This is a genomic window from Lamprobacter modestohalophilus (assembly GCF_016583905.1).
Taxonomy (GTDB): domain Bacteria; phylum Pseudomonadota; class Gammaproteobacteria; order Chromatiales; family Chromatiaceae; genus Lamprobacter; species Lamprobacter modestohalophilus.
The window spans coordinates 1-45200 of record NZ_NRRY01000043.1; the positions used below are offsets into that span (position 1 = coordinate 1).

Sequence of the window (45200 nt, forward strand, 5' to 3'; positions counted from 1 at the left end):
TGCATGAATTTGCTCGAACGCGAACCCTCCAAGCAACGCATGGTCAAGAAGCGCCGCAAGGCCACGTGGAACGATGACTACCGCGCTAAGGTCGTCTTTGGCTGAGGATTTATACGCGCTCGCCCTGACTGAGCAGCTTGCTCTGGGCGCACCGACCGGCCAAAGCCGGCCGAGTTCGCTCAGTCCTTCTTGGTCCTCAGCCGAGGCCGAGGATGTGGTAGCCGGTGTCGACGTAGAGCACGTCGCCGGTAATCCCAGACGCGAGATCGGAGCAGAGGAAGGCGCCGGCATTCCCGACCTCGTCAATGGTGACGTTGCGCCGCAGCGGCGTACGCTCTTCGACCTGTTTCAACATCGAGCGGAAATCGGCGATGCCGGCTGCGGCCAAGGTGCGAATGGGGCCTGCCGAGACCGCGTTGACCCGCGTGCCCTCAGGCCCGAGCGATGCTGCCAGATAGCGCACGTTGGCCTCTAAGCTGGCCTTCGCGATGCCCATGACATTGTAGTTGGGCACGGCGCGGACGGCGCCGAGGTAGCTCATGGTCAGGATGGCGCCATTGCGCCCCTGCATCAGCGGCCGCCCGGCCTTGGCCAGCGCCGCCAGGCTGTAGGAGCTGATATCGTGTGCTGCAGCGAACCCCTCGCGCGTGACGCAGCCGACGTAATCACCCTCGAGCTGGTCCTTGGGTGCGAACGCGATCGAATGCACGATCCCATCGAGGCCGTCCCAATGCTCGCCGAGCGCGGAGAAACAGTTGTCGATCTGCTCATCGTTGGAGACATCGAGCGGGATCACGAACTCGGCATCGCATTGCGATGCCAGATCCTCGACGCGGCCCTTGAGCTTCTCGCCTTGGTAGGTGAAGGCCAGGGTCGCGCCCTCGCGATGCATGGCCTGGGCGACGCCCCAGGCGATCGAGCGATTACTGGCAACGCCGGTAATCAGGATACGTTTATCGGACAAAAAGCCCATATAGTCTCTCCATGTGGATCGTTTGGATCATGTGATCATGTGTAGGATAGGCGGGCGCCCTTACCGTGAAACAAACGCTTCATCGTCCGGGGTGGCGACGCGCTATGGACGTTAGCCCCCTGCTCAGGCGGCGTTTGAATCCGCCCAGGGTCGAAGCGGCCCTTAACGTTACCGAAACTCAGCCTGCGCGGAAAGCATCTATGTCGCGAGCGTGCTGCTCCTTGCCTCTGCTAGTGGTGGTTCTGCTGTCCCTCAGTGCCTGTGGTCAGCCACCCTGGAACAATCCCTATCCAGAGTCGCAGTCCGGTGAGAATATCCTCTACGGCGCCTTCACCGAGAGGCCTAAGCACCTCGACCCGGTGCGCTCTTACAGCTCGAACGAATATGCCTTCATTGCTCAGGTCTACGAGCCGCCGCTGCAGTACCATTTTCTGAAGCGGCCGTACGAGCTGGTTCCACTCACCGCGGTTGCGCTGCCCGAGGTTCGCTATCTGGACGCGAACGGGTCGCCCTTGCCAAAGGATGCCGATCCTAGCCAGATTGCCATCAGTGAGTACCTGATCGAGATCACACCGGGCATCCGCTATCAGCCCCATCCGGCCTTCGCCAAGGACGAGGCAGGTGCTTATCGCTATCACCAGCTCGACGCCAAGACCGTCGGTCGCATCAATACCCTTGATGATCTCCCCGAGACCGGCACGCGCGAGCTGATCGCCGAAGACTACGTCTACCAGATCAAGCGGCTCGCCACGCCCTGGCTGCATTCACCGATCGCCGGCCTGATGGGTGATCACATCCTTGGATTCAAGGAACTGACCGAGCGTATCGAGGCCGCCGCGCCGGCCCCCGTGGAGGGCGAGCGGTTATTCTTCGATCTGCGCCAGGTTGCGTTCGAGGGCGCCGAGGTCGTGGATCGTTATCGCTATCGAATCCGGCTCGAGGGTCGCTACCCGCAGTTTGCCTACTGGCTGGCCATGCCGTTCTTCGCGCCGATGCCCTGGGAGGCCGAGGCCCTCTACGGCCAGCTCGGGATGAAGCAAAACAACCTCACGCTGGACTGGTATCCGGTCGGCACCGGACCCTTCATGCTCAGTGAGAACAATCCAAATCTGCGCATGGTGCTGACCAGGAACCCAAACTTCCACGGCGAGCAGTATCCCGCGGACGGCATGCCTGAGGACCAGGCGGCTGGGCTGCTTGCCGATGCCGGCAAGCCACTGCCCTTTCTCGACGCCGCCATCTATAGTCTGGAACAGGAAAGCATCCCGTATTGGAACAAGTTTCTCCAGGGCTTCTATGACAGCTCCGGGATTAGCTCTGACGCCTTCGATCAGGCAGTCCAGTTTGATGCGGCGGGCGAGGCTGGCCTTACCGACGACATGCGCGAGAAGGGCATCGAGCTGGTCACCGCGGTTCAAACCTCGATCTGGTACATGGGCTTCAATATGCTCGACCCGCTGCTCGGTGGCGATTCAGAGCGGTCGAGGCTCTTGCGACAAGCCCTCAGCATCGCGGTCGATTTTGGCGAATATGTGTCGATCTTTGCCAATGGCCGCGGTGTCGAGGGTCAGGGGCCGATCCCGCCCGGCATCTTCGGCCATCGTGAAGGCGAGGCGGGTATCAATCCCTATGTCTTCGATTGGCGCGACGGGCGTGCGGTGCGCAAACCCTTGCAAGAGGCGAAGGCACTGCTCGCTGAGGCCGGTTATCCGAACGGGCGTGATCCCGAGACCGGCCGTCCGTTGACCCTCTACTACGAGGCGATGGACGCCGGGCCCGACGGCAAGGCGCGTCTGAACTGGATGCGCAAGCAGTTCGCCAAGCTGGGCATCGAGCTGGTGGTGCGCGCGACCGACTACAACCGCTTTCAGGAGAAGATGCGTGAAGGCACCGGGCAGGTCTTCATGTGGGGTTGGAATGCGGACTACCCGGACCCCGAGAACTTCTTCTTCCTGCTCTACGGGCCGAACCAAAAGGTTGAGGGCGGCGAGAATGCGGCCAACTATCAGAATGCCGAGTTCGATACGCTCTTCGAGCAGATGAAGAACATGGATGATGGTCCCGAGCGACAGGCGGTGATCGACCGCATGACCGAGATCCTGCGCCATGACGCGCCCTGGTCGTTCGGCTTCTTCCCTCAGTCCTTCAGTCTGCATCATCAATGGCTGAAGAATGTGAGCCCAAACTTAATGGCCAATAACACGCTCAAGTATCGACGGCTCGAGCCCAGCATCCGCGAGCAGCTGCGCGAGCGCTGGAATCCGCCGGTGCTCTGGCCGATCGGGGCGCTGGTCGTGATCCTTGTCGTTGGGGCGATCCCGGCCTTGGTCGTGGCGCGTCGGCGTGAGCGGAGTCGTGCGCGATGAGTGCCTATATACTGCGCCGACTGCTTTATGCACTGCCGATCCTCGTCGGCGTTAACCTGATTACCTTCCTCTTGTTCTTCGTCGTCAACTCGCCTGACGACATGGCGCGGATGCAGCTCGGCGATAAGCGGGTGACGCAGGAGGCGATCGATACCTGGAAGGGTGAGCATGGCTATGACAAGCCGCTGCTCTACAACGCAGAGGTTGGCGGACTGCCATCGTTGACGGACACGATCTTTTTCGAGAAATCGCTGAAGCTCTTTGCGTTCAACTTCGGGCAGTCCGACAGCGGTCGCGATATCGGCTACGACATCCGTCAGCGCATGTGGCCGAGTCTGGCGATCGCGATCCCGACCTTGCTGGTAGGGTTGGCAATCAGCATCAGCTATGCATTGATGATCGTGTTCTTCCGTGCCACCTATATCGACTTTGGAAGCGTGGTGCTGCTGGTGGCGATGATGTCGATCTCCGGACTCTTCTATATCATCGGCGGCCAGTTCCTGATCGGTAAGCTGTTCCATCTGGTGCCGATCTCCGGCTACGACCATGGCCTCGAGGCGCTGAAGTTCCTGATCTTGCCGGTGGTGGTAGGCGTCGTCGCCGGTATCGGCAGCAGTACCCGGCTCTATCGCACCTTCTTTCTCGAGGAGATCAACCGTGACTATGTGCGGACTGCGCGAGCCAAGGGGCTGCGCGAGCGTGCGGTGTTGTTCCGCCATGTGCTGCGCAACGCACTGATCCCGATCCTCACCGGTGTGGTCGCCGTGTTGCCGCTGCTGTTCATGGGGGCGCTGATCATCGAATCCTTCTTTGGCGTGCCTGGGCTCGGCAGCTACACCATCGATGCGATCAATCGCCAGGATTTCTCGATCGTGCGCGCGATGGTCTTCCTCGGCTCGGTGCTCTACATCATCGGTCTGATCATGACCGACATCTCCTATACCCTGGTCGACCCCAGGGTCAGGCTGTCTTGAGGCTCATCGCGTGCCCGTCATTCTGATCACCGACGCCCTCATCTTCGTGCTGATCGCCGTCGGCATCGGCTTCGGTCTCTATGCCGCGCGGCATGAGCACCTGCGCGGTCCTTGGCGCCAGGTCGGGCGATCGCCGGTTGGCGTTGCTGCGCTGGTGGTGATCGTCTTCTATGTTGGCGTTGGGCTGCTGGATTCGCTGCACTTTCATCCGCTCATCGAGCCGGTTGCTCCGGCGGCACCCGCTGCCTCGAGTGCCCAAGCGGATCAGAGTGCTGATGAGAAGACCGACGCTGTTGCTCAGCCGGTCGCGGCGACTAGCACCTCAGACCAAGCAATGTCCGGGCAGGATGCGACCGCCGATGAGCAAGATTCGTTTGCTGCGACACCGGCATCGGTGCTGGCAGAGCCCACCTATTCAACCCAGATCATCTCGGTCTTGGACCTCTGGCTCAGCGGCCTGCGCGAGCGCCAGGAGAAGACCTTCTCGGCACCGTTCGCGACGCAGTTGTTCGTCAAGGAGGCGATCGAGCAGCCGGATGGCAGCGTGATCCGCGGCTATCCGCGCCTGGAGCATGGCGGAGCACACCTGGATGATCCATCCCAGCGCGGTGTCGATATCCTGCTGCGCGGGCTGTTTGGGCTGGTGAAGGGCCTAATCGCCTGGACTGCGCTGATGGTGACGCTCATCGCAGTGCTCGCCTGGCGCGGGCGCCAGTCGTTCAATGACCGCGCGAGCGCGATCTGGCGTGGCGAGACCGAGACGCCTTGGCGTGTCGCCTTGAGCGCGCTCGCACTAATGCTGGTGCTCAGCTTCGTTGCTGCGGAGCTGGCGGCGAGCTACCACATCCTTGGCACCGACAAGGTCGGCGAGGATGTGTTCTATCAGAGCCTGAAGAGCATCCGCACCGGGCTGGTGATCGGCACCCTGACCACCCTGGTGATGCTGCCAGCGGCGGTGATCTTGGGCATCATGGCCGGCTATTTCGGCGGTCGTACCGATGATGTGATCCAGTACCTCTACACGACCCTGAGCTCGATCCCAGGTGTGCTGCTGATCGCTGCTGCGATCCTGATGCTGCAGGTCTATATGACCAACAACGCGGAACAGTTCCAGAGCCTGGTCGAGCGTGCCGATCTGCGCCTGCTGTTCCTCTGCATCATCCTCGGCGTGACCAGCTGGACCGGGCTCTGTCGGCTGCTACGGGGCGAGTCGCTGAAGCTGCGCGAGGCCGATTACGTGCAGGCCGCGCGCTCACTGGGCGTGCGCAGCTCGACGGTGATCGGGCGCCACATCCTGCCCAATGTGCTGCATATCGTGATGATCACGGTGGTTCTGGATTTCAGCGGCCTGGTGCTGGCCGAGGCGGTGCTCTCTTACGTCAACATCGGCGTCGATCCGACCATGAACAGCTGGGGCAATATGATCAATAGCGCTCGGCTCGAGCTGGCACGCGACCCCGTCGTCTGGTGGTCGCTGGCTGCCGCTTTCGTCTTCATGTTCACCCTCGTGCTCGCCGCCAATCTGCTTGCGGATGTGGTCAGAGATGCCTTCGACCCTCGGCTTCGGAGCGCCTCGTGAGCTGGCCTGATCTGCTTCACCGTGCTCGCGGGACGACCGCGCGCGTGACCTGCTTAATGAAGATCCGCTGCCTGGGCCTGTCTCGATGAGCGACGTCTTGCTTCATGTCTCCAATCTGACCGCGGAGCTGGGTAACAGCGAGCGACCCGTGCGCGTCTGCGATGGCGTCGGCTTCTCGATCCGTCGCGGTGAGACGCTCGCGCTGCTCGGTGAATCGGGTTGCGGCAAGTCGATGACCGCCCTGACGCTGATGCGGCTGCTACCGTTGTCCGGGCGTATCGCTGGCGGCTCGGTTCAGCTCGATGATACTGAGCTATTGAGCCTCACCGAGCGCGAGATGCGTGGCGTCCGTGGCGGGCGCATGGCGATGATCTTCCAAGAGCCACAAACCTCGCTCAATCCCGTCTTGAAGGTTGGCGATCAGATTGCCGAGGCGGTGCGTCTCCACAAGCGGCTTGCGAAGGCCGAGGTCGCCGAACGGGTCGTCGAGCTGCTGCGCGCGGTCGGCATCCCGGACCCGGCGCGGCGTGCCGGTGAGTTTCCGCATCAGCTCTCGGGAGGGATGAAGCAGCGCGTGATGATCGCGATGGCGCTGGCCGGCGATCCCGAGCTACTGATCGCCGATGAGCCGACGACCGCGCTTGATGTGACCATCCAGGCCCAGGTGCTGCAGCTGCTCAAGGGGCTGCAAGCGCAGACCGGGATGGCGGTGCTGCTCATCACCCATGACCTGGGCGTGGTCGCCGAGACCGCGGATCGGCTGGCGGTGATGTATGCCGGGCAGATCGTCGAGGAGGCGAGCGTCGACGCCTTCTTTGCCGCTCCGGCCCATCCCTATAGTCGCAAGCTGCTGGAGAGCGTGCCCAGCGCGAGCAAGCGCCGTGGCGAGCTGGCGGTGATCCCCGGCCGGGTGCCGCCGCTTGATCAGCCCTTCAGCGGCTGTCGCTTTGCCGATCGCTGCAGCCAGGTGATGCCGGCCTGTCGTGAAGCGCCGATCGCTTGGTTTCAACCGAACCCGGGACAGCAGGTGCGCTGTCTGCTCTGGGCCGAGGGGCCAGCCCAGTTCCGGGAGGGCGAAGCGAGTGCGGCTGTTGGCACTGTGGAGCCGAGCCTCAGCTCGGCGCAGCCAGAGACGGCCGCTGTGGAGCTTGCGGCAGCCGGTGTCAAAGCGCAGGCGGAAGCTTCAGGGGCTACCAGACTCGAAGCCAAGGCCGCCTCGGCTCCAGCCCGATCAGCGACTGCGCCTACGGCAGAGGGGCAGACCTTGCTGGCCACCGCTGGCCTACAGGTGCACTTTCCGATCCAGCGTGGTCTGTTTCGCAGCACGGTCGGTCATGTGAAGGCCGTCGATGGGGTCGATCTGTGCCTGAAGGCCGGGCAGACTCTGGCCCTCGTCGGTGAGTCGGGCTGCGGCAAGACCACCGTCGGCAAGGCGATCCTGCGGCTCGAGCTGCCGACTGGCGGCCAGGTGCGCTACAACGGTGTCGATCTGGCGTCGATCCGGGCCGGGCAGATGCGCCGCTATCGCAAGGATCTGCAGATCATCTTCCAAGACCCCTTCGCCTCGATGAATCCGCGCATGCTGGTTGGCGACATCGTCGGTGAGGGGCTGCAATCGCTTGGGCTCGAAAAGGGCCGTGCGGCACAGCGACGCCGAGTCGCGGCGCTGCTGGAGCAGGTCGGCATCGGCGAGCAGGCGATGAACCGCTATCCGCACGAGTTCTCTGGTGGCCAGCGCCAGCGTATCTGTATCGCGCGGGCGTTGGCGGTCGAGCCCAAGCTGATCGTCTGCGATGAGCCGACCAGTGCGCTGGACGTCTCAGTGCAGGCGCAGATCCTGAATCTACTCAAGCGGCTTCAGGATGACCTGGGGCTCAGCTATCTGTTCATCACGCACGATATCTCGGTGGTCGCTTATCTCGCGCATGAGGTGGCGGTGATGTACCTGGGCCGCATCGTCGAGCAGGGCACAGCCGCCGAGGTACTGGATGAGCCGCGCCATCCCTATACCCAAGCCCTGCTGTCAGCGGTGCCGATGATGGACAAGGCCGAGCGCCGTCAGATCATTCGGCTCGAGGGCGACATGCCGTCACCCGCCGCACCGCCGACGGGCTGCCATTTTCATCCACGCTGCCCGCAGGCCATCGCCGACTGTGCGCTGACTTACCCGCAACCAGTTCAGCTCAGCAAGACTCATAGCGCCCGTTGTCTCCGGATTGAAACCTGATGCCAACCGAGGCCTGATGTCACCAATCGTTGACACGGCCCGCGCTCTAGCTGGCTGCAGCCAGGATCAAACACTCAAGTGCCCTGAAGATCGCAAAGACAGCGTCGGGATGCTGTGGCAGGATAGACCCTAACTGGTGGAGGTTATACAGTTCGACCTCTGTCCAAGACCAAAACCTTGGAATATCATCATGGGCTATCTTGAAAACTGGTTTATCGGCATTGGGACCTTTGTCGCGCTCGTCGTCTTCCTGTACTTCACCTTCGATATCGCGCGCCGCCTGCTTGCTCGTTTTGCGCTGCGCGTTTGCCAAATGCGCAAGGCACCGGAAGGCGGCTTTATCTGCGAGCTCAAGCGCAAACTCGGTGGCTATGCCTCGCAGTCGCTGGTTCCGCGCGTGATTATGCTGGTCATTTCGTTCGGCGTACTCGCGTTCATCGTGATCGAGCACTCGCCGAAGCTTTGATCGGCGCTTGCTGCCCATCCGAGTATCGGTCGCGTCCATTCCTGATCCCCGAGGGCCAGCCTGTGCCTGTTGTCTTGTCTACGAGGCGACTGGGCTAGAACGACAGGCGCGGCCGCTATCCTTCGAAAAAGGTATTTCTGCCCATGTCCATTGCGATGGCTCAGTTTCTCAAGTCTCATGGACTGGTTCGTAACCCGTTCATCGAGGAAGAGGCGCAAAACGACAAGGTCTTCGAGGATCTCGTCAACGAGGCCGGGTACACCTTTAATCACCAGGCATGGGACAAGTTTTTCGGTGACCCACCTGGCCGCGGCACCTCGATGATCTTCGGCGTCAAGGGCAGTGGCAAGTCAGCGCTTCGCCTGGCCTTGGAAAAGAACATCGAGCACTTCAATAGCCACCACCAGGACCGCATCCTGCTGCTGCACTATGACGACTTCAACGGCTTCCTTGAGGCGTTCAAGCGTAAGAGCGATCAGGATCGGCGCCGTGAGGTGGCAGTAACGCTGAAGGATTTTGGCCTCGCTCAGCATCTGGACGCGATCCTGGTCTGTGGTATGGAGTCCTTGCTCAAGGAGATCAAAGTCGCTGACCTGCCGTTGGAGCGACTAGAGCAATATCAGCGTCACGATCTGATGATGCTCATGGCCTTCTATGTCAGCGGGCCCCCGGATCGCTACAACCGCATCATGGCGTCGCTGTCCAAGCGTTTGTTGCCGCGCGGGCTGATCGGGGGATTTTTCAGCAGCCTCAAGGAATCCAGTGCTGCGCTGCTCTCCTTGGGTATTTTGCCGCTGGTCCGAAGTGCCTTTTATCGTGGCGTTGCGCGCTCGGCCGAGCGTGAGATCTTGGTCCGGGACCGCAATGCCCGGGATGTCGAGCATGCACTGCGCTCGATTCCCCAGGGGTATCTCAAGGATCAGGATGTCAAACGCACCGGTTGGCGTGATGACGATGATGTGCGTCGGCTGTTTGCGACCAAGTTTATTGATGTCGCGCTGAGCCTTGGCTACCAGCAGATCGTCGTCGTGATGGATAAGGTCGACGAGCCCTCGTTGATCAATGGTGACCGCGAGCGGATGGAGGCCTTCGTCTGGCCGCTCTGGAACAATCGTATCCTGCAGCTGCATCCGAACCTGAGCTTCAAGATGTTGCTACCGCGACAGCTCTATGAGGCGGTGCGCAAGGCCGGCTCGGAGAAGGCCAATGAAGCACGCTTCGACAAGCAGAAGATCATCTATCCGTTCCGCTGGGGCGACAAGCAGCTGTTTGATATGATGTCAGCGCGCCTGCGAATCTGTCGGGCCGACCCGACCGACCCCTATCCGCTCGACCAGCTGTTCGCGTCGGTGATTCCACAGCGAGAGATCCTCGGCGCCCTCGACAAGCTGCGTCAGCCGCGCTTCGTGCTCAATTACCTCTATCGGCTCATCGCCGAGACCTGTGCTCAGGCCGATCAGGTCGATGATGAGCCGGTGCGCGTTTCGCACGAGGTCTTTTATCAGATCACCGCCACCATCGGCGAAGACATCAAGCAGTATTACCAGACCCTGGGTGAGAGTCCGGAGTAGCAGGGATCAATGCACGCGTGACACCGGCATCATGTCGATGTCGCAAGCGCCGCCGACAGTGACCGACTGTTCGCGGCCGCTGCCGCTGCAGGAGGCTCCGCGATCGTTGATGCGGCAATTGAGCGCAAGCGGCTTGCCGGCGGTGAGCCAGCTTGGCGTGCGGCGATAGCGGCCGACGTTTGAGAAGCGGCAGCCACTGGAGACGCCATAAGGCGTGCAGCCGCCGCCACCACCAAGGCTGACCTTACGGCCGTCGACGATGAAGCCCGGATAATTATCCTCGATGCGGACCGCGTCGAGAGGCCCTTCTTGGTCGAAGCGGAATTCTTTGAAGCGATAGCCACTGCCGACCCGGTCGCCAACCTTGATCCGCGCATTTGCGATCAACACATGATCGGCACCGTTCTCGGCCACCGCCCCTGACATATATTCGACGCGATCATGCTGCGGAAAGCATTTGCCCATCGCTGGCGGATGGTAGTAGTGGCGAAGCTCGGTCAGTTCGTTCAGATTGGTGCCGGGAAACACGGTTGCTAGCGCTGGTGTGCCACCGTAGAGGATGGTCTCGGCGTCGCCGACACTCTGGCTGTAGATGCCTTGGTAGAGATCATAATCACCCTGTTTGGCCAGATCGGTGCGCAGGTAGCAAGAGGTGAGACCCGAGATCTGGGTCAGGTAGGCATCCCAGATGTTGTATTGACCGACATCCGAGGCGATGCCTTGAAAATCGCCCGGGAATGAGCAGCCCTGTCGCTTCAGGCACTGTCCGACTCCGCGATTACGGATCGAGAGCACGACGACGTTGCGCTCGCAGGCTCCATAGGCAGTGCAGCCGCGGTCGAGATGCCCTTCAAAGATCGCGGTGCGCATGGCGTAGTCGAGGTGCTTGGCGCGGGCGAGGGTGGTGGCGTCCCAGCGTCCGTCGTGTTTGGCGATGAAGCGGTCCCAGGCGCGTTCGAGCCGGGCGCGGCGGCCGATGGCGTCTTGGTCGACCGCAGCGCATTCCGGTGAGTTGTGAAAGACGCGGACGATCTTGTCCAGCTCGGTCTTGCCTTCGCGCTCGGCGGCCGCTGGATCACCCTTGCCGGACGGATCGAAGAAGGGCGGCTTCTTGAGGACGTAGAGATCGCGCACGTTGAGCACGTGACGGACGCTGCTGTCGCAATGATGGTTCTTGACCTTCAGCGCCTCGCGCTCGGCGAAAGTCCGCTCGAACTTGCGCGTGGCGGCCTGGCCTTTGTCCTTGGACGGATTCACGACCACCTCGAAGCCGACGTAAGGGGTGCCCTTGGCATCGGTGAGTGCGCGTCCGTTGCGGATCACCAAGCAGGGAATCACCGAGGTGCCCTGCGGCAAGCTGCCAGCACGGCTACCTGGGCCGTTGGCGCCGATGTTGTAATACGGGGTCTCCAAGGGTCCATTGAACTTGTAGATCGTCATCACCGGTGTCGCAGGCACGGCGGCACCGGCCAACATCGGTAAACCAAGGAGCGCGGTGGCGAGTAGCCCGGTAAGACCGGCGCGGACGCCTGATTGAGCGAAGGCAGTAATCATCGGCATCATCGGGTGCTGTGCGTGATTGAGGAGGAAATGGTGCCATAGATCCTGGCGTCGCTCTGTTCCGATATGGCCTGTTCGGGTTCGGCTGCCTGCAGAAAGGTCGGGTTTGAGGGCGTTAATGCACAGGAGCCTAGCAACGGCATTAAGGCAGCTAGGGCAATCAGGCAGGCGGAGGCGGAGCGGTTGCGGGACATCAGCGCTGTGGATCTCGGCAGTGTACGATCTGGAGCCAAGTATGTACTGAGTGGCTCAATGTTTTCCAATCGAGGAGAGGCAGTGATGTTTTGCGTGATGAACCGAGTGCCTGTGGCGCCTGAATGGCGGCACGCTTTCGAAGAGCGCTTTAGGCGACGTGCAGGGCAGGTGGAACTGCAGGCGGGCTTCGTGCGAATGGCGGTGCTACGGCCCATGAGCGAGGATACGCCCTACGTGGTGGAGACCCTGTGGCAGGACCGGGCAGCCTTCGAGGCCTGGGTCGGCTCGGAAGACTTCAGGCAGGCGCACGCTAATCCGCTGCCGAAGGAGGCCTACAACGGGGAGGGGAAGATGGAGTCGTTTGAGCTGGTCGCGAGTGCAGAGACGAGTATCAGCGTCAAGACGAGCATCAGCATAGAGACGAGTTTCTAACGGAGGTAGCACATCTCCACCCCGGACGATGCGGCGCGTGTTTCACGGTGAAGAGGCTTCGCCGCAGGAGGTTCGACTCAGGATGGGCTTTTTGTCCAGGCTTGCCCTATCTGGACGCCAGATGCCTGCGAATAAGGGCATCTGCCGCCTAAATTGGTATTGGCAAAGCGATAAGTCTCGGGTGACTTGCAATAAGCCATCAGGGTAGCGCCTTGACGAAGCGAGGTTCCAACCTGACGGCTGGAACCTCGGTCTATCCGCCGGGCGCTGTCCATGCTGACAGCGAATGTGCGGTTAGAGTTCGAGCTGAACGCGGAGCTTGGTCATCGCATTCTTTTCGATTTGTCGGATGCGCTCGGCCGACACGTTGAACTGCTGGGCCAACTCATGCAGCGTCTGCTTTCGCTCGCTCAGCCAGCGTTCGCGTAAGATGACCTTGCTGCGCTCATCGAGCTGCTCGAGCGCAGCGAACAGTCGCTCACGCTGCCAGCCGTCGTTGTCCTCACGCTCAAGGGCAGCTGCGGGCTCCATTCGGATATCGGGCAGATAGGTTGATGGTGCTGAGGGCGAGTCGTCGTCATCATCGTCATGGCCATCGAATGACATGTCGTGACTCGAGAGCCGCGACTCCATCTCGAGAACGGTCTCGGGCTTGACGCCGAGGTCGGCGGCGACGTCATCCACCTCCTGCTTGGTGAACCAGCCGAGACGCTTCTTCGAGCTACGTAGGTTGAAGAAGAGTTTACGCTGCGCTTTGGTGGTCGCGACCTTCACAATGCGCCAATTGCGCAGGATGTACTCGTGGATCTCGGCGCGAATCCAGTGCACGGCGAAGGAGACCAGTCGAACGCCAACGTCAGCGTCGAACCGACGCACCGCCTTCATCAGGCCGACGGTTCCTTCTTGGATGAGGTCTGGCAGCGGAAGGCCGTAGCCGAGGTAGCCGCGTGCGATTCGGATCACGAAACGCAGGTGTGACAGCACTAAACGCCGCGCTGCCATCATGTCCTCGTTGTCGCGCAGTCTGATGGCGAGCGAGCGCTCCTCCTCGGCGGTTAGGACAGGAATCTGGTAGGCGCTCGAGATGTAACTATCGATGGTGCCAGTCGATAACGTTCCAATGGCCGCGATGTCGTTGGTCATGATGGAATACCCTAGTGTTTTGCTCGGGAATAATGCTAGCAGTCTTGCCGACGTTTGACAATAGTCGTGACAGGGTTTTCGAGCAGGCTTTGAACGGAAAGTTCCTGTGGCAAAGGCTAGACAGTACCGGAGATGGCCCCACTGATCCACCGAAATGCTGTCACTGCGTTTGATGCGATGTGCGCGAACAAGTTCGCCGGGATGCCTGATGATGCGCGCGGCCTAGCGATGCGCAGCCTGGCGATGCGAGGCCGGGGCTTGTTGAGGTACCGTCGACGCTTCAGCTTGATGCAGGGGCTAGCGCCGGCTCGGCCAGAGCGCGCTTGTACTCAACGGTCGTCGCAGAGATCTAGGTGTCGGCCGACGGCGATCCAGCTGCCAGCGATGCCGAGCAGGCTACTGCCGAGGAGCAGCGCACCGATCCCGGCGGGGCCTAACCCGTGGATATCAAAGGTTCTGTGGTAGAGCGCCTCGAGCGGTGCGGCCTGGGCCGCCAGCAGCCAGACCATCAGCGTCACCAGCACAGCGGCGAGGGCGCCTCCAAACAACCCATACCAGGCGCCAATGTAGAGAAACCGTCGACGGGCAAAGCGAGCGGTGGCTCCGACCAGGCCCATGATGCGAATCTCATCGCGGCGGCTCTCGATCTCGAGCCGGATGCTGTTGCCGATGACCAGCAGTACACCGAGCCCGAGCAGCAGCGCGAGCAGGCTGACCCCGGCTCGCAGCAAGGCGAGGATGGCCTGAAAACGCTGCGCCCAACGCGCGTCCTCGCGCAGAAAGTCGACCTCGGGTAGCTGTTCGATGCGATCGATGAAGGGTTCGAGCTGCGCCGGTTTCAAGGCTGCGGGGTACAACTGCAGTTCGAGCACCACGGGTAGCGGGTTCTCGGTGAGCTGATCCAGCGCGCTGCTCAGGCCGCTGTAGTCGCGAAACTCGCTGAGCCCTTCAGCGCGTGAGATCAGCGCGACCGTCTCGACCTCTGGGAGTTGTGCTAGGCGCTGGCGCAGCTGAGCCCCCTGCGCCTCATCGACCCTGGACCCGAGGAAGACCGAGACGGTGGCGCTGCGCTGCCAGTCGCCGCCGAGACGCTTCACATTGTCGAGGGCGACGACGAGCGCGGCCGGCAATGCCAAGGCGATCGCGACCGCAGCCACGGTCATGAGCGTGTTCAGTGGTTGTTGGAGCATCCGGCGCAGCGTCGTGACGGCGATCTCGCGATGCTGCTCGCCCCAGGCCGAGAGACGGCGGCGGTCCAAGACGCCAGTCCCAGTTGAGCGGTTGGTTGAAGATCGGGTTCGACGTTGAGCCATCTACCAGTTCCCGGAATCGGCGATCAGCCGGCCCTGATGCAAGCGCAGGATGCGATAGGCCATGCGGCTGATCCGCTCTTGGTCATGGGTGGCGATCATCAAGGTGACGCCAACCTCGTGGAAGCGCTCGAAGAGGTCGTAGATCTCGCTGGCGAGTTCGGGGTCGAGATTGCCGGTTGGCTCGTCGGCAAGGATGATCGGTGGCCGGCCGACGATGGCGCGCGCGATCCCGACCCGTTGCTGCTCGCCGCCGGATAGCGCAACCGGATGCGCGCGCTCGAACGCCAGCAGGCCGACCTGATCGAGCGCCGCGCGCACGCGGCGGCCGATGTCGCGGTTCGGCATGCCGGTGATCGCCAAGGGCAAGGCGACGTTGTCATAGACAGTCCTATCGTTCAGCAGCCGGTGATCTTGAAAAATCATGCCGATCCGGCGCCGGTGGAAGGGGATGCGTCGACGCGGCAGGTCTCCGATCGAGCGTCCGTCGACGACCACCTGGCCACGGGTCGGGCGTTCGATCAGGCCGATCAGTTTGAGCAAGGTGCTCTTACCCGCGCCCGAATGGCCGGTCAGGAACGCCATCTCGCCGGCGGCGAGCTCAAAGCTGAGGTCTTTAAGGGCCTCGCCGCGCTCCGGGTAGCGTTTATTGACGTGCTCGAAGCGGATCACGGACTCAGCAGCGCGTTCAGGAAGCTGTCAGCGTCGAAATGGCGAAGATCCTCGACCTGTTCGCCGACGCCGATGAAACGAAACGGCACATGGAGGCGATCGGCGATGGCAAAGATGATGCCGCCCTTCGCCGTACCGTCGAGCTTGGTCAGGGTGATCCCGGTCAGCGGCAAGGTTTCATTGAACTGCACCGCCTGCTGCAGGGCATTCTGCCCAGCTGTTGCATCGACCACCAGCATCACCTCGTGCGGTGCCTCGGGGTCGATCTTCTTCATCACCCGGGCGATCTTCTTCAGCTCTTCCATCAGATTCGACTTGGTGTGCAGACGCCCGGCGGTGTCTGCGATCAGCACATCGATGCCGCGCGCCGTCGCCGCTTGGAGCGCATCGAAGATCACTGACGCGGGGTCGGCGCCGGTGTGCTGGGCGACAACTGGCACCTGGTTGCGCTCGCCCCAGCTCTGAAGCTGCTCGACCGCCGCGGCACGGAAGGTATCGCCAGCGGCGAGCATGACGCTGTTGCCTTCGTCCTTGAGTTGGCGCGCCAGCTTGCCGATGGTGGTGGTCTTGCCGGCGCCGTTGACGCCGACCATCAGGATTACCTGCGGCCGCCCGGGTGTCGGCTGCCGCACCGGCGCCTGGCTGCTGACCAGGATGCCGGCCAGCTCGCGCCGGAGCGCGGCAAGAAAGGCATCGGGCTCGAGCGCCTCTCGCCGTTTAACGCGATAGGCGAGGTCGTCGATGATGCGGCGCGTTGCGGGCACGCCGACATCGGCCGCGACCAAGAGCATCTCCAGCTCTTCGAGCAGGTCCTCGTCGATCTCGGTTCGGCCCGCGACCAGGTCGCCGATATCGGCATTCAAGACCGCACGCGTGCGTGCGAGTCCGGCCTTGAGACCGGCGAATAGGCGCCGCTGTTGGGTCGCGTCTTCTTCGCGCTTGGCTGCGGCGCGGCTGATGGCGTCGCCGAGACGACCTTGACCTGGCTCACTGCCGAAGGCCTCGTCCGGGCGTTGGCGCAGGGACCCGGGCTGCTGGTCGATCGCCGCTGTAGTGACGTCCGGCTGAGGCGCGGCCGTTGGCTCGGGCGGAGATCCGCTCGGTGCCGCCTCAGCTGCTGCGTCTGGTGCAACGGGCTTGAGATTGTTTCCGGCGAGCTTTTCGGCCTCTTTGGCCTCTGCTTGGCGCTGTTTCTTCTTTCCGAATCCGAACATGGGTTCTGTAACGACTTCTTGGCTAGAACGTGTGGATCTGAAGGCGCGATCGCGCCGCGAGACCGTCGGGCCGCTGCATTGTAACAACGCGCGGGTGTCGCCAACTTCCCGCCCAGACTACGCTGATTCGATGGATGACTCTAATGATGAAACCGCTCTTCGCCACTGCTCTCGTCTTTGTGATGGCGGCGTTCGCCGTCCAGCCGCTGTTTGCGGCCGAGGCTGGCAGCGATCTTGCCGGTAACGGCGCCCTTTCTGATAGCCCGCTTCTTGAGAGCTCGCTGTCTGATAACTCGCTCTCTGATAACTCGCTCTCTGAAAGCTCACTTTCGGATGGCCCCAAGGTGCACGAGCGCGTGCTCGACAACGGTCTCAAGGTGCTCGTCAAGCGCGACGCTCGCGCGCCGATCGTGGCCTCGCAGGTTTGGTACAAGGTGGGCTCGAGCTACGAGCATGGTGGCGTCACGGGCGTCTCGCATGCGCTGGAGCACATGATGTTCAAAGGTACTGAGCGTCTCGCGCCCGGACAATTCTCGCGCATCATCGCCGAGAACGGTGGCGATGAGAACGCCTTCACGGGTCGCGACTATACCGCCTACTTCCAGACCCTAGCGGCAGACCGGCTCGAGGTGGCGTTTGAGCTCGAGGCCGACCGCATGCGCAACCTCGCCTTGCCTGCGGATGAGTTTGCGAAAGAGATCGAGGTGGTCAAAGAGGAGCGCCGGCTGCGCACCGACGATGACCCAGAAGCGCTCGCCTTCGAGCAATTCAACGCCACCGCCTATGCCGCATCGCCGTATCGCAACCCGATCATCGGCTGGCAGAGCGATCTCGACGTGATGAACATCGAGACCCTGCGGGATTGGTATCAGATGTGGTACGCGCCGAATAACGCCACACTGGTGGTCGTCGGCGACGTCGATCCAAGCGAGGTCTTTGCGCTCGCCGAGCAGCATTTCGGGCCGCTTGAGTCGGGGCCGGCCCTGCAACCGCGTCCGCGTGAGGAGCCCTTGCAGCGCGGTGAGAAGCGGCTTTCGGTCGCGGCCCCCGCGAAGGAGCCTTACCTATTGATGGGTTGGAAGACGCCCGCCCTCGCCGATGCCGAGCAGGGCTGGGAGCCTTATGCGCTCGAGATGCTGGTGTCGGTGTTGGACGCGGGCGCAAGCTCTCGCTTCAGTCGTGACCTGGTGCGAGGCGACCGGGTCGCCGCCTCAGTGGGCGCCAGCTACAACGCCTTCAACCGGCTCTCGGGCATGCTGCTGATCGATGGCACGCCGGCTAAAGGCGTTTCGGTCGATGCCCTCGAGGGGGCGATCCTAGCCCAGTTGGAGCGACTCAAGTCCGAGCTTGTCACCGAGCAGGAACTGGCACGCATCCGCACTCAGCTGATTGCCGGGAAGGTCTACGAGCGCGATAGCGTGTTCTATCAGGCGATGCTACTCGGGCAGCTGGAGACCGTCGGGCTCGGCTGGGAGTTGGTCGATGAGACCGTTGAACAGCTGTCGGCGGTGACGCCGGAACAGATTCGGCGTGTTGCTCAGCGCTACTTGATCCAAGAGAACCGAACCGTTGCGCTGTTAGAGCCACAAGCCATGGACGCGGCCGATGCGCCGCCGGCAACGGCCATGACCGGAGGCGATCGCCATGTTCACTAATCGTATTGGGAAGCGCGTTTATCGCTGTCCGCTGCTTGCGCTGATCGGGCTCGGCGTGGTTTGGGCACAGGGGGCTCAGGCGGTACCGCAGATCCAGACCTGGGAGACACCGACCGGTGCCGAGGTCCTGTTCGTCGCCACTGACGAGCTGCCGATGGTCGACATTCAGGTCGTGTTCGATGCCGGAAGCGCGCGTGATGGCTCCAAGCCGGGTCTCGCGTCGCAGACGTCGGCCATGCTCACCGAAGGTGCCGGCGGGCTCGATGCGGATGCCATTGCGGAGCGCGTCGAGGCGGTTGGCGCGAAGCTCAGTACGGGTACCGACCGCGATACCAGCTCCGCGAGCTTGCGCTCCCTGAGCGATGCGGATGCGCTCGAGATCGCAGTGGACACCCTGATTCGGGTCTTGAGCGCGCCGACCTTCGATCCGGGCGAATTCGAGCGCGTGCGTCAGAACCAACTGACGGCGCTGCGCCTGGCTGAACAAGATCCGGGCGATGTCGGACGGAAGGCACTCTATCGGGCGATCTTTGGTGATCATCCGTACGCGACCGACCCCAGTGGCACCCCTGAGGCTGTCGCCGCACTGACCACTGACGATCTGCGGGCGTTTCACGGCCGCTTTTATGGCGCAGGGAACGCGACCATCGCGATGGTCGGGGCGCTTGACCGAGCCCAGGCTGAGCGCATCGCCGCGCGCATCTCGGCTGAGCTACCCAGCGGGGGGCCACCAGCGCCTTTGCCAGCTGTGTCGGAGCTGGAGCAGGCCAGCGTTCAACAGATCGAGTTCCCATCGAGTCAGACCCATCTCTACCTTGGCCAGCCTGGGATGCGCCGCGGCGATCCGGACTACTTCGCGCTGTATCTCGGCAATCACATCCTCGGCGGCAGCGGCCTGGTCTCGCTGCTGATGGAGGAGGTGCGCGAGAAACGCGGGCTCTCCTACAGCGTTTATAGCTACTTTCTGCCCCTCGCGCGCAAGGGGCCGCTGATGATGGGGCTGCAGACCCAAAACGCTCAGGCCGATGCGGCACAGGAGGTGCTGTTAGACACCCTGAAGCGCTTCATTGAGCAAGGGCCGACCGACCAGCAGCTCGAGGCCGCGGTGAAAAACATCACCGGTGGCTTCCCGCTGCGCATCGCTGGCAACAGTAAGATCGTCAGCTATCTGGCGGTGATCGGGTTCTATGATCTGCCGCTCGATTACCTTGAGGTCTTCCCCGACCGCATCCGTGCCCTGACCACCGAGCAGATCCGCGATGCCTTCCAGCGCCGTGTCGATCCGTCACGACTCGCACGGGTGGCCGTTGGGGCTGCTGTCGAATCGGTCGAAAACAGTGCGGCTGTTGCACCCCAGCCTGTGTCACCGACGGCGACTGGGGACGTGGAACAGAATCTGAGCGCGACACAGGATCTGAGCGCGACCCCTGCTCCAGCCCAAGGCGCCGAATCGAGTGCGGGGACGAGCACCAGCCCAACGCCAAATGCTACGCCGAGCGACAAGTCAGGTGCCGCGGGTGGCCAGGGCTGATGCCGCCGAGAGCTGGGGCTAAGAGCGCTGGGGCCAAGAGCGCCAGGGCTGAGCCAGGGCGGCTGCGCATCATCGGCGGCTGTTGGCGTGGGCGTCGGCTGCCCGTCGCTTCGCAGCCTGGGCTACGCCCGACCATGGATCGGGTGCGCGAAACCCTCTTCAACTGGCTGACGCCAACCATCGAAGGCAGTCGCTGTCTTGATTGCTTTGCCGGCAGCGGCGCTCTCGGTCTCGAAGCGGCGTCGCGGGGCGCCGCGACGGTCGTCCAGCTCGAGCGCAGTCCAGCGGTGGCGCGCAGGCTGCAGGCCAACGCCGACGAGCTGGGTGCCCGTCAGTTGAGGGTCTATTGTGCTGATGCTCTGGAATGGCTGGCGACATCGTCGCCGGTTGCGTTTGATGTCTGCTTCTTGGACCCCCCCTTTGCCGCTGATCTCTTGGCGCCGACCCTGCGGCGGCTGGCTCAGGACGGCTGGCTGGCTGCTGGCGCGTTGGTCTATGTCGAGACCGATCAGGCCACGCCATTGCCTGATCTACCCGCCGATTGGCGTTGGCTGCGCGACAAACGCGCCGGGCAGGTGCGCTATGCGCTGGCAGAAGCTGGCGCTAATCCCTAAACCGCTCACTCATCGTGTCGCTTTGGGCTGACGCGGACCCTGCCGGAGGGGGTTGCTGCCAGGCGAGCGGTGGCGAAGGCGCGTTGGCTGGCGCGGACTCTGCTATCCTCCGCGCCAGTGGAAACCTCGAGTAGGGGCGTGTGGCTTGCGAAGTGTCGTCTATCCGGGATCGTTTGACCCCATCACCAACGGTCACAGTGATCTGATCGACCGTGCGTCCCGGCTGTTCGATCGGGTAGTGGTCGCGGTGGCGCGGGACAGTGCAAAGGACCCCACCTTCTCGGCGGACGAGCGGGTTGAGCTCGCGCGATCGGTGTGTGAGCGGATGAGCAACGTCGAGGTCGTGCCCTTCTCGGGTCTGCTGGTCGACTTTGCCCATGCCGCGCAGGTTCATGTCATCATGCGCGGTCTGCGTGCGGTGTCTGACTTTGAGTACGAGTTTCAACTCGCTGGGATGAACCGACGTATGGCGCCGGATATCGAGACCCTGTTTCTGACCCCCGCCGAGCAATATGCCTATATCTCGTCGTCGCTGGTCAAACAGATCGCTCGGTTGGGTGGCGATGTTTCGGCGTTCGTTGCACCGAGCGTGCATGCTGCATTGCGGCAGCGGTTTGGATAAACTTTGCGCCATCCCAATGTCGCCGGCGAGTGGACGCTGATAGTCTCGACCATGTCCATGCTGTTGACCTGAGCTAGGGCGATCAAAGCGTTCGCCTTCCACAACGGGGTTTCCCGGTTTCACCTTCCCGTTCCGATATATCTGCACGCGCAGGAGTAGAACTATGGCGCTTATCATCACCGACGAATGCATCAACTGCGATGTCTGCGAGCCCGAGTGCCCGAACGGCGCGATCTCGCAAGGTGACGAGATCTACGTGATCGAGCCCGACCTTTGTACCGAGTGTGTTGGTCATTACGAGACCTCACAGTGCGTCGAGGTCTGTCCGGTTGATTGCATCATCGTCGATCCGGACCACAAAGAGACCGAAGAAGAGCTGCGCGCCAAATACGAGCGCATCACCGGTGAGTCCAGCTGATCCTGGCCCGATGACTCGGTCTCTCGCGGCCCCCTCTGGGGGCCTTTTTTTGCTGGTGGCTCGGCGGCTGCGGCTGTTGATGCTGCTGTTTGCCAGTCTGTTGACTCCCGTCTCGGGGATGGCCGAAGGGCGCTCTGGGGACGGCGCGTCGCTCGACACTCAGGCATCGCTAACCCAGGTATCGCCACATCCGCCGGCGATGGCGGTTGCCGCAGCGCATCCGGCAGCCACGGATGCTGGTATTGCGATCATGGCAGCAGGCGGCAATGCCTTTGATGCAGCGGTCGCGGTGAGTGCGGTCCTCGCCGTGGTTGAGCCTTACAGCTCTGGCATCGGCGGCGGCGGCTTCTGGCTGCTGCACCAAGCGGGTAACGGCCGGGACCTGATGATCGACGGGCGCGAGCGCGCACCCTTGGCCGCTCATCGCGACCTCTATCTGGACGCGTCTGGGGAGCTGATGGCGGGGGCTTCGCTGAATGGGCCGTTGGCGGCGGGTATCCCCGGTGAGCCGGCGGCGCTGGTCCATATCGCGGAGCATTACGGCCGGCTTCCACTGGCCAAGAGCTTGGCGCCGGCGATTCGCCTCGCGCGCGAAGGCTTCCCGGTCGATGCGATCTATCGCCGCATGGCCGCTTGGCGGCTGGACGTACTGCTCGCGTCGCCGGCTGCGGCAGCGCAGTTTCTCGATGACGGTGAGGTTCCCGAGCTCGGCGCCATGATCCGCCAGCCCGATCTGGCGCTAGTGCTCGAGGCGATTGCAGCTCAGGGGCGTGCCGGTTTCTACGCAGGCCCGGTCGCTCAGGCGCTGGTTGAGGGCGTCCGCGCCGCTGGCGGCATCTGGAGCTTGGAGGATCTGTCCAGTTATCAGGTGGTCGAGCGCGATCCGATCGTCGGGCGCTATCAGGGCTGGGAGATCGTCAGCGCTGCGCCACCCTCGTCAGGCGGTGTTGCGCTGGTGCAGATGCTCGGCATGCTCGAGGCACTGGAGGCGCGGCTTGGGCCTGCGTCGAGCGCTGCCGATCGGGTGCATCGCCTGGTCGAGGTGATGCGACGCGCTTATCGGGATCGCGCGCTCTATCTTGGTGACCCGGATCAGGTCGAGGTGCCGGTCGAGCGTCTGACGCATCCTTTCTATGCTGCTGGTCTGGCACGTGGGATCGATCCGACACAGGCCAGCCCAAGCCTACCGTTGGCCACCGGACCAGAAGGTCCGGATACCACCCATTTCTCGATCCTTGATGCCGAGGGCAACCGGGTCGCGGCGACCCTCAGCATCAATTACCCGTTTGGCTCTGGATTTGTGCCGCCTGCGACAGGGGTGTTGCTGAACGATGAGATGGACGACTTCTCGTCCCAGCCGGGGGTGCCCAATGCCTATGGCCTGGTTGGCGGAGAGGCCAACGCGATCGCGCCTGGGAAGCGCATGCTGTCGAGCATGAGCCCGACCTTTGCCACCTCTGAGGATGCGGTGGTGATCCTGGGCACGCCGGGGGGGAGCCGCATCATCACCATGGTGCTGCACGGCATCCTTGCTGCGATCGAAGGCGGTGATCCGCGGGACTGGGTTGCGGCACCGCGATTCCATCACCAATACCTACCGGATGAGATCCTATTCGAGGCCGATGCGCTCGAGGCAGCGACCCAATCTGAGCTGATCGACAGGGGGCATCGCTTGGCGCCCGCGGCCGATGACTTCGGCAACATGCAGCTGATTGTCTGGGATCGCGCCGCTGGCACGGTGGAGGCGGCGAGCGATCCGCGCGGTATCGGCTCGGCCGAGGTCCGCGTGCAACAGGGCAGTGCGGGAACGCCATAAGCGTGCTGTCTGAGGCTATCGGGGCGGATCTTTACGGTATGGTTTGATGGCGTCGGCTTCATCGAGGGGGCGAGAGGCGATGGGCTTGGTGTCAAACGAGGCGGTTGATGAATCCCCAGGCCGCTTTCTGGTGGCTTAGGTATGGTTTGCAGCATTCGTCCCATATCGCCCGAGGATGCTTTCCGTGCCATCGAACTACGAAACCTTCTTCAATGCCGAGCGCTTTGCCCTGATCGGCCACAGTGCCTCCAAGCCGTTCCCAATCCTGAGCTACAAGGGGCTGAAGCGACTTGGCAAGACGGTGTATCCGGTTGATGTGAGTGCCGAGCGCATCGACGGTGATCAGGCCTATGCGTCGCTGGATGCGCTGCCGCAAACGCCCGAGGCGGTGATCATCGAGGTGCCAAAGCAAGAGACGCGCGATTGGATCGCGCGTGCAGCCGAGATTGGCGTCTCGGATGTCTGGGTCCACATGGCGCATGAGACGCCGGAGGCGGTAGCGCTTGCGGCCGAGAAGGGGATCAATCTGCGCACCGGCACCTGCGCGGTGATGTATCTGAAGCCGGGCCTGTCGTACCACAGCATTCATCAGGCGATCATGAAGCTGCTGGGTAAATACTGATTTTTAGTTACGTTTGAAGATCCGCTCCTTCTCACGCTGCCAGTCGCGGTCTTTCTCGTCGGCGCGCTTGTCATGGAGCTTTTTCCCTTTGGCGAGTCCGATCTCGAGCTTGGCGCGGCCGCGCTGCCAGTACATGGCCAGCGGGACCAGGGTGTAGCCGGCGCGCTCGGTCTGGCCGATCAGACGGCTGAGTTCGGTGCGCTTGAGCAAGAGCTTGCGGGTCCGCGTTGGGTCTGGGTCGACGTGAGTCGAGGCGGAGGGGAGCGGCGAGAGATGACAGCCGATCAAAAAGCCCTCACCATGCAGGATCTTGACGTAGGCTTCTTTGAGCTGGACGCGCCCGGCGCGCATGCTCTTGACCTCCCAGCCTTCGAGCACGAGCCCGGCCTCGAGACGTTGCTCGATGTGATACTCATGCTTGGCCTTCTTGTTCAGCGCAATGGTGCTGCTGGGGGTGCCGGGTTTCTTTTTGCCTTTTGCCATAGCGACAGTCTAAGCCACAGGCCAACGGGACGGAAGCATCTTTCTCGCATGCTGGCTTGCATGAGTGGATGTAGGCCGCTAAGATGATCGGCTCTTTTCTTCGGGAGACAGTCATGCGTCAGCCCCTGATCGCGGGTAACTGGAAGATGAATGGCAGCAAGGCCGAAACGGTCGAGCTGTTGAACGGCATCAAGGCCGGCATTGGCGAGGTCACGGCCTCCGAAGTCGCCGTCTGTCCGCCGTTTCCCTACCTGTATTTGGCCGAGGATATGCTCAAAGGCACCGCGATCCGCTACGGCTCGCAAGACTGCTCGCGAGAGGAATCCGGTGCCTTTACTGGACAGGTCTCGGCGGCGATGCTGCAGGACTTTGGCTGCACCTACGCCATCCTTGGCCATTCGGAGCGCCGCCTCTTCAACGCAGAAACCGATGCGATCATCGCTCGCAAGTATGCTGTTGTGGTGTCCCACGGGCTGACGCCGATCCTCTGTGTCGGCGAGACCCTCGAGGAGCGCGAGCAGGGCAAGACTGAAGAGGTCGTCGCCCGTCATCTCGATGCGGTGCTCGAATCCGCTGGCGCCGAGGCCCTGGCCAAGGGTGTGATCGCCTATGAGCCAGTCTGGGCGATCGGCACTGGGGTGACGGCGACTCCAGAACAGGCGCAAGAGGTGCATGCCTTTCTGCGCGAAAGGATCGCCAAGAAGAGCGCTGAGGTGGCGGCCGGTGTGCGCATCCTTTACGGCGGCAGCATGAAGCCCGGAAATGCCCTGGAGCTGATGGCACAGGCCGATATCGACGGCGGTCTCATCGGCGGTGCGGCGCTCAAGGCAGCTGATTTCCTAGCGATCTGTAAGGCCGGCGACGCTAACGTCTAACTGACAGCCGGCGTGGCCCCGCAGGGTCACGCGGCAGACCGAGACACCCAATGCAGCTCATTCTGACCGTCCTCCATCTGGTTCTCGCGATCGGCCTGATCGCGCTCGTGCTGCTCCAGCACGGCAAGGGTGCCGATGCCGGTGCCGCCTTTGGTAGTGGTGCCTCGTCGACGGTCTTTGGCGCCCAGGGCTCCGGCTCATTCTTGTCGAGATCGACCGCGATCATCGCGACGCTGTTCTTTGTGACCAGTATCGCGCTTGCCTACTTCGCTGCCCGGGTCGGTGAGCCAGGCGGCTTGATGGAAGGCATCGATGTGTCAGTGCCGGTCGCCCCGGCTCGGGATTCGGGGGATGTTCCTGCGGCCGGCGCGGCTGAGAGTGGAGAACTCCCCTCAGTGCCCGGTATGCCCGCAAGTGATGATGCGCCGGGCGCTGGCAGCGATCTACCGCCACCAGCGGTTGATCAAGCTACAACGAGTGATGGCGCCTCGGCGCCGCCCTCGTCGGCAGGTTCGGCCTCGGGTGGCGATCTTCCGCCCGCTGTGGATGAGTAAGTCTCGCGAACTACCCGAGCGAGCATTCTGAAGAGAGTGAGGATGATGGCAGCGACAGTCTGATCGAGCATGTGAATGCTCTGACCAGCGACAGCTTTAGCGGGATTATGACCCCACCGCTAAGCTGGAAAACCTGCAATAATACTGTTCAACTTGCCGACGTGGTGGAATTGGTAGACACGCTGTCTTGAGGGGGCAGTGGCGCAAGCCGTGCCGGTTCGAGTCCGGCCGTCGGCACCAATATGATAAGGCGGTACCCGCAAGCGGGACCGCCTTTTGTTTCGCTAGGCGCTGGTTTCTCCAGGCCGCCTCTAAGCTATTGAATCTCATCGTATTGCCCAATGTCTTATACTTGACATTGAAGGGCGCCTGAACTAGCATACAGCGGCTTTTCGTCGCCCAAAACGACCTGCTTCTTGGAGTCGCCGCCGGATGCTAGAAGACTATCTTCATATCTTGATTTTCCTGGTCGTGGCGATTCTTATCGGCTTCGCACCGCGCGTGCTCGGCATGGTCCTCGGGCCTAGGCGACCTGACCCGGAGAAAGATGCTCCGTACGAGTGCGGGTTCGAGGCCTTCGAGAGTGCGCGTATGAAGTTCGACGTGCGCTACTACCTGGTCGCTATTCTCTTCATCTTGTTCGATCTCGAGATCGCATTCCTGTTTCCTTGGGCCGTGGTGCTTGAAGAACTGGGAACGGCTGGATTGGTCGCTATGTCTGTGTTCCTGGGTGTGCTCGTCGTCGGCTTCATCTACGAGTGGCGCAAGGGTGCGCTGGACTGGGAATGAGCGCTTGTAGCTGTCATGTTGTCGCGACACTCGATCAGCTGACTTAGGGGGCTATCATGGGCATCGAAGGTATTCTCGAAGAGGGCGTGGTCACCACGACCGCCGACAAGCTCATCAACTGGGCGCGCACTGGCTCGCTTTGGCCCATGACCTTTGGGCTTGCCTGCTGTGCGGTCGAGATGATGCATGCGGGTGCAGCGCGCTACGACCTGGATCGGTTCGGCATCATCTTCCGTCCGAGCCCGCGTCAGTCCGACGTCATGATTGTTGCCGGCACCTTGGTCAACAAGATGGCGCCCGCCTTGCGCAAGGTCTATGACCAGATGGCCGAGCCACGCTGGGTGATCTCGATGGGCTCTTGCGCCAATGGTGGTGGCTACTACCACTACTCGTATTCTGTCGTGCGCGGATGTGATCGCATTGTGCCGGTGGATGTCTACGTGCCAGGCTGTCCGCCAACGGCGGAGGCGCTGCTGTACGGTATCCTGCAGTTGCAAAACAAGATTCGTCGCACCAACACGATTGCGCGCTGATCCTCAACGCCTGGCGAGGCTTCACTCAAGATATTCATGTCTGATCCGACCATCACCACTGGCGACTCGCGTCTCGACGCCCTGGCAACTCGGCTGAACGAGGACTTTGCGGCGGTTGGCGGCGAGCTCAGCGCCGATCGCGGCGAGCTGACACTCAAGCTCCCGGCAGCAGCGCTGATCGAAGCTGCTACCCGACTGCGGGACCACCGTGACTTTGGCTTTGAACAGTTGATCGACCTCTGCGCGGTCGACTATGCCGCCTATGGCCTCTCGGAGTGGGCGACCACCGAGGCATCCCACTTCGGCTTCGGTCGCGGCGTTGATCGTGACCTTGAGCTCGAGATCGATCATCTAGAGCGGTTCGCTGTGGTTTACCACCTGCTGTCGCTGGCGCACAACTGGCGGCTGCGACTGGTGGTGCGCACGGGCGGGGCTCAGCCGCTGGTACCGTCAGTAGTTTCGATCTGGTCCGTCGCCGACTGGTTCGAGCGCGAGGCCTTCGATCTGTTCGGCATCCTGTTCGACGGCCATCCGGACCTGCGCCGCATCCTCACCGACTACGGCTTCGTCGGCCATCCGTTCCGCAAGGACTTCCCGCTCAGCGGCCATGTGGCGATGCGCTACGACCCGGAGCAGGCGCGCGTGGTCTACGAGCCGGTCGAGATTGAGCCGCGGGTGCTGGTACCCAAGGTCATCCGCGACGACAGCCGCTACCTCGGTGACGAGCATCCGGCCGTGACCGGTGCCAAGGACGCAGCCAATGCCTGAGATTCGTAACTACACGCTGAACTTCGGTCCGCAGCATCCGGCCGCGCACGGGGTGCTGCGCTTGGTGCTTGAGATGGACGGTGAGGTCATCGATCGCGCCGACCCGCATATTGGTCTGCTGCATCGCGCGACCGAAAAGCTCGCCGAGTCGAAGCCGTACAACCAGTCGATCGGCTACATGGATCGGCTCGACTATGTCTCGATGATGTGCAATGAGCACGGCTATGTGCGTGCGATCGAGAAGTTGCTCGGCATCGAGGCGCCGATCCGCGCCCAGTACATCCGCACCCTGTTCGACGAGATCACCCGAATCCTCAACCACCTGATGTGGCTCGGGGCGCATGCGCTCGATGTCGGCGCGATGAGCGTCTTCCTCTATTGCTTCCGTGAGCGCGAGGACCTGATGGACTGCTATGAGGCGGTCTCGGGTGCGCGCCTGCATGCGACCTACTATCGTCCGGGTGGGGTCTATCGCGATCTGCCGGAGCAGATGCCGCGCTTCGCCGAGGAAAGCTCCAAGTGGCACGGCAAGGGCACCATGCGCAGGCTCAACAAGCCCCGCAGTGGCTCCTTGCTCGATTTCATCGAGGACTTCAGCGAGCGTTTCCCGAAGCTGGTCGATGAGTACGAGACCCTGCTCACCGATAACCGTATCTGGAAGCAGCGCACCGTTGGCATCGGCGTGGTCGATGCCGATCGGGCCAAAAACCTCGGCTTCACCGGCCCGATGCTGCGCGGCTCCGGGATCGCCTGGGATCTGCGCAAGATGCAGCCCTACGCGGCCTATGATCAGGTCGACTTCGATATCCCGGTGGGCCAGAACGGCGATTGCTACGACCGTTATCTGGTGCGCATCGAGGAGATGCGCCAGTCCAATCGCATCATCAAGCAATGCATCGACTGGCTGCGCGCCAATCCCGGTCCGGTGATGGTCGATGATCACAAGGTGGTGCCGCCGACACGCGTCGGCATGAAGGACGACATGGAAGCACTGATCCATCACTTTAAGCTCTTCACCGAGGGCTATTGCCCACCGCCTGGCCAGGTCTATGCCGCGGTTGAGGCACCCAAGGGTGAGTTCGGCTGCTACATCGTTTCCGATGGCGCCAACAAGCCGTATCGGTTGAAGGTCCGGGCGCCCGGCTTCCCACATCTCGCGGCGATGGATGAGATGGCCAAGGGCCACATGCTCGCTGATGTGGTCGCCATCATCGGCACCATGGATATCGTGTTTGGGGAGATCGACCGCTGATGAGTTTCCGTAATACACCGCTCGCGGTCATCCATGATGTCGACAAGGCGACGCTGCTCACGCCCGAGCTGCGCGCCGAGATCGACAAGCATGTTGCCAAGTATCCGCCGGAATGGAAGCAGTCTGCAGTGATGCCGGCGCTGACGTTGGTGCAGGATCACAACGGCGGCTGGCTGAGCCGTGAGTTGATGGATCAGGTGGCCGCCTATCTGGACATGCCCGAGACCGCTGTCTATGAGGTCGCGACCTTCTATGCGATGTACGATCTGGAGCCGGTTGGTCGGCACAAGGTCTGCGTCTGCAACAGCGTCTCCTGCAGGCTCGGTGGTGCCGAGGAGCTGATGCACCATATCGAAAAGAAATACAACGTAGCGCCCGGCGGCACCACCGCTGACGGCAAGCTCACGTTCAAGGAGTTCGAATGCCTCGGTGCCTGCCGGCACGCGCCTGCGGTGATGGTCGACAAGGTCTACCATGAGTGCGTGACCCCGGAAGCCATCGACAAGATCATCGACGACCTCGACTGAGCGCGTGCGACCTATGGCAGAGAACCAGAATACCGTTTGCTTCCGCACCATGCATCTTGATGCGACTGTGCGCTATACGCTTGAGAGCTATCGCAGCGTCGGCGGCTATGTGCAATGGGAGCGCATCCTGCGCGAGAAGCCCGATCCAGACCAGCTGATCGATGAACTCAAGACCTCGGCCCTGCGCGGTCGTGGTGGCGCCGGTTTTCCAACCGGGCTGAAGTGGAGCTTCATGCCCCGCACCAAGCCGGGTCAGAAGTACATCGTCTGCAACTCGGACGAAGGTGAGCCTGGCACCTGCAAGGACCGCGATATCATGCGCTACAACCCCCATCAGCTGATCGAGGGGATGGCGATCGCCGGTTATTGCATCGGTGCGACGGTTGGTTACAACTACATTCGCGGCGAGTTCTACGAGCCGACCGCGCGTTTCGATGGGGCGCTCGAAGAGGCCTACGCCGCCGGGCTGCTGGGCAAGAACCTGCTCGGCTCGGGCGTCGATTTCGATCTCTACACGCATCTTGGCGCCGGAGCCTACATCTGCGGCGAAGAAACGGCGCTGCTCGAATCGCTCGAAGGCAAGAAGGGCCAGCCGCGCTTCAAGCCGCCGTTCCCGGCCCAGGCCGGGCTCTATGGCATGCCGACGACGATCAACAATACCGAGACCCTGGCCTCGGTGCCGGTGATCCTGGAGAAGAGCGGCAAATGGTTCTTGGAGCAGGGCAAGCCCAACAATGGCGGACCCAAGCTGTTCTCGATCACCGGTCACGTCGAGCGGCCTTGTAACCTCGAGATCCCGTTGGGCACCCCGTTTAAGGACGTGCTCGAGATGGCGGGTGGGGTCAGCGGCGGTCGGGCGCTGAAGGCGGTGATCCCCGGTGGCTCATCGGTCCCAGTGGTCCCGGGCGATGTGATGATGCGCACCGATATGGACTATGACTCCATCGCCAAGGCCGGATCGATGCTCGGCTCCGGCGCGGTCATTATCATCGCCGAGGGCACCTGCATGGTGAAGGTGCTCGCTAACCTGGCCCACTTCTACGCGCATGAGTCCTGTGGTCAGTGCACGCCTTGCCGCGAGGGCACGGGTTGGCTGGCGCGGGTGCTCGATCGCATCCTCGCTGGCAACGGGCGGCCGCAGGATCTGGATCTGCTCGACAATGTGGCCGGCCGAATTGGCGGGCGCACCATCTGCGCGCTCGGCGATGCGGCGGCGATGCCGGTGCAGAGCTTCCTCAAGCATTACCGTTCCGAGTTCGAGCATCTGGTCGAGCACGGCCGTTCGCTGGTCGAGGCGGCCTGAGCGCCGTGCCTTGGCTCGGCGTTCTTGCGCAATCCCTATGACGCTGCGGCGCAACCTCAGCAGGTAGATCTACATCGATGTCGGACGACAAGATTACCCTCGAGATCGACGGCCGTTTCTGCACGGCGGCGCCCGGTGAGATGATCATCGCGGTGGCCGATCGCGAGGGCATCGTGATCCCGCGTTTCTGCTATCACGAGAAGCTCTCGATCGCGGCCAACTGCCGCATGTGCCTGGTGGAAGCGGAGCAGGGCGGGCGACCGTTCCCGAAGCCGATACCGGCCTGCGCGACCCCGGTCGGCGAGGGCATGAAGGTGCTCACGCGCTCGAAGAAGGCGCTCGATGCCCAGCGCGGCACCATGGAGTTCCTGCTCATCAACCATCCGCTGGATTGCCCGATCTGCGATCAGGGCGGTGAGTGTGAGCTGCAAGACGTCTCCATGGGCTACGGCGAGGACGTCTCGCGCTTCAGCGAGCGCAAGCGCGTGGTCAAGGATGAAGACCTCGGGCCGCTGATCGCCACCGAGATGACCCGCTGCATCCATTGCACCCGCTGCGTGCGCTTCGGCGCCGAGATCGCCGGCCTGCGTGAGCTGGGGGCGACCGGCCGTGGTGAGGACATGCGCATCGGCACCTTCGTCGGGCAGTCGATGGCGCATGAGCTCTCGGGCAACATCATCGATCTCTGTCCGGTCGGTGCGCTGACCTCGAAGCCCTATCGATTCACCGCCCGCGCCTGGGAGCTGACCTCGGACGAGGGCATCGCGCCGCATGACGGCGTTGGCTCCAACCTTCAGCTGCACATCCGTGACGGCAAGGTTATGCGCGTGCATCCGCGCGACAATGAGGCCGTCAACGAGTGCTGGATCTCGGATCGCGACCGCTTCAGCTACGAGGGCCTGAACAGCCCCGAGCGGCTGAAGGCGCCGATGCTCAAGCGCGATGGCGACTGGCAGGAAGTCGACTGGCAAGAGGCACTGCATGCCGCGGTTGACCTGTTGAAGGCTCCGGGCCCCGATCAGCTGGGCGTTCTGGTCTCGCCGACTGCGACCCTGGAAGAGCAGTTCCTGCTGCAGCGGCTGGTGCGAGCGCTCGGGAGCGATCATATCGATACCCGACTGCGGCAGCTCGACTTCAGCGCCGCGGCTGCTGATCCACAGCTGCCGTGGCTTGGGGTTCCGATCGCTGAGCTTGAAACGCAGCAGACGGTGCTCCTGATCGGTAGCGATATTCGACAAGAGCAGCCGCTGCTGGCGCATCGTCTCCGCAAGGCGGCGTTGTCCGGAGCGACGATCGCGCTGCTGAATCCTTACGCAGTCGACCTCAATCATCCCAGCATCCAAATTGCGCCGAGCCCATCGGTCCCAGGTAGCGACCTTCGGGCGCTGCTGCGGTTGCTGGGCAAGCCCACAGAGGGGCCGGCAGCGGAGCCCGATGAGCGCCATCAGCGGATCGCTGATGCGCTGACCCGCGCCGGTCAGGACGGCAAGGGGCTGGTGCTGCTGGGCACCCTGGCCGAGAGCGCTCCCGCCTTTGGGCTGGTCCGTGCCCTAGCGGCTGAGGTCGCTGCCGCGGCCGGATGCCGACTCGGCTTCTTGGCGCCGGCCGCGAATAGTGTCGGCAGCTGGTGCGCCGGTTCTCTCCCGCACAGGCTGCCTGGCGGCGCTGCACCGGCACGGCCGGGCTTGGATGCTGGTGCCATGCTCACTGATCCTCGGCAGGGCTATCTACTCTGGGGGCTGGAGCCGGATAGAGACCTCGCCGACCCGACGCTGGCAATGTCCGCGCTGCGCGCAGCAAAGCAGGTTGTCGCCTGCACCGCCTTCAGGAGCCCAGCGCTCGATACGGTGGCCGATGTGCTGCTGCCGATCTCGGCGTTTGCCGAGACTGCCGGGACCTTCGTCAATACCGAGGCCCGCTGGCAACGGTTCCAGGGCGCAGTTCCGCCACCCGGCGATGCTCGCCCAGGCTGGAAGGTCTTGCGCGTTCTCGGCACCATGATGGAACTGCCGGGCTTTGCTCAGAATAGCGCCCGCGAGGTCCATGATGAGCTTGCCAGCCAATGTCGCGATCTGACGCCAGATAACCAGATGCGGGAGGCGATGCCCGCGCCCGACCTGTCATCAGCCACGCCCCAGGCGGCGGAGCTGTTCCGGATCGGCAACGTGCCGATCTATGCGACCGATCCGCTCGTTCGGCGCGCCCCTGCCTTGCAGCGCACGCCGCTTGCCGAGCAGCTTGCGGTGTCGCTGCATCCCGACGACGCGGCCGCGCTCGGTCTGGCCGATGGGCAACTGGCACGGGTGGCGCAGGTTGCGATCAACGGCGAGCGCACCGAGGTTAACGCCCCGGTCGTGATCGACGACCGCATCGCGGTTGGATGCGCTCGCATCCCGGCTGGGGTCGAGGGTAGTGGTGAGTTGGGTCCAATCATGGGCCCAGTGCAAATCAGCAAGGCCGGCGCTTAGGAGCACGCAGATGATGGATTTGTGGCAGTGGCTGCCGCTCCCCCTCCAAAGCCTGATCGCCATTGTCGCGATCATCGCGCCTTTACTGGCGGTGGTGGCCTGGTACACCTATGCCGAGCGCAAGGTGATCGGCTACATGCAGGTCCGGATCGGGCCGAATCGGGTCGGTTGGCGCGGTCTGCTGCAGCCCATCGCCGATGCGCTCAAGCTCATGGTCAAGGAGATCATTATCCCGACCAAGGCCAGCAAGGGCCTGTTCCTGCTCGCGCCGCTGATTGCGATCGTGCCGGCGCTGGCGGCCTGGGCGGTGATCCCGTTCGACGCCGGTCTGGTGCTGGCCGACATCAACGCCGGCCTGCTCTATGTGCTGGCGCTGACCTCGCTGGGCGTCTACGGCATCATTATCGCCGGATGGGCCTCGAACTCGAAGTATGCGCTGCTGGGTGCGATGCGCGCGGCGGCGCAGATCGTCGCCTACGAGATCGCGATGGGCTTTGCGCTGGTTGGCGTGCTGGTCGCCGCTGGTAGCCTGAATCTGAGTGCCATCGTCGAGGCGCAATCCGGCAGTCTGCTGACCTGGTTCTGGCTGCCATTGCTGCCGCTGTTCGGGGTCTATTTCATCTCTGGTGTTGCTGAGACCAACCGTGCGCCCTTCGATGTCGCCGAGGGCGAGTCTGAGATCGTCGCCGGTTTCCACGTCGAATATTCCGGCATGGCGTTCGCGATCTTCTTCCTCGCTGAATACGCGAACATGGTGCTGATCGCGATGCTGGCGACGCTCTTGTTCTTCGGCGGCTGGCTCTCGCCGTTCCAGGGCATCCCGATGCTCGACGAGGCTACAGCCTGGGTGCCGGGGATGATCTGGCTGCTGCTCAAGACCTTCTTCTTCATGTTCGTCTTCCTCTGGCTGCGCGCGACCTTTCCGCGCTACCGCTATGACCAGATCATGCGTCTGGGCTGGAAGGTGTTCATTCCGATCACAATCGTCTGGATTCTTGTGGTCGCCGTGGCCGTGCTCGCGCAGTTGCCACCTTGGTGGTCGGCAGCGTCTGCCTAGCCGATATGGTGATGCCGAGTGACCGCGACCCCCGCGCCAGTCGATAGCCGATAGAGTGAACCATGCTTCAAGCCGCTCGCACTTATCTCAATAGCCTCCTGCTCCTGGAGCTTTTCCGTGGAATGAGCCTGACCGGGCGCTACCTGTTCAAGCGCAAATTCACGGTGCAGTATCCAGAAGAGAAGGCGCCGGTCTCGCCGCGTTTCCGTGGTCTGCATGCGCTGCGCCGTTATCCCAACGGCGAAGAGCGCTGCATCGCCTGCAAGCTGTGCGAGGCGACCTGTCCGGCGCTAGCGATCACCATTGAGGCCGAACCGCGCGAAGACGGCTCGCGACGCACGACGCGCTACGATATCGATCTGTTCAAGTGCATCTACTGCGGCTTTTGCGAGGAGTCATGCCCGGTCGATTCGATCGTCGAGACCGATGTCTATGAATATCACTTCGAGAATCGCGGCGAGAACATCATGACCAAAGACAAATTGCTCGCGATCGGAGATAAATACGAGTCGCGGATCGCGGCGGCGCGGAGCGCGGACGCGCGTTATCGTTGAGCGCCGGTCTCGGCAATAGAGCAATAACGAGTTACCGTGAAACAAGCGCTTGATCGTCCGGGATGGCGACGCGCTATTTACGTTAGATCAGGGCGCTGTTGTCGCCCATCGGACCGACTGCACTGAGTGCCAGGGCCGTCGTAGGTCGAATGTCAACGCCTGACTGCATCGCTGAGAGCTGCTCTTGAGAGCCGTTCTCCGACGCAGCCAAGCCAGCTGGAAATCCCATGGGCTTCGAAAAATTTCTCTTCTATGTGTTCGCGGCCATAACCGTAGTCGCTGCAGGGATGGTGGTGACACGCCGCAACCCAGTGCACGCGGTGCTGTTTCTGGTGCTTGCCTTCGTCTCGAGCGCGGCGCTCTGGCTGCTGCTGGAGGCGGAGTTCCTCGGCATCGTCCTGGTGCTGGTCTATGTCGGCGCGGTGATGGTGCTGTTCCTGTTCGTGGTGATGATGTTGGATATCGACATCGCCGCGCTGCACGGTCAGTTCATTCGCTATCTGCCGGTCGGCCTGATGATTGCGGTGGTGATGGTGCTGAACCTGTTCTTGGTGCTTGGGCCATCTCACTTCGGGCTCGAGCTGTTCGCGAAGCCCGAGGCGCAGCCGGCCAGCTATAGCAATACGGTCGAGCTGGGTCTCGAGCTCTACACCACCTACCTCTATCCGTTCGAGATCGCCGCGGTGATCCTACTCGTCGCCATCGTCGCCGCGATTCGCCTGACGCTGCGCCGTCGGCCTGAGACCAAGTATCAGGATGCCTCCAAGCAGGTCCGGGTGAAGAAGGGGCCAGATCGTATCCGACTGGTGTCGATGCCGGCCGCACCCCGTCTGGGTGCCAGTGCGCCGGCCCCGGCACTGAAGGAGGACTCCGAATGATCGCCCTATCTGACTATCTGCTGCTCGGCGCCTTGCTGTTCTCGATCTCTGTGGCCGGCGTGTTTCTGAATCGGAAGAACGTGATCATCCTGCTGATGTGCATCGAGCTGATGCTGCTCGCAGTGAACATGAACTTCATCGCCTTCTCGCATTTCCTTGGCAATCTGGATGGGCAGATCTTCGTCTTCTTCATCTTGACGGTTGCGGCCGCCGAGGCGGCAATCGGGCTCGCCATCCTGGTGGTCCTGTTCCGCAACCGGCGCACCATTAACGTCGACGATCTGGACATGCTCAAAGGCTGAGCCCACCGGACACCGCTCGGAGAATCCTTCAATGGAGACCGTCTATCTGATCATCGTGCTGGCGCCACTGTTTGGTGCCATTGTCGCCGGCTTCTTCGGCGGCAAGATCGGCCGTGCCGGCGCTCACTCGGTCGCCATCGCTGGCGTCGGCCTCTCGGCTGTACTCTCCCTCTGGGTGCTGTCGCGCTTCATCTGGCACGATGAGCCGGCCTTCAATGGCTCCCTCTATACCTGGATGGTCGCCGATGGCATCCGTTTCGAGATCGGCTTCCTGGTCGACCGCCTGACCGCGCTGATGATGGCGGTGGTGACCTTCGTCTCGTTGATGGTGCACATCTATACCATCGGCTACATGGCCGACGATGCCCACAACTGGCCTGAAAACTCCCTCGTTGGCAAGAATAGCTATCAGCGTTTCTTCAGCTATATCTCGCTGTTCACCTTCTCGATGCTGATGTTGGTGATGGCCAACAACTTCATGCAGTTGTTCTTCGGCTGGGAAGCGGTGGGTCTGGTGTCCTACCTGCTGATTGGTTTCTACACAACGCGCGAGTCGGCGATCTCGGCCAACCTGAAGGCCTTCCTGGTCAACCGCGTGGGTGATTTCGGCTTCATCCTCGGCATCGCTGCGGTAGTGATGTACTTCAACTCGTTGGATTACGCCGAGGTCTTTGCGCAGGCGCCGGCGCATGCCGAGACCCAGGTCGCGGTCTTCGGCGGCGTCTCGCTAATGACCTTGATCTGCATCCTGCTGTTCATTGGTGCGATGGGTAAGTCGGCCCAGATGCCGCTGCATGTTTGGCTGCCGGATTCCATGGAAGGTCCAACGCCGATCTCGGCGCTGATCCATGCGGCCACCATGGTCACTGCCGGCGTCTTCATGGTGACCCGGATGTCCCCGCTGTTCGAGCTGTCGACGACCGCGCTGTCGTTCGTGCTGGTGATCGGCGCCTTGACGGCCTTCCTGATGGGACTGATTGGCTTGGTGCAGAACGACATCAAGCGCGTGATCGCCTACTCGACCCTGTCTCAGCTCGGCTATATGATCGCAGCCCTGGGGGCCTCGGCCTATGCCGCGGGCATCTTCCACCTGATGACCCATGCCTTCTTCAAGGCGCTGCTGTTCCTGGCCGCGGGCTCGGTGATCATTGCGATGCACCATGATCAGGATATTCGCAATATGGGTGGGCTGAAGCGCTACATGCCGATCACTTGGATCACCGCGTTGGCCGGCTCTCTGGCGCTGATCGCCTTTCCGGGCTTTTCCGGCTTCTTCTCCAAGGATGCCATCATCGAGGCCGTGGGGCATTCGCAGATCGCCGGCGCTGGTCTGGCCAACCTGCTGCTCATCCTGGGTGCCTTCGTCACCGCGCTCTATTCCTTCCGACTCTATTTCTTGGTCTTCCACGGCGAGCCGCGGATGGACCATCACACCCGCTCGCATCTGCATGAGACGCCCTGGGTGGTCACGGGGCCGTTGATTGCCCTGGCGATCCCCTCCGTCTTCATCGGCTGGTATGCGATCGAGCCGCTGTTAGTCGAGAACTGGCTCGGCGATGCGATCACGGTGCTGCATGAGCACGACACCCTGCATCATCTCGCCGCGCATTGGCACGGGCAGCGCGAGTTCATCCGCCATGGCATGCAGACGCTGCCGTTCTGGCTCTCGATGGGCGGCCTGCTGATGGCGGCCTATTACTGGTGGTACTTGCATCAACGCAACCCGGGGATCGATGCTGAGCTGCAGGAGCGAGGCGGTCGGTTCACGCGCCTATTGCAAGACAAGTACGGCTTTGACGACTTCAATCAGCGTGTCTTCGCGGGTGGTGGGCAGCTGATCGGGCGCTTTCTTTGGAAGCGCAGTGATCAGCGCTTGATCGATGGCGCGGTGGTCAATGGCTCGGCAAAGGCCGTCGGCTGGATCGCGGCGCGTGCTCGTCACCTTCAGAGTGGCATGCTCTACCACTATGCCTTTGCCATGATCCTCGGGCTCGTGGTCCTATTGACCCTGTTCGTGACCTTCTAAGACGCGGGAGAGGCGGCTGATGTTATTGGAATTCCCCTGGCTCTCGCTCGTGATCTGGCTGCCGATCATCGGCGGCATTGCGGTCATTGCAAGTGGTGAGCAGAACGCTGAGCTGACCAAACGGATCGCGCTGGGCTTCGCGCTGCTGACCTTTGTCATGAGCCTGCCGCTCTGGTTTGGCTTCGATGCCTCGACGGCGGCGATGCAGTTCGTCGAGCGATCGCCCTGGCTGCCGGCGCTGGGCGTCGACTATTACCTGGGCGTCGATGGCATCTCGATGCCGCTGATCTTGCTCACCACCTTTATCACCATCTTCGTGATCATCGCCGGCTGGGACGTCATCAGCTACAAGCCGTCGCAGTACATGGCGGCCTTCCTGATCATGGAAGGGATCATGGTCGGGGTGTTCTCTGCCCTGGACGCGATCCTGTTCTATTTCTTCTGGGAGGCGATGCTGATCCCGATGTTCATCATCATCGGGGTCTGGGGCGGGCCGAACCGCGTCTACGCGACCATCAAATTCTTCCTGTACACCTTCTTCGGCTCGGTGTTCATGCTGGTCGCGCTGATCTATCTGTACTTCCAGACCGGCAGCTTCGACATCCTCGGCTTCCATGCGGCGCCGCTGGGACTGACCGCGCAGATCCTGATCTTCTTCGCCTTCCTGCTCGCATTCGCGGTCAAGGTGCCGATGTTTCCGGTGCATACCTGGCTGCCGGATGCGCACGTCGAGGCACCGACCGGCGGCTCGGTGATCCTGGCGGCGATCATGCTGAAGATCGGCGGCTATGGCTTCCTGCGCTTCAGCCTGCCGATCGCGCCCGATGCCAGCGCACAGCTCGACTGGCTGATCATCACCATGTCGCTGATCGCGGTCATCTATATCGGCCTGGTGGCGCTGGTGCAGCAGGACATGAAGAAGCTGATCGCCTATTCGTCGATCGCACACATGGGCTTCGTGACCCTAGGCTTTTTCATCGTCTTCGCGATCTTCCAACGCGCCGAGACAGCGGGTGCCGTGATGGGCATCGAAGGCGGAATGGTGCAGATGATCTCGCACGGGTTCATCTCCGGCGCCCTGTTCCTCTGCGTTGGCGTGCTCTATGACCGCATGCACACCCGCGAGATCTCGGCCTACGGCGGGGTGATCAACCGCATGCCCTGGTTCGGGGCCTTCGTCGTCTTTTTTGCCATGGCCAACGCGGGTCTGCCCGGCACCTCTGGGTTCGTCGGTGAGTTCATGGTCATCCTCGCTGCCTTCCGCGCCGACTTCTGGTTTGCCTTCCTCGCCGCGACCACGCTGGTGCTGGCGGCCGCCTTCACCCTCTGGCTGGTCAAGCGCGTCATCTTCGGCGATATCGGTAACGACAATGTCGCCGCGCTCAAGGATCTGAATCGGCGCGAGACCCTGAACCTGAGCGTGCTGGCCGCCGCTACGCTTGCGATCGGCATCTGGCCCAAGCCGTTGATCGACGTGATGGAGCCGACCATCGCCAACCTGGTACAGCAGATCCAGGTCAGCAAGTTGCCCGAGGGGTCTGACTTGGTCACCCCGCCGATCGCCCGTCTCCAGCCCTAACGGACCCCTGTCATGACGACGCTCACGCCCTCGATTTCCGCTTCGCTGCTGGCGATCCTGCCCGAGCTAGTGATCTTGATCACCGCCTGTACGGTGCTGATCGCCGATCTCTACACCCGCGCTGATCAGAAGCAGAGCAACCATACCCTGACGCTGATCGGGCTGCTGGGCGCGCTGCTCGCGGTTGGCTTCGTCGGTGGCTCAGTGCCGACGGCCGCCTTTAGCGAGAGCTTTGTCCGTGATCCGATGAGCGACCTGCTCAAGGGTGCCATCCTGGTCGTGTCCTTGCTGACCTTCGTCTATGCCAAGGACTACATGCGCGATCGTGACATGTGGGTCGGCGAGTACCACGTACTGCTGCTATTCGCGGTGCTGGGGATGCTGATCATGGTCTCGGCAAACGGCTTCCTGACCCTGTACCTCGGCCTTGAGCTGCTCTCGCTCTGCCTCTATGCGCTGGTCGCCTTCGACCGCGACTCCAAGGCCGGCGCTGAGGCGGCGATGAAGTACTTCGTGCTCGGCGCCCTGGGCTCCGGCATGCTGCTCTACGGTATCTCGATGCTGTATGGCGCCTCCGGCGGCTTCGCCTTCGCCGATGTCGCCGCGGCCGTGGCCAGCGATGCCGTGAATGACAAGATCCTGGTCTTCGGGCTGGTGTTCGCGCTGATCGGCATCGCGTTCAAGTTCGGTGCCGTCCCTTTCCACATGTGGATGCCGGACGTGTACCAGGGCGCGCCGACCCCGATCGTGCTGTTTCTCTCTAGTGCGCCCAAGATCGCCGCCTTTGCGATGGCGGCGCGCATCCTGATCGAGGCGCTGGGCGGCCTGCAGTCCGACTGGGGCGAGATCCTGGTGATCCTCTCCGTGCTCTCTCTGGCGCTCGGCAACGTCGTCGCGATCGCGCAGACCAACATCAAACGCATGCTCGCCTACTCGACCATCTCCCATGTCGGCTTCATCTTCCTAGGGCTGCTTGCTGGCAGCGAGCAGGGCTATGCGTCTGCGATGTTCTATTCGGTGGTCTATGCGTTGATGTCGGCGGGGGCCTTTGGCGTGCTGCTGCTGATCTCGAATAAGGGTCAAGACGTGCAGGAACTGGACGATCTCAAGGGCCTGTCGGATCGCGACCCCTGGTTGGCCGCGATGATGGCGCTGATCATGTTCTCGATGGCCGGCGTGCCGCCGATGGTTGGCTTCGTCGCCAAGCTGCTGGTGTTGGAGGCGATTATTGCGCAAGGGATGGTCTGGCTGGCGATCATAGCGGTGATCTTCTCGATCATCGGCGCCTTCTACTATCTGCGCGTGATCAAGATGATCTACTTCGATAAGCCGATCACCGAGGTGCCAGTGGTCACCAATGCCAGCGCGCGGGTCGCCATCACCTTCAATGGCGCCGCGATCTTGCTGCTTGGGATGTATCCCGCCGCGCTGTTCTCACTTTGCCAGCAGGCCTTTGCGGGTTGATCCTGTCAAGCCTCTGGGCGAGGCGCTGACGAACAGATGGACACAGGCCAACACAGACCAACACCGATCGATGGCGGAAGGATCGGTGTGAAGGTCTGTGGATCTGTGGTGCTGATCATCCGTAACGCTTGGTCAGTCCTCGCGATTGGCTGGTTATGAGCCGAAGGACTTGAGGATCGCTTGGGTGTCTTCCTTGCTCAGCCGCGGTCCAAGACTGGTGACCAGTTTCGCCGAGGCCGCCGAGGCCAGGTCGCCAGCGCGCTTGTGGCTCCAACCTTGGGTCAAGCCGTAGAGGAAAGCGCCGGCAAACATATCGCCAGCGCCGACCGTATCCACCGGCTTGACCGGCACCGGATCGATGTCGATCAGCTCCTGGCCATCGAAGACCAGCGCGCCCTTGGGGCCGCGGGTGATCGCGAATTCCTTGCTCAGCGTCTTCAGATACTCGACCGCCTCGTTGAGATCAGTGGTCTCGGCCATGCCCATGGCCTCTTCTTCATTGGCAAAGATCAGGTCGACGCCGTCGCCGATCATCTCCTTCAGCCCAGCCTTGAAGAACTTGACCATGTTTGGGTCGGAGAGCGAGAGCGCGGTGCGCACGCCGCCATGCTCTGCCGCGCGGCGGGCCTCGATGGCCGCGACTCGGGCCGTATCGGAGGTGACCAGATAGCCCTCGGTGTAGAACCATTTGGCCGCGTGCAGGGACCGCACCTCGACCTCATGCACCGATAGATTGCCGCTGATGCCCAGATAGGTGCACATGGTCCGGTCCGAGTCAGGCGTGACCAAGACGACACAGCGGCCGGTATCGCCCTTGTCCAGAAAGCCGCCGTCGAGGGTCTCGACGCCGCCCTCGTGCAGGTCTTTCATGTAAAAGTGGCCGAGATCGTCGTCAGCGACCTTGCAGGCGTAGTAGCCACGGCCACCGAGCTGGCTGAGCGCGATCACCGAGTTCGCCGCCGAGCCACCCGAGCCGCGTTGGTGATGATGTTCGCGGAGGTGGTCCATGATGCGCAGCTGATGTGCCTCATCGACAAGGGTCATGACGCCCTTGTCGATATTCAGGTGTTGGAGATCGCCGGGGCTGATCTCGTACTCCATATCCACCAGTGCGTTGCCGAGGGCGTAGACGTCGTAGGTACTCATACTCTTCCTATGTTGACTGTGACAGCCGACATTGTCGCAGAGAACGGCGATTGGTTGTTTGCCGAGACTGAGGGAGCGCACTAGGCTGACCTGTTTGCTCATCGAAGCCATCGGCAGGCGCGCCATCGTCTCTACCCAAGATCCGATCCTGCTCGGGGATCTCAGCGCACCCCAGCCCGACATCGCCGTGCTCAAGCCGCGGGACGATTTCTACACCGCCGAGCATCCGCGGGCCGACGATGCCTTACTCGTGATCGAGATCGCCGACAGCAGCGTTCGTTATGACCGGGAGTGCAAGCTGCCGCTGTATGCCCGATTCGGCATCCCCGAGGCCTGGCTGATCGACATCCCCGCGCAGGCCATCTGGGTGTATCGGCAACCCGAGAACGGTACCTACCAAACAAGCGTTCAGCTTGAGGCGCCGTACCGAATCAGGCCGTCGATGCTGGATGGCTTGGAGTTGGAGCTTGGCGATCTGGTCTAAAACCGCTTTGGAGGATCAGGCTTAAGCGTCATTCTCCAGACCGAAGCGGGGTTTAAAACGGCTCCGGGATGCGCTTGAGCGCGCCGCCCCCTCCGTTGCGCTGCTCGGCGGCTTGAGCCCGGATCTCGACACGCGCACCAGTTACATCGGGCGGGTGCTGCGCCTGAACTCGGGCACGCTCGAGCGCTATGTCGGCCACCGCACCTTCACCCATTCATTGCTGCTGCAGGGCATCGCCGGCCTGCTCGCCTGGTGGCTGCTGCCGGGTGGCTACGCGCTCGCCCTGATCGCTGGCTGGGTCAGCCACAGTTGGTGCGAAATGATGACCAAGGGCTAAGGTTGCTGAGGTCATCGATCCGACCAGTGGCACCCTCATCAACCGGTCGATGGTCGAGGCAGGGAAAGCAGCGGTGTATCGGCGCTATTGTTCCGATCGCAGTTATAGCAGCGCCGAGGCCAGCGCCAAAGTTGCGGGGCTGGGGATCTGGAGCAAGCCGGGCGACCATCAACGGCCTTAGGAATGGCGGCGTCGCTGACCCGGTCTTATCAGGACGCGGACGCAGAGACCTGGCAGCAAATAGCATTGGGCGAGTGGATCACCACGGCTGAGGCGAACGGTGATCCAGATCAACTCTCTGTAATTCTGACTGGATCAAACACCTGTTGGTGTTTATTCCTGCCAGCTATAACCGCTAGACTCGGCGCAGGCGCTGCACGCGCCCAGGGTCAGGGGATCTGGATAATGGTAGGGGAGCGCCAACAACCGTGGATGTATCGTCATCGCTGATCGGTGGGGACCGGTCGGATTTCTGTATAGCAACAACGGCACCTGTTCTGCATCTGCAGTTTGTAACGGGGTGCTTGTGCGTGCGCGTGTGGTTTTGCCGAGGCTCTGAGCTGAGTAGATGGATTCTGCCTATCTCTGTTAGCACGGAATCTACTCAGCACACCTGATCCACATGCTGTCTAATTAACGGTTAGGCGTAAAATGGAACCAATATGTCGCATCTCAATACATTAAGATTCATTATCGGCCATCCTCTTAATCGAGACCGAAAACTAGGCTCACTTGTACGTTTTGCTAAATGGCAAATTGCCAGCAGACTAGCTCCGGGTGCAATCGTTTTCGATTGGATCAACGGCTCCAAATTTCTAGTCCGAACTGGAGAAACAGGATTAACAGGAAATATTTACACCGGCCTACATGAATTCCCGGATATGGGTTATTTGCTGCATTTCCTACGCGAGGAAGACCTTTTTGTCGATGTTGGAGCGAATGTAGGTTCATACAGCATTCTGGCCTGTTCTGCTGTTGGAGCTAGAGGTATTGCATTTGAACCAGTGCCAAACACTTTCAATCGGCTTATTGAAAACATGCGTCTTAATAATTTGGAAGAAAGAGTCACCTGCCTTAATAAAGGTGTAGGGGCAGAAGAAGAAAACATTACATTTACTAGCGACACTGATACCACAAATCATGCGCTTGCAGACGGCGAACATTGCGAAAAGGTCGTTAATGTCGAAGTGACATCCTTGGATACCGTTTTACATAGCGAATCTCCAGCATTGGTAAAGATTGATGTAGAAGGATATGAAACGCCGGTACTGGAGGGGGCGCAAGAAATTCTAAGAAACCAATCAATATATTCCGTAATCATGGAGCTTAACGGTAGTGGAAATCGCTACGGTTATGATGAATCGAAGATCCTGGACATGATGTCGGACTACAATTTCAAGACTTATTCATACAATCCAATGGATCGAACGCTCATCAATTTAGAAGGCAAGAACTTAAATTCAGGGAATACCTTGTTTATTCGTGATAAGTCTTTTGTTGAGGAAAGATTGAAGGCTGCACCAATGGTTTCAATTCATGGCCGCCAGTTCTAAATCGCCTAACAATCGCATGCACTCGGACAGCAAAAAGCGCCGCTCCTCGTTCCTCGTCGCTCTGCTTTTTGCTGCCGGTGATGCGTGTCGTTAGCGGGTGAACAACGGAGTTGGAGTAAGCTCATTGAAGCGCAAAGTTTATCTTGAAACTTCCGTCATCAGTTATTTGACTTCGCGGCCAAGTAAAACCATTATCGGTGCCGCTCACCAACAAATAACCTCAGCATGGTGGGATAAACGATATGACTATGAGTTATTCCTGTCAGAACTGGTGTTGCGTGAATGTGCTGGTGGCGATTCTGCCGCCG

At 61.8% G+C, this 45200-nt stretch carries 42 protein-coding genes, 1 tRNA gene and 1 pseudogene; 36 read left to right on the forward strand and 8 right to left on the reverse strand.

Going from position 1 to position 45200, the window contains the following annotated elements; translation table 11 throughout:
- Positions 1-196 precede the first annotated feature (196 nt).
- Positions 197-973: an enoyl-ACP reductase FabI gene (locus CKO42_RS19460; protein ID WP_200247668.1), complete on the reverse strand. Its 777-nt coding sequence runs from the start codon at positions 971-973 to the stop codon at positions 197-199.
- Between the two features lie 200 nt (positions 974-1173).
- On the opposite strand from CKO42_RS19460, the gene CKO42_RS19465 reads away from it, so the two are divergent.
- The 6 genes from CKO42_RS19465 (at position 1174) to CKO42_RS19490 (ending at position 10156) form a co-directional block, all read left to right on the forward strand.
- Positions 1174-3339, forward strand: a complete 2166-nt coding sequence (locus tag CKO42_RS19465) for an ABC transporter substrate-binding protein (protein ID WP_200247670.1) — start codon at positions 1174-1176, stop codon at positions 3337-3339.
- Complete coding sequence (locus tag CKO42_RS19470) at positions 3336-4313, forward strand: ABC transporter permease (RefSeq protein WP_200247672.1); 978 nt, start codon at positions 3336-3338, stop codon at positions 4311-4313. The genes CKO42_RS19465 and CKO42_RS19470 overlap by 4 nt, the downstream gene beginning before the upstream one ends.
- 10 nt (positions 4314-4323) lie before the next feature.
- Complete coding sequence (locus tag CKO42_RS19475; protein ID WP_338034962.1) at positions 4324-5892, forward strand: ABC transporter permease; 1569 nt, start codon at positions 4324-4326, stop codon at positions 5890-5892.
- 85 nt (positions 5893-5977) lie between these two features.
- On the forward strand, positions 5978-8119 hold the full coding sequence (locus tag CKO42_RS19480; RefSeq protein ID WP_200247674.1) for an ABC transporter ATP-binding protein: 2142 nt from the start codon (positions 5978-5980) through the stop codon (positions 8117-8119).
- A 190-nt stretch (positions 8120-8309) separates the two neighbouring features.
- The gene (locus tag CKO42_RS19485; protein WP_200247676.1) at positions 8310-8585 is read left to right on the forward strand and encodes a hypothetical protein; all 276 of its coding nucleotides are present in this window, start codon (positions 8310-8312) and stop codon (positions 8583-8585) included.
- Positions 8586-8728: 143 nt separating this feature from the next.
- The gene (locus tag CKO42_RS19490; RefSeq protein WP_200247678.1) at positions 8729-10156 is read left to right on the forward strand and encodes a hypothetical protein; all 1428 of its coding nucleotides are present in this window, start codon (positions 8729-8731) and stop codon (positions 10154-10156) included.
- A gap of 6 nt (positions 10157-10162) precedes the next feature.
- Here CKO42_RS19490 and CKO42_RS19495 read toward each other — a convergent pair whose 3' ends face one another.
- Positions 10163-11710 (reverse strand): hypothetical protein, encoded by a 1548-nt coding sequence (locus tag CKO42_RS19495; RefSeq protein ID WP_242479550.1) that lies wholly within the window; start codon positions 11708-11710, stop codon positions 10163-10165.
- 285 nt (positions 11711-11995) lie between these two features.
- On the opposite strand from CKO42_RS19495, the gene CKO42_RS19500 reads away from it, so the two are divergent.
- A complete protein-coding gene (locus tag CKO42_RS19500; RefSeq protein WP_200247680.1) occupies positions 11996-12343 on the forward strand; it encodes an antibiotic biosynthesis monooxygenase family protein in 348 nt (115 codons plus the stop codon).
- Between the two features lie 294 nt (positions 12344-12637).
- Here CKO42_RS19500 and rpoH read toward each other — a convergent pair whose 3' ends face one another.
- The 4 genes from rpoH to ftsY all read right to left on the reverse strand — a co-directional run bounded on the left by rpoH (position 12638) and on the right by ftsY (position 16682).
- A complete protein-coding gene (gene rpoH / locus CKO42_RS19505) occupies positions 12638-13486 on the reverse strand; it encodes an RNA polymerase sigma factor RpoH (RefSeq protein WP_200247682.1) in 849 nt (282 codons plus the stop codon).
- A 329-nt stretch (positions 13487-13815) separates the two neighbouring features.
- Positions 13816-14799, reverse strand: coding sequence for a permease-like cell division protein FtsX (gene ftsX, locus CKO42_RS19510; protein WP_200247684.1), 984 nt, complete (start codon positions 14797-14799; stop codon positions 13816-13818).
- The gene (gene ftsE / locus CKO42_RS19515; RefSeq protein ID WP_200247686.1) at positions 14800-15468 is read right to left on the reverse strand and encodes a cell division ATP-binding protein FtsE; all 669 of its coding nucleotides are present in this window, start codon (positions 15466-15468) and stop codon (positions 14800-14802) included.
- The gene (ftsY, locus tag CKO42_RS19520; protein WP_200247688.1) at positions 15465-16682 is read right to left on the reverse strand and encodes a signal recognition particle-docking protein FtsY; all 1218 of its coding nucleotides are present in this window, start codon (positions 16680-16682) and stop codon (positions 15465-15467) included. The genes ftsE and ftsY overlap by 4 nt, the downstream gene beginning before the upstream one ends.
- A gap of 146 nt (positions 16683-16828) precedes the next feature.
- Here ftsY and CKO42_RS19525 point away from each other — a divergent pair, with 146 nt between their 5' ends.
- The 7 genes from CKO42_RS19525 to CKO42_RS19555 all read left to right on the forward strand — a co-directional run bounded on the left by CKO42_RS19525 (position 16829) and on the right by CKO42_RS19555 (position 23960).
- Positions 16829-18337 (forward strand): M16 family metallopeptidase, encoded by a 1509-nt coding sequence (locus CKO42_RS19525; RefSeq protein WP_242479551.1) that lies wholly within the window; start codon positions 16829-16831, stop codon positions 18335-18337.
- Positions 18327-19868, forward strand: a complete 1542-nt coding sequence (locus CKO42_RS19530; RefSeq protein ID WP_200247690.1) for a M16 family metallopeptidase — start codon at positions 18327-18329, stop codon at positions 19866-19868. The genes CKO42_RS19525 and CKO42_RS19530 overlap by 11 nt, the downstream gene beginning before the upstream one ends.
- Positions 19868-20482 carry a 16S rRNA (guanine(966)-N(2))-methyltransferase RsmD gene (gene rsmD / locus CKO42_RS19535; RefSeq protein WP_200247692.1) on the forward strand — a complete coding sequence of 205 codons (615 nt, stop codon included), beginning with the start codon at positions 19868-19870 and terminating at the stop codon, positions 20480-20482. Before CKO42_RS19530 ends, rsmD begins: the two co-directional genes overlap by 1 nt.
- Before the next feature lie 145 nt (positions 20483-20627).
- On the forward strand, positions 20628-21104 hold the full coding sequence (gene coaD / locus CKO42_RS19540) for a pantetheine-phosphate adenylyltransferase (RefSeq protein WP_200247694.1): 477 nt from the start codon (positions 20628-20630) through the stop codon (positions 21102-21104).
- 163 nt (positions 21105-21267) lie between these two features.
- Positions 21268-21522: a YfhL family 4Fe-4S dicluster ferredoxin gene (locus CKO42_RS19545; RefSeq protein ID WP_200247696.1), complete on the forward strand. Its 255-nt coding sequence runs from the start codon at positions 21268-21270 to the stop codon at positions 21520-21522.
- 199 nt (positions 21523-21721) lie between these two features.
- The gene (gene ggt, locus CKO42_RS19550) at positions 21722-23338 is read left to right on the forward strand and encodes a gamma-glutamyltransferase (protein WP_242479554.1); all 1617 of its coding nucleotides are present in this window, start codon (positions 21722-21724) and stop codon (positions 23336-23338) included.
- 175 nt (positions 23339-23513) lie between these two features.
- On the forward strand, positions 23514-23960 hold the full coding sequence (locus CKO42_RS19555) for a CoA-binding protein (RefSeq protein ID WP_207148782.1): 447 nt from the start codon (positions 23514-23516) through the stop codon (positions 23958-23960).
- Between the two features lie 3 nt (positions 23961-23963).
- Here the strand turns inward: CKO42_RS19555 and smpB are convergent, their stop codons facing one another.
- Entirely contained in the window at positions 23964-24443 is a 480-nt protein-coding gene (gene smpB / locus CKO42_RS19560) for an SsrA-binding protein SmpB (RefSeq protein WP_200247701.1), read from the reverse strand.
- 113 nt (positions 24444-24556) lie between these two features.
- Between smpB and tpiA the strand changes: the two genes are divergently transcribed.
- From tpiA to nuoN, 17 genes are all read left to right on the forward strand, one after another.
- On the forward strand, positions 24557-25318 hold the full coding sequence (gene tpiA, locus CKO42_RS19565) for a triose-phosphate isomerase (protein ID WP_200247704.1): 762 nt from the start codon (positions 24557-24559) through the stop codon (positions 25316-25318).
- Positions 25319-25368: 50 nt separating this feature from the next.
- Entirely contained in the window at positions 25369-25872 is a 504-nt protein-coding gene (gene secG, locus CKO42_RS19570; RefSeq protein ID WP_200247706.1) for a preprotein translocase subunit SecG, read from the forward strand.
- A gap of 155 nt (positions 25873-26027) precedes the next feature.
- Positions 26028-26112: transfer RNA gene (locus CKO42_RS19575), tRNA-Leu, on the forward strand.
- A 192-nt stretch (positions 26113-26304) separates the two neighbouring features.
- Positions 26305-26661 carry an NADH-quinone oxidoreductase subunit A gene (locus tag CKO42_RS19580; RefSeq protein ID WP_200247709.1) on the forward strand — a complete coding sequence of 119 codons (357 nt, stop codon included), beginning with the start codon at positions 26305-26307 and terminating at the stop codon, positions 26659-26661.
- Positions 26662-26717: 56 nt separating this feature from the next.
- A complete protein-coding gene (locus CKO42_RS19585; protein ID WP_200247712.1) occupies positions 26718-27194 on the forward strand; it encodes a NuoB/complex I 20 kDa subunit family protein in 477 nt (158 codons plus the stop codon).
- A 36-nt stretch (positions 27195-27230) separates the two neighbouring features.
- A complete protein-coding gene (locus CKO42_RS19590) occupies positions 27231-27962 on the forward strand; it encodes an NADH-quinone oxidoreductase subunit C (RefSeq protein WP_200247716.1) in 732 nt (243 codons plus the stop codon).
- The gene (locus CKO42_RS19595) at positions 27955-29214 is read left to right on the forward strand and encodes an NADH-quinone oxidoreductase subunit D (protein WP_200247719.1); all 1260 of its coding nucleotides are present in this window, start codon (positions 27955-27957) and stop codon (positions 29212-29214) included. Before CKO42_RS19590 ends, CKO42_RS19595 begins: the two co-directional genes overlap by 8 nt.
- Complete coding sequence (gene nuoE, locus CKO42_RS19600) at positions 29214-29741, forward strand: NADH-quinone oxidoreductase subunit NuoE (RefSeq protein WP_200247722.1); 528 nt, start codon at positions 29214-29216, stop codon at positions 29739-29741. Before CKO42_RS19595 ends, nuoE begins: the two co-directional genes overlap by 1 nt.
- Before the next feature lie 13 nt (positions 29742-29754).
- Complete coding sequence (gene nuoF / locus CKO42_RS19605) at positions 29755-31044, forward strand: NADH-quinone oxidoreductase subunit NuoF (protein WP_200247724.1); 1290 nt, start codon at positions 29755-29757, stop codon at positions 31042-31044.
- A gap of 77 nt (positions 31045-31121) precedes the next feature.
- On the forward strand, positions 31122-33512 hold the full coding sequence (gene nuoG / locus CKO42_RS19610; RefSeq protein WP_200247726.1) for an NADH-quinone oxidoreductase subunit NuoG: 2391 nt from the start codon (positions 31122-31124) through the stop codon (positions 33510-33512).
- A 10-nt stretch (positions 33513-33522) separates the two neighbouring features.
- The gene (gene nuoH / locus CKO42_RS19615; RefSeq protein ID WP_200247729.1) at positions 33523-34569 is read left to right on the forward strand and encodes an NADH-quinone oxidoreductase subunit NuoH; all 1047 of its coding nucleotides are present in this window, start codon (positions 33523-33525) and stop codon (positions 34567-34569) included.
- Between the two features lie 62 nt (positions 34570-34631).
- A complete protein-coding gene (nuoI, locus tag CKO42_RS19620; protein WP_200247732.1) occupies positions 34632-35123 on the forward strand; it encodes an NADH-quinone oxidoreductase subunit NuoI in 492 nt (163 codons plus the stop codon).
- Positions 35124-35350: 227 nt separating this feature from the next.
- Complete coding sequence (locus CKO42_RS19625; RefSeq protein ID WP_200247734.1) at positions 35351-36001, forward strand: NADH-quinone oxidoreductase subunit J; 651 nt, start codon at positions 35351-35353, stop codon at positions 35999-36001.
- A complete protein-coding gene (gene nuoK / locus CKO42_RS19630) occupies positions 35998-36303 on the forward strand; it encodes an NADH-quinone oxidoreductase subunit NuoK (RefSeq protein ID WP_200247736.1) in 306 nt (101 codons plus the stop codon). The genes CKO42_RS19625 and nuoK overlap by 4 nt, the downstream gene beginning before the upstream one ends.
- Positions 36304-36334: 31 nt before the next feature.
- Entirely contained in the window at positions 36335-38329 is a 1995-nt protein-coding gene (nuoL, locus tag CKO42_RS19635) for an NADH-quinone oxidoreductase subunit L (protein ID WP_200247738.1), read from the forward strand.
- 19 nt (positions 38330-38348) lie between these two features.
- Positions 38349-39908 (forward strand): NADH-quinone oxidoreductase subunit M, encoded by a 1560-nt coding sequence (locus tag CKO42_RS19640; protein WP_200247740.1) that lies wholly within the window; start codon positions 38349-38351, stop codon positions 39906-39908.
- Between the two features lie 12 nt (positions 39909-39920).
- Positions 39921-41372: an NADH-quinone oxidoreductase subunit NuoN gene (gene nuoN / locus CKO42_RS19645; protein ID WP_200247742.1), complete on the forward strand. Its 1452-nt coding sequence runs from the start codon at positions 39921-39923 to the stop codon at positions 41370-41372.
- Between the two features lie 153 nt (positions 41373-41525).
- Here nuoN and CKO42_RS19650 read toward each other — a convergent pair whose 3' ends face one another.
- Positions 41526-42518 (reverse strand): adenosine kinase, encoded by a 993-nt coding sequence (locus CKO42_RS19650; protein WP_200247744.1) that lies wholly within the window; start codon positions 42516-42518, stop codon positions 41526-41528.
- A gap of 94 nt (positions 42519-42612) precedes the next feature.
- Between CKO42_RS19650 and CKO42_RS19655 the strand changes: the two genes are divergently transcribed.
- From CKO42_RS19655 to CKO42_RS26960, 5 genes and pseudogenes are all read left to right on the forward strand, one after another.
- Positions 42613-43002: a Uma2 family endonuclease gene (locus CKO42_RS19655; RefSeq protein ID WP_200247746.1), complete on the forward strand. Its 390-nt coding sequence runs from the start codon at positions 42613-42615 to the stop codon at positions 43000-43002.
- Between the two features lie 88 nt (positions 43003-43090).
- A pseudogene (locus CKO42_RS19660) lies at positions 43091-43339 on the forward strand (metal-dependent hydrolase); the annotation flags it as partial.
- A gap of 13 nt (positions 43340-43352) precedes the next feature.
- Positions 43353-43520 (forward strand): thermonuclease family protein, encoded by a 168-nt coding sequence (locus CKO42_RS28600; protein WP_420844336.1) that lies wholly within the window; start codon positions 43353-43355, stop codon positions 43518-43520.
- 481 nt (positions 43521-44001) lie between these two features.
- Positions 44002-44892: an FkbM family methyltransferase gene (locus tag CKO42_RS19670; RefSeq protein WP_200247748.1), complete on the forward strand. Its 891-nt coding sequence runs from the start codon at positions 44002-44004 to the stop codon at positions 44890-44892.
- 124 nt (positions 44893-45016) lie between these two features.
- Positions 45017-45200, forward strand: a 184-nt coding sequence (locus CKO42_RS26960) for a PIN domain-containing protein (protein WP_476737479.1), incomplete at its 3' end; no start/stop codon positions are given.

Excerpts from the sequence above, each read along its gene's own strand:
- CKO42_RS19460 (WP_200247668.1), bottom strand. The coding sequence starts at position 973 with ATGGGCTTTTTGTCCGATAAACGTATCCTGATTACCGGCGTTGCCAGT.
- CKO42_RS19465 (WP_200247670.1), top strand. The coding sequence starts at position 1,174 with ATGTCGCGAGCGTGCTGCTCCTTGCCTCTGCTAGTGGTGGTTCTGCTG.
- CKO42_RS19470 (WP_200247672.1), top strand. The coding sequence starts at position 3,336 with ATGAGTGCCTATATACTGCGCCGACTGCTTTATGCACTGCCGATCCTC.
- CKO42_RS19480 (WP_200247674.1), top strand. The coding sequence starts at position 5,978 with ATGAGCGACGTCTTGCTTCATGTCTCCAATCTGACCGCGGAGCTGGGT.
- CKO42_RS19485 (WP_200247676.1), top strand. The coding sequence starts at position 8,310 with ATGGGCTATCTTGAAAACTGGTTTATCGGCATTGGGACCTTTGTCGCG.
- CKO42_RS19490 (WP_200247678.1), top strand. The coding sequence starts at position 8,729 with ATGTCCATTGCGATGGCTCAGTTTCTCAAGTCTCATGGACTGGTTCGT.
- CKO42_RS19495 (WP_242479550.1), bottom strand. The coding sequence starts at position 11,710 with ATGATTACTGCCTTCGCTCAATCAGGCGTCCGCGCCGGTCTTACCGGG.
- CKO42_RS19500 (WP_200247680.1), top strand. The coding sequence starts at position 11,996 with ATGTTTTGCGTGATGAACCGAGTGCCTGTGGCGCCTGAATGGCGGCAC.
- rpoH (WP_200247682.1), bottom strand. The coding sequence starts at position 13,486 with ATGACCAACGACATCGCGGCCATTGGAACGTTATCGACTGGCACCATC.
- ftsX (WP_200247684.1), bottom strand. The coding sequence starts at position 14,799 with ATGGCTCAACGTCGAACCCGATCTTCAACCAACCGCTCAACTGGGACT.
- ftsY (WP_200247688.1), bottom strand. The coding sequence starts at position 16,682 with ATGTTCGGATTCGGAAAGAAGAAACAGCGCCAAGCAGAGGCCAAAGAG.
- CKO42_RS19525 (WP_242479551.1), top strand. The coding sequence starts at position 16,829 with ATGAAACCGCTCTTCGCCACTGCTCTCGTCTTTGTGATGGCGGCGTTC.
- CKO42_RS19530 (WP_200247690.1), top strand. The coding sequence starts at position 18,327 with ATGTTCACTAATCGTATTGGGAAGCGCGTTTATCGCTGTCCGCTGCTT.
- rsmD (WP_200247692.1), top strand. The coding sequence starts at position 19,868 with ATGCCGCCGAGAGCTGGGGCTAAGAGCGCTGGGGCCAAGAGCGCCAGG.
- CKO42_RS19545 (WP_200247696.1), top strand. The coding sequence starts at position 21,268 with ATGGCGCTTATCATCACCGACGAATGCATCAACTGCGATGTCTGCGAG.
- ggt (WP_242479554.1), top strand. The coding sequence starts at position 21,722 with ATGGCGGTTGCCGCAGCGCATCCGGCAGCCACGGATGCTGGTATTGCG.
- CKO42_RS19555 (WP_207148782.1), top strand. The coding sequence starts at position 23,514 with ATGCTTTCCGTGCCATCGAACTACGAAACCTTCTTCAATGCCGAGCGC.
- smpB (WP_200247701.1), bottom strand. The coding sequence starts at position 24,443 with ATGGCAAAAGGCAAAAAGAAACCCGGCACCCCCAGCAGCACCATTGCG.
- tpiA (WP_200247704.1), top strand. The coding sequence starts at position 24,557 with ATGCGTCAGCCCCTGATCGCGGGTAACTGGAAGATGAATGGCAGCAAG.
- secG (WP_200247706.1), top strand. The coding sequence starts at position 25,369 with ATGCAGCTCATTCTGACCGTCCTCCATCTGGTTCTCGCGATCGGCCTG.
- CKO42_RS19580 (WP_200247709.1), top strand. The coding sequence starts at position 26,305 with ATGCTAGAAGACTATCTTCATATCTTGATTTTCCTGGTCGTGGCGATT.
- CKO42_RS19585 (WP_200247712.1), top strand. The coding sequence starts at position 26,718 with ATGGGCATCGAAGGTATTCTCGAAGAGGGCGTGGTCACCACGACCGCC.
- CKO42_RS19590 (WP_200247716.1), top strand. The coding sequence starts at position 27,231 with ATGTCTGATCCGACCATCACCACTGGCGACTCGCGTCTCGACGCCCTG.
- CKO42_RS19595 (WP_200247719.1), top strand. The coding sequence starts at position 27,955 with ATGCCTGAGATTCGTAACTACACGCTGAACTTCGGTCCGCAGCATCCG.
- nuoE (WP_200247722.1), top strand. The coding sequence starts at position 29,214 with ATGAGTTTCCGTAATACACCGCTCGCGGTCATCCATGATGTCGACAAG.
- nuoF (WP_200247724.1), top strand. The coding sequence starts at position 29,755 with ATGGCAGAGAACCAGAATACCGTTTGCTTCCGCACCATGCATCTTGAT.
- nuoG (WP_200247726.1), top strand. The coding sequence starts at position 31,122 with ATGTCGGACGACAAGATTACCCTCGAGATCGACGGCCGTTTCTGCACG.
- nuoH (WP_200247729.1), top strand. The coding sequence starts at position 33,523 with ATGATGGATTTGTGGCAGTGGCTGCCGCTCCCCCTCCAAAGCCTGATC.
- nuoI (WP_200247732.1), top strand. The coding sequence starts at position 34,632 with ATGCTTCAAGCCGCTCGCACTTATCTCAATAGCCTCCTGCTCCTGGAG.
- CKO42_RS19625 (WP_200247734.1), top strand. The coding sequence starts at position 35,351 with ATGGGCTTCGAAAAATTTCTCTTCTATGTGTTCGCGGCCATAACCGTA.
- nuoK (WP_200247736.1), top strand. The coding sequence starts at position 35,998 with ATGATCGCCCTATCTGACTATCTGCTGCTCGGCGCCTTGCTGTTCTCG.
- nuoL (WP_200247738.1), top strand. The coding sequence starts at position 36,335 with ATGGAGACCGTCTATCTGATCATCGTGCTGGCGCCACTGTTTGGTGCC.
- CKO42_RS19640 (WP_200247740.1), top strand. The coding sequence starts at position 38,349 with ATGTTATTGGAATTCCCCTGGCTCTCGCTCGTGATCTGGCTGCCGATC.
- nuoN (WP_200247742.1), top strand. The coding sequence starts at position 39,921 with ATGACGACGCTCACGCCCTCGATTTCCGCTTCGCTGCTGGCGATCCTG.
- CKO42_RS19650 (WP_200247744.1), bottom strand. The coding sequence starts at position 42,518 with ATGAGTACCTACGACGTCTACGCCCTCGGCAACGCACTGGTGGATATG.
- CKO42_RS19670 (WP_200247748.1), top strand. The coding sequence starts at position 44,002 with ATGTCGCATCTCAATACATTAAGATTCATTATCGGCCATCCTCTTAAT.